Source organism: Bacillus sp. FSL R9-9497, assembly GCF_038005805.1.
Classification (GTDB): domain Bacteria; phylum Bacillota; class Bacilli; order Bacillales; family Bacillaceae_G; genus Bacillus_A; species Bacillus_A cereus.
Window position 1 is genome coordinate 4920336 of record NZ_JBBOTY010000001.1, and the last position, 57671, is coordinate 4978006.

Sequence of the window (57671 nt, forward strand, 5' to 3'; positions counted from 1 at the left end):
TACCAATTAAAAAATTAAAGATGTAATACTGCTATTTATTCCATTTACTTTCATCAGATACTCTTTCGGAACGATTTGCGGAATTAATGCATTCACAGCTGGCGTTTGTACTCCTGTTCCAGCTGAACGAATGAGTAACACAATAAAAAGTAACCAAATACTTTTATATCCTGTTAAAAATAAAATTGCTAAGACTAACGTCGCAATCGCTATAATTCCATCCGATAACATAATCATCTTTTTACGGTCATAACGATCAATCCAAACACCTGCAAACAAAGATATCGCAATTTGTGGTAAAAAACCGCAAACAGTTGAAATAGTCAACATCACTCCTGATGATGTTGTAAGGGTGATATACCATATAATCGCGTATTGCACGAGAGAGGAACCGAACAACGAAATAGTTTGAGCGGTCAAAAATAATATAATTTTCGTTTTCCAATTGTTTTCACTCATATGTTTCACCCCCCCTTAACTAATCCTGTCTCTATATGAAAGATGCTATCTGCCCAATCAAGATAAAAACTTGCTTCGTGAGATACGAGTATAATGCTGCCCTTAAACTTAATTAACGCCTTTTGCAAAGCTTCCTTCGCTTCTGCATCCAAATGATTTGTCGGCTCATCTAAAATTAAGAAGTTACAAGGTGATAGTAATAATCCACACAGTTTCACCTTCGATTGTTCACCACCACTTAACGTACGAATTTCTTGCGAAACGTGCGTATCCTTCACTCCACACGCAGCTAAATGATGGCGTATTTCCTTCATATTCAGTTTAGGAAACTGTTCTGAAATAATTTGAAGCGGCGTTAAAGAATCATTGCTCCAATTTAAATCTTGCTCATAATATCCAATCTTTATTTGCTCTGAAAAGTGAAACTCTCCAGAAATACTAGCAATATTTCCAACGATTGTTTTTAATAAAGTAGATTTCCCTACTCCATTGAAACCTGTAATAACAAGTTTTTGCCCACCCATTACTGAAAAATTCAACTTTGGTAAGAGAGCGAAGTCGTAACCAACTTCAAGATTATTTACTTCAAGAACTGTCTGAACTGAAATGGGAAGTTCCTGAAAATGAATAGACGGTTTATGAGTAAAACTTGGTGGCGCAATTCTTTCCATACGCTGTAATTGTTTTCTACGACCTTGCGCTATTTTTGAATTCACCCCAGCAATATTTCTACGAATATACTCTTCCGTTTTTTCAATTTTCTTTTGCTGTGCATAATATTGGCGAATATAATCTTTTCGCAAATGCTCCTTTTGTCTTACAAAATCTGAGTATTTGCCGTAATACTTCTTAACTGTTCCGAACTCTACATCACATATGCAAGAAGTTACCTTTTCCAGAAAATCAAAATCATGTGATACGACAATAAACGCTCCTTCAAAATTCATTAAATAATTAGCAAGCCACTCCACATGCTCCTTATCGAGAAAATTCGTCGGTTCATCTAGCAATAAAATATTAGGCTCTTCTAATAAGAGCTTTGCTAAAATTACCTTTGCACGCTGCCCTCCGCTTAATTCACCAATCACACGATTCATCCCAATCACATCGATACCTAAACCGGCTGCCACCTTATTCGTAATACTATCTACTGAATAAAAATCACGAGCCTCGAGCAGTCCTTGAATTTCTGCCGCTTTCAATAGTTGATTTTCATCTCCAGTCATCGCACTTTCTTCATATAACTTGTTCATTCTCTTTTCCATTTCATACAAATCATAAAAGGCTCTCTTTAAATATTGTGAAATGGTATAACCCTCATCAATTTCTGCGTATTGATCAAGATGTCCAATTTGAATATTAGGTTGCCACTTTATGTCTCCCTTATCAGGAATAATTTCCCCCACCAATATTTTCATTAATGTGCTTTTTCCTGCACCATTCTGTCCAACAATTCCCATATGCTCCCCTTTATGCAAATCAAAAGAAGCATTTTCGTATAATACTTTATCTATAAAACTATGTGATAAACTTTCCACTTTAAGTAAACTCATTTTTATTCCTCTTTTCCTGAAATTAAAAAAAGCAGAGAGATAGCGTCATTCGACACTAGCCCTCTGCTTCGTGGTTTTTCCTATACTACTCCAATTTATAGTAAAGACTCATCGGAATAATATACACAAAGGGCCATAGACAAAGCATTGTCTATGGCCCCTTAATCTATTTTATACACCAGCTGAAAAACCATAACGAAATAAGCATAGATACACTATACTTTTTTAGAAAAGTTATTCAGCCGATGAATATAGGGGATTTATACCCCTTGATTAAGCTCCGTACAACGCTTCACCGTATACATTTGTGCGGAGCAAAGTTTTCTAATGAGTTTTACAAATTTTATATAAAGCATATTATGCACCTTCCTTAATACTTAAAAAGGATTTTAGCATACGGTTTTACGAAGCGTCAATATTACTTCCGAATCTTTCAACTACTTGTTTTCAAAATATTGCTTCTGAAACATACACATTCTTATCGCATTATGATAGTTACCATCAACGAAAAACTCATCGATAAGCTCACCTTCTACCATAAACCCAACTTTTTTATAAACATGTACTGCCTTTTCATTTTCCTTATCCACAACTAAATAAATCTTATGCATATTTAATACAGAAAAAGCGTAATCCATTGCTAAACGCGTCGCATCCACTGCATAACCATATCCTTGATAATTCGGATCAATAATAATTTGGAATTCTGTTCTACGGTGAATATAATCGATTTCTACTAACTCAACTAATCCAACCATCTCATTGTCTTTCTCAACGATAAATCGGCGTTCGCTTTGATCATGTATATGTTTATCGTATAAGTCTTGCAGCTCCACAAATGCCTCATACGGCTCTTCAAACCAATACGACATAATATGCGCATTATTATTCAGTTCGTGTACAAACTTTAAATCTTCTCGTTCTAATGGACGTAACTTCAATTCCTGATTCATTCCTATAACCTCCAAGTAAAAGAAACCTCTTCACTTAATTTCTCAATTTTTTTCGATTTCAAACGCCCTAATTTCATTGTAAACTTTCAAGCAACTTGAAGGTCAAGATGTAAAAAAGTAGTGCAAACTTACGTCTGCACTACTACTCTTTTCTCAAATCTCTCATATTTGATATGTATAAAGCAATAACTAAAACAAGAATTGCCCCTGCGTATAATAACGTCTCCATCGGTTCCTCATGAGACACAATAATTAATCGAATTAAGGCCGTAATTCCGATATAAATAAAATAGCGTAACGGGAAATGATAGTTCGATTTAAAATACTTAATAATTAATGCAATGAACTCGAAGTATAAGAAGTAGACGATGATACTTTCAACCAATTTATAAGACGTATACTCTTTTGCCGAAAAAATATACTGTACAAACGTAATTGTCTCATTCACTAAGAAAATTGATAACACAATGGATAATATAATTAAGGCTATATTTAATATCCATTGCAAAACACTAGCTATAACATGATCGATATTAAATGACTTCATTTTCTCTTTAGACTCCCCTTCGTATAAGTACTTATTTATTATAGCAAAATTACGATTGGAAAGAAGTTAAATCATATATTCGTCCTTTGTTGTTGCCAGTGAAGGTGATGTTCATTGTTTGGAGGAGTCTTTTAACCGCAGAACTAGATTCCATATTAAGAAATTCCCTCAATTCGCTATTAGTAGTTATCACACTAAACAGAAGTGTGTAATCTTGTACAGCACGTAAATGAGCATGTTTAGACATACTATTGCAATTTGAACAACGCCATCCCTGTCTTTCTTTTAACATTGCCATTGTAAAACATTCCTCACACTGTACACCCTTTAGCAATTCCTCTTTTTTAATTTTATATTGCGCAAGAACATTTTGACGTTGCGGAATGTGCTCATTCATAATCTGGCCTATAAGTCCATTTATATTATCAATCACTTTTTCTTTATATTGATTTTTAATCTGTTTTATTCTATTAGGTAAATTTGCACTGTGGATAATTTTACTAGACAGTATTTCATCTGAAGTTTTAATAATTGTACGAGGGGAACTAATTACAACGAGGGATTCAATCGGAATATTATGTAAATCATGTAGATTCAGCCATTTTCTCAGTTGCATCTCTTGCCGTTGCAGTTGTAAAAGCGGATTTGGGAATCCTTCTTCCGTAGTACCATCTACTATTCGAATAAGTTGATTGAACTTTGCATCAAAAATTAATGTACCAATAATATTTTTTATTTCAAGAAAAAGAAGAAAATAAGATGAAACTATGAGAGTATCAATTTGGAAATAATGTTTTTGATCAAATAACCTAATATCATGTAAAATACTGTATTCTGTTTCGGGTAAAAAACTAAGTGGATACTCAATCGCCTGCTCTCCTTTATAGCCGGCCATAAATTTCGCTAGACTTTCAACCACCACATTCCTTTTTGGATGATGAGCAGGCAATCTTCTAAGTAAAGCTTCTAATTGCAGCAAATATACGGGCATTTTCCGCTCTTTCACAATCATTTTTATCCCCCTCCAAAATATATCAGCGATTTTTCAAATATATCAGCGCAACTCCAAATATATCAGCGATTTTCGAAATATATCGGCGCAACTCCAAATATATCAGCGATTTTCGAAATATATCGACTTACCGACAAAAACCGACACAACATACACACATAAAATCTTATACACAGTATAACATCACATCTAAAATCGCAATGTAAGCATAATGTGTATACCCCAATGTGATTACGCCAGTTTCAAAATAAGAAATTTACATTCACCCCCATGTAAAAGACCTTTTTATAAGTATGAAAAAATTTTAGGAATTAGTTTATCTTTTTTTAATGTTTTATTTAGAGGCAGTTTATAGTCGGGGATTAACATAAGAAACGTAGCAATTAAGTTTATATATGACGCACTGCTACTATAATCGCTAACCGTACTACTTGAAATCATAAAATAAGGAGACGATAAAACATGAACAAAAAAACAAAAGCACTATCATCCGTACTGCTCGGATTCACATTAGCATTAACAGGGTGTGCTGGTACTAAAGCTGAAGAAAATCATGGGAAACAAAAACAAGAACAAGTTGCTAAAGAAACAAAACAGGAAAACAAATTAACTAAAGGGCAAAAAATGGCTAATATTCTTAGCGAGACAAATTGGCAAGGTACACGAGTGTATGACAAAGATAAGAATGACTTAACAAAAGAGAATGCGAACTTCATTGGTCTTGCAAAATATGATGTAAAGTCCGGCAGATATGAATTTTTTGATGCTAAAACAGGTGCAAGTCGTGGCGATAAAGGAACTTTCTTTGTCACAAATGATGGGAAGAAGAGAATATTAATTTCAGAATCAATGAAGTATCAAGCTGTTGTTGACATGACAAAACTAAATAAAAATATATTTACTTATAAACGAATGGGGAAAGACGCTAACGGTAAAGATGTAGAAGTTTTCGTTGAACATGTTCCATATAAAGAAAAAGAACTTTCTTTCACTGATCCGGACAAGCAGCTGAACACGACTACAGGGGATATTGTTAAAAACGTTGATGGAGATAAAATTTTAGGCGGTACCCTTTGGCACGGAACAAAGGTATTAGACGAAGCTGGTAACGATGTAACACAGTTTAATTCGAATTTTATAAGTCTAGCAAAATTTGATGACAAATCTAATAAATATGAGTTCTTCAATAACGAAACAGGTCAAAGCCGCGGTGACTATGGCTACTTCGATGTTGTACACGAAAATAAAATAAGAGCCCATGTTTCAATTGGAAATAACAAATACGGTGCTGCTCTTGAACTTACTGAACTAAATAAAAATAAATTTACGTATAAAAGAACTGGTAAAGACCAAGCTGGTAACGATATAACTATATTCGTTGAACATGAACCTTATAAAGGTGATATGAAACCACAATTTAGCTTTTAAAAACGTTTGATTAAAGATCCTGTACTGAGTTACAGGATCTTTCTTATTAAGCAAGAGAACAAAAAGACGAAAAACATGTAGCTTTTCGTCTGCACAATATTCCCACCTTATAGTTGATAATTTACAAAACCTAAAAACATACCGATACAAAATAAAATTTGTGACCAAGTAAAAAGCGCCCTACTTATAGGGCGCTTGTTTTATACTTAATGACTAATACTAGCTGTTGGGTATAATGTTGTTCCTCCAATTGAAACTTTTATTTCATTTGTTAATGGAACATTTTGTTCATTAATAATTGTTCTCCACCATTCCCATGCAAGACCTGTACATTCTCTTGCTACAATTTTTATATTTTTTGAATTTGGTGGCAGAGGGATAACTGTAGAGTAATGAGCGGTTTTGTCTTTTCCGCTACCATCCCACGTTTTATGTGTTAATACTTCGTTACCCTTTTGGTCAAATGTGAATTCATCCCAAGATACATCAAATTGAGCAACGTAAGCACCGTAATGATCAAGTGTCATTTTAGCACTTGAATATTCTGTAGTTGTCGTCTCAATATAATCTGTATTGTTATGAACAGCAGCAGTTGCATTATCTTTTAAGAAAGTACTTGTATATGAAATTGGGTATGCTGGATTTTTAAGACTTAATTCAGCATTATCTTTAATGATATTTCGGATTTCATTGAAATCTTTAGTGACAACCTTGTTATGCTCTTTCGCATCTCCGCCTAATACTACAGCAGTAAAGGTACTTTCTTCAAAAATATCTTTATACTGTCCACTCGTTTCAACGCTGTTATCCTTAAGTAAGGCTTTAAAAGCAGCTTGTACATCTTTGCTCTTAGATGTTGTTTCTAATTTTACATAAACCGTTCTACCATAAGCTACATTTGAAACCATAACAGGTGGAGCCGAATTACTTACGCCCTTTCGAGTTAACTCATCAAAAGTAACACTATTATCAAAAAGGTCGGATGGATTGTTAGGTAGTTCAGCACTTACCGTATAAAATATTTGCTTATACGCCGCTACCATTATCTTTTTCTCTCCGTTTGCAACCGCATTAAAATCAATGTTTAGACTGTTATCAAGATATTTAGCGTTAACATTAAGAGCACTTGCGATTTGTGATTTACTATAAACCATAGATTCCGTATACTGCATTCTTGCAGGTAACGTATGTGTTGTAGAATACTTTTCATTCCAAGTAGATACTAAATCGTCTACTGCTCCAGCTACATTACCATATGTCGGATTTTGGACAGTGATTGTATTTTCTTTTCTCATGCCCGGTAAGTCTATACTAATATTCAAAGGTTTTCTCTTAGCCACTAATAAACTCGGTTGATTGTCTGCAAAAGCTTTATTTGCAAGTTGTACAGCTCCTGGATACGTACGATTCACTACAGAATCAATAATTGAAATATCGACTGGCGACGTTGTAAGTGATTTTTTCTCGCGTTCCACTACTACAAATTTACCATTTGAATTGATACTTTCTTTCGGAACAAAACTTTCTACTTTATCACCATTTACAGCTAAAACCTCTTGATTATTATATTTAAGATTTGCTATACCATTATCAATGCCACTAGCATTTTTGGTTACATCAGTTGTATTACTTACTTGTGTTTCTGCGAAGGAAATAGATGAATAATTAATAGTGCATAGACTAACTAATAAACATGCAAGGAACTTTCTTCTTTTAGTGTTTTTCTTAATATTCAGAAAAATCACCCCGTTCTTTTTTTAGTAAAATACGATAATGATTGCTAACTAATAAATTTACATAAATGCTTTTAAAAGTTCTTGAATTAACGGGATTACGCCACCTACAAATTTTAAAACTGCCATTGCGATTTCCATATTATTTCCTCCTTTTTATTGCTACGAAAATGTGATTTATCTTTATGCCCTCATTATAGTGACCCCTTACACTTTTATCAATACACTCTGATATGCAATATTACATATCAAAAAACAAGCTGAATTCTTTTAAAAAGTTATACAGGGATATTTTTCTACTTGGTACATACTTGAAAAGGTGAAGCATTCTTTTGCATTTTATGAGTAATCACATAAAAAAAGCTGCTGCCTATAAAATACAGACAGCAACTTCAACTAGAGTGTCTTGCATAATCTACGCAAGGCATTTTATAACTAATAAACTGCGATCGGCCCATAAGGACCATTAATAATTTCTATTTTTGTTTCAAAAATATCTGTCAAAAGTGTTGAGTCCATAACCTCTTCTACTGTTCCAAAAGCAGCAATTTGTCCATCTTTCATAGCACAAATTTTATCCGAGTATTTAGCTGCAAAATTTATGTCATGCATAACAGTCAAAATTGTTCGTCCAAATTCATTAGCTGCACGTCTTAAATGCTCCATCATTTGAACAGAACGAGCAACATCAAGATTGTTTAAAGGTTCATCCAAAAGTACATATTCCGTCTCTTGGCACAATACCATCGCTACATATGCCCTTTGTCTTTGACCACCAGAAAGCTCATCTAAATATCTATTCTCTAAACTAGTTAAATCTAAGAAATCGATATATTTAGAAATGATAACCTCATCTTCTTTAGTCAATCTTCCCTTTGAATAAGGAAAGCGCCCAAATCCAACTAATTGTCTAACTGTAAGCCTAGTTACAAAATGATTTTCTTGTCGCAATATAGTCAAAACTTTTGCTAAGTCTTTTGATTTGGATTCAGAAACATCCATATTTGCTACCTGAATTTGGCCTTCATCCATATCTAAAAGTCTGCCAATCATCAAAAGTGTCGTGGACTTTCCAGCGCCATTTGGTCCAATTAAAGAAGTAAAGCCTGCTTTTGGTATTTCAATATCCAAAGGTCCTATTTTTACCTTATCAGTATAGAACTTTTTAACATTATCAATTTTTATCATAAAGCCCTCTTCCTTAAAACTATAGTTAAGAATATAATTCCACCAAATAATTCAATAATAACTGAAACTACACCTTGAGCATGGAATACATGATACATTAAAAAGTATGCGCTCGTCATTATTAAAAATCCTATAGCAAAAGCCATCGGAAAAATATATCTATGATCATAAGTTGCCGCTGCCTGATAACTCAAAGTTGCTACTAAAAAGCCGTAGAAAGTAAGTGGCCCAATTAGAGCTGTTGAAATAGACATCAAAATAGCTACTAATACAAGCGTATAAATTACACTAGGTTGATATTTAACTCCAAAAGAAGTAGCAACATCCTTTCCTAGTGACAAAACATTCAAATTCTTAGAATGAGCAAAAATTAATACTGCTACAATTATGATCATCGGAATTACAATAGGGAAATATGCAGGATCTGCATGATTAACAGAACCAAATAATCTTGCTTGTAAAATATCAAATTCTGAAGGCGCAAGTAGTTTTCTCATGAAAGTTGACACAGAATTTAGCCCGGTACCAATAATAATTCCAACTAAAAGCATAAGTTGTAAATTCCCGTATTTGCCGGAAAGTAACCATCCATAAAGTATCAAACTCATGAAGACCATAACAACAACTTGGAATAAAAATGAGCCAATTCCATTAAAATTTATTAATGCACTAGCACCAAAGAAGAATATTGTACTCGTTTGAATTGCTGAATAAAGTGATTCAAAACCTAAAAGCGATGGAGTAATAATTTTGTTATTCGTAATAGATTGGAAAGCAACTGTCGACAAGCTATGGCAAACTGCAGCGATAATCATTGCAACAATAGCTACTATCCTTCTCTTAACAACTGGGATAAAAGAAGGTGAATCTATCGGAACTGGATTGTTATAAACTAAAAGTCCATATGAAGAAAGAAGACCTAAAGCAATCAATGTTATCAGTAAAATCCAATAACGTCTTGCTTCCTTCTTAGACCGAAAAGCACTAGCTGATCTACTTTCATTATGAAGGCTAGAATCGATTTCGACATTTTCTTTTTTTCTATATTCTAATGTGATCATCGCAGCCTCCTTGGTTTTCTTTGTCTCAATAAAATAGTAATAAACACGACTGCTCCCACCGTTGCAAGTATTAAAGAAACAGGTACTTCAAAAGGCTGTATAATTGTTCGAGAAATGATGTCACAGGCAGTTATTGACCCCATTCCGATCACACAAACCCAAGGTAAATTACTCCTAAGATCATCACCTCTAAACATTGAAACGATATTTGGCACAATTAATCCTAAGAAAGGCAAGTGTCCAATAACAGCTGCAACAATTCCAACTGCAACAGAGATAAGGGCAGTCCCAAAAAGAACAATTCTATTATAATTAACTCCAAGGCTTGTTGCGACATCTTCTCCTAGTCCAGCTAAAGTCAATCTATTAGCATACATAAAAATAAGAAAAGTAATGATAACAATCAGCCATAAATATTCATATCTCCCCACCTGAATGTTAGCAAATGAACCTACAAACCAAGTTTCAATACTTTGCGTCTTTTGAAAAAGGAGTCCCAAAAAAGTAGACACTGCAGAAATTACTGCTCCAAGCATCAATCCAATAATCGGGACAATTAAAGACGAACGAAGCTTAACTCTTCTTAAAAATAGAAAGAAAATCATAGTTCCTATAAAAGAAAAAATGATTGCACCAGTCATTCTTTGAACTAAAGTCGGGGCAGGAAATAGTAAATACACAAAAAGCAGGCCTAAGCCTGACCATTCAATCGTCCCCGTTGTAGTAGGTTCAACAAAGCGATTCTGTGTAATGAGTTGCATTACGAGCCCTGCCATTGCCATTGCAGCTCCAGTAAGCATTAATGCAACTGTTCTCGGAACACGAGTGATGAAAAACATCTCCATTCCATCCTCTTGTCCACGTATATCATAAACTCCAGTAAACAGTGATATAATCCCTAAAATTATAACAACTATAACCGCTATTATAAAAGGTTTTGTCCATATTTTATTGTGATTATAAAACTGGGGTTGAGAAATATTCTCAACCCTAGAAATCATATTTTTTGACACTGTTTCGTACCCCTTTACACTACTTAGCTAAAGTTTTTGCAAGATTTCCAAATAACTCTACATAAGTCTGAATTGATTCATTTGTGTAAGTATCTTCTGGTGCATAAACAACTTGTTTTTTAGAAACAGCAGTTGTGTTTTGAAGAGCTGGTGATTTAGAAATAACATCCTTAGCTGGAGCTGACTTAGCTGCATCAGATGTTGCAGCATCACGATCTAATACGAAAAGCCAATCAGGATTTGTTTGTGCAATAGCTTCAACAGAAACGTCATCACCTTTATGACCTGCAGTAGAATTCGAAACTTCTAATGCTGGAGTCCAACCGAAAATGTCATACATAGGTCCCCAAACGCGACCAGAATGTGGAGCTGCAAAGCCGATATTTCCACCAGTAACGATAACACTCATAACTTTATCTTTTCCGTTATAAGCAGATTTTGCTTTTTCAATAGATTTGTCGAAATCAGCTATTAATTGTTTAGCTTCTTTATCTTTAGCAAAGATTTTACCTAAAGTAGTTGTAGAATCTTTAAGTCCTTTTACTAAGTTTTCTCCAGGCTTATTAGCCTTCTCAGAAACATCAAAATTAAGATCAATAACAGCTGCATTTGGCACTAATTTTTTAATTTCTTCGTAATGATCAGCAAATCTTTGACCAACGATTACAAGGTCAGGGTTTGCCGCTGCAATAATTTCAAGATTTGGTTCACGGTGATTTCCAATATTTTGAACTGAATCATCCTTTTTATATGCTGAATCTGCAGGCATGATATCTTTTGGAGCAGCCGCTAGTTTAATTCCCCAATCAGATAAAGTTTCAAAAGTTCTGTTATCCAAAGCAACTACATTCTTTGGGTTTACAGGTACTTTAACAGTTCCATGAGCATCAGTGATTTCAACCGTTTTTGGCTTATCACTACCATTATCTTTATTATTAGCCTTCGAAGTTTCTTTACTTGAATCTGAGCAAGCCACTAACATTAAAGTGAAAATTGCTAGAATACTCACTAATTTTAAAAGCATAGATTTTTTCATATGTATACTCCTTATAGTGTGATTTATTTCGAAAATGATGACATCCATAGATTGAATTAGAAAGTAACTTTTATTCAATTGAATCGCTATTGATAATCATTTTCATTTGAACATCCTGTTAATTAGTATAGTCATTAATTCTGTGAAAATCTTGTGAATGGTGCGAATTCATAAAATCAGGCATAGAAAGTAATATGTGAAGTCGGGCGTATTGATTAACCATGATTTCCTCTACAAAACACGCCCATTAATAGCTAATATTTTCATAATCCATTTTTTACGTCTTTTAATACTTCTAAGAAACTTTTTTCTATTACCTTATTTTATCATTCAATCATTGAATAGCCTCTGCCGTGTATCGTTTGAATATATCTGTCTTTCTTCTCGCACTTTAACTTTTTTCTTACATACCCAATATATAAATCTACTACATTTGGATTTACTACTACGTTATATCCCCAAACTTGATTCAAAAGCATTTCACGGCTCAATATCGTGTTTTTGTTTTTGATTAAAAATACAAGTAAATCGTACTCACGCTTAGTAAGTGAGAGATTTTCGCCACCTTTTTTCACAATATTGCTTGATGCATCAACAAAGAGATCTTTAAACTGAAAAAAGTTTATCTCCTTTTGCTGGTTACAATCACTTCTCCTTAAAATTGCTTGAACCCTTGCTACTAATTCTTCTTTCGCAAATGGTTTTCTTATATAATCATCTGCTCCTGCTTGTAACCCTGCAACGCAATCCTTACTAGAAATATTGTCAGTCACAATAATAATCGGTGTCGTTTTAACAAGTCGTATTTGTCTGCAAATTTCTGGTCCTGATATACTTAATGAATCCCAATCCAATATGATAATATCCCAATCTTGTTCATATATTATATTTAAACCTTCGTTTTCATTGTGAAGTTTTAAAATGAAATAGCCTTCTTGCGTTAGACCGCTTACGATTTTCTTTGCTGAAGACCGTTCATTTTTAATCACCAACACCTGCTTCACCGATGGTTCACCTCTACTTCAATATAACTTATTTATATAAAAAATTATTCCGAAAAAACAATTTATGATTTACAAATTCCCCCCCTAAATAATCCATTAAAACAGCTTATTAGGAGAACTCTATATAATCTTACAATAGGTATGGATAAAAACACAAAACATATGAAGATTCAAATAAAGTGAAGTATTAATTGATCAAACAGGGATGTTCATCCCCACTAATTATCAGTCCTCACCACTCAGGCTTTGACGGGATAAAATTGTGATCATTAAGGGATAGCACACAAGATACATTGAGGATGTAAGTGAAAGAACCAAAGAATTAGATACATTCTATTTTTAGAACTATAACTTTTCCATAAACAAAAAGAACCATAACCTCGCCAACCTGGCAAAATTATGGTTCATATCATACAAAATAAAAAACCACCAAATATGTATTGGTGGAGACGGTGGGAGTCGAACCCACGTCCAAAAATATCGGCACTTAAGCTTCTACGAGTGTAGTCGATATATTAGCATTTCGCGAACTCTTCGGCCTATCGACAGGCTTCCAAGTTGCTAGTCTGGTTGTTCTCTTCCTTTGTCCTCAGACGGCGAACTCCGGCGTAGTCCACTTAGTTTGAGTCCCTTACCCTACCACATGGACGATGGAGGGAGGAACCTTTAGTGCAATTAAGCAGCTAAAGAAAGATTGTTTTGTTTGCCAATTATAGGCTTTGACGTTTTAACGAGGCCGATCCCCTCGACTCGCAACCTAAGCTCGAACTATCCCTGTCGAATCCGTAACGTCCCCATGATAAAAATGGAGCATACGAAGAAAATATCGTGATAGCTACTAAGAGCTGTTTTTCAATGTGCAACAACCTTACATAAGTTATTATAACATACGAGCTCCATTTTACAAATGTAAATATCTGTATTACATCTTTTGGCGATCACGGAACGCGCGTGCAATTTCACGTTTAGCTTCTTTCTCTTTTAAATCGTGACGTTTATCGTATTGTTTCTTACCTTTTGCTAAACCAAGTGCCATTTTTGCAAATCCATTTTTCAAATAAATTCTAAGTGGAACTAATGCGTAACCTGTTTCTTTCGCAGCGCCCGCTAGTTTATCAATTTCTTTTTTATGCAGAAGTAATTTTCTAGTACGAAGTGGATCATGGTTGAAACGATTCCCTTGTTCGTACGTATTAATGTGCATATTATGAACCCATACTTCACCATTATGTACACGTGCAAACGCATCTTTCAAGTTTACGCGTCCAGCGCGAATCGACTTAATTTCCGTTCCTTGAAGGACAAGCCCTGCTTCGTATGTTTCTTCGATGAAATAATCATGAAATGCTTTTTTATTTTGTGCAATAACCTTACCTGTACCCTTTGGCATATAACGTCCCTCCTCTATTTTTACTATTGTAACAAATGTTAATAAAAAGCGAAAGTGGCTCGCTCAGAATCTTTGGACATTGGAACTCCCGACAGAGAAGCGCTTTTTGCTTCGTCCGAGGGAGTGAAATGGCCAACAGATTCTAGCCACTGTAGCTGGATTCCATAAAAAGCGAAAGTGGCTCGCTCAGAATGTGAGGTGGATGGAGCTTCTGACCTTGAGGCGCTCTTTGCCTCTCGGGAAGAAGCGAAGCCGCCGAACATTCTAGCCACTGTAGCTGGATTCCATAAAAAGCGAAAGTGGCTCGCTCAGAATGTGAGGTGGATGGAGCTTCTGACCTTGAGGCGCTCTTTGCCTCTCGGGAAGAAGCGAAGCCGCCGAACATTCTAGCCACTGTAGCTGGATTCCATAAAAAGCGAAAGTGGCTCGCTCAGAATGTGAGGTGGATGGAGCTTCTGACCTTGAGGCGCTCTTTGCCTCTCGGGAAGAAGCGAAGCCGCCGAACATTCTAGCCACTGTAGCTAGATTCCATTAAAAAGCGAAAGTGGCTCGTTCTCAAGCCACCAATAAAAAAAGAAAAGGCCCCGCTTTTCATCAAAGCGAAGCCACTCTTTTCTTACTTACGCTTTTTCTTTTTCTTCTTGAATCCTGGTACGTTTTCGAAGAATGCTTTTTTCTTCTTACCGTTACCATCTTTTTTTCCTGGCTGGCTAGCAGAAGCGGATGCGGATGCGGATGCAGATCCTCTTCCTTTTCCTTTACCACCACGGTCAAATTTTCTACCTGTGCCACGTTCACCGCCGCGCTCATTACTGCGCTCGCTACGTCCACCGCGTTTCTTTCTGCCTGTTCTTGGCTGCTCGATAACGACTGGACGATCTTTGAACTTACGGCGAGGTGTGCCTTTCATGCCAACGATTTCAAAGTCGATTGCACGCTCGTCTTTGTTTACGTTAATAACGCGAATTGTAATTTCGTCACCGATGCGGAATACGTTTCCTGTACGTTCTCCGATCATAGCGAAATGTTGCTCGTCATAACGGTAGTAATCATCCGTTAAGTAGCTAACGTGTACAAGACCTTCAATTGTATTTGGAAGCTCTACGAATAAACCGAAGTTTGTTACAGAGCTAATCATACCGTCATACTCTTCACCGATCTTATCAACCATATACTCTGCTTTTTTCATCTCATCTGTTTCACGCTCTGCTTCAACAGCACGGCGTTCCATATTAGAAGAGTGCTCTGCAATCTCAGGTAATTTTTCACGCCATTTTGCTTGCGTTTCGTTGTCGACTTTACCATTAATAATGTATTCACGAATTAATCTATGAACGATTGTATCTGGGTAACGACGAATTGGTGATGTGAAATGTGTGTAGAACTCAGTTGATAAACCGAAATGTCCTAAACTATCCGCATCGTAACGAGCTTGCTTCATAGAACGAAGCATAACTGTTGAAATAACTACTTCTTCTGGCTGTCCTTGAACCATTTCAAGTATTTGTTGCAGCGCACGAGGGTGCACTTCATTCGCACGTCCTTTTACCGCATATCCGAAGTTCGTTACAAACTCGAAGAAACGCTCAAGCTTATCTTCTTTCGGATCTTCATGGACACGGTACATAAACGGTACGTTCATCCAGTGGAAGTGCTCTGCTACTGTTTCATTCGCAACAAGCATAAATTCTTCAATTAACTTCTCTGATACAGAACGATCGCGCATGACAACGTCTGTCGGTTTTCCTTCTTCATCTACTAATACTTTCGCTTCTTTAAAGTCAAAGTCAATTGCACCACGGCGCATACGTTTTTCACGTAAAATTTGTGCCAATTGACCCATCTCTTTAAACATCGGTACGAGCGGCTCATAACGCTTAATTAACTCTTCGTCCTCATCTTCTAAAATGCTTCTTACGTCAGCATACGTCATACGCTCTGTCGTTTTAATCACACTTTGGAAAATCTCGTGTTTAACAACATCACCTAAGTTGTTGATTTCCATTTCACAAGATAATGTCAGACGGTCTACTTTCGGATTTAATGAACAAATACCGTTAGATAGACGATGTGGAATCATCGGGATTACACGGTCAACAAGATACACACTTGTCGCTCTTTCCGCTGCTTCAACATCAATTGGAGAGCCTTCTTGAACGTAATGACTTACATCCGCAATGTGAACGCCTAGCTTGTAGTTACCGTTCTCAAGCTTCGTTACTGTAACAGCATCATCTAAATCTTTCGCATCTGCACCATCAATCGTTACGATCATTTGATCACGCAGGTCGCGGCGATCTTTTAAATCTTCTTCTGAAATCGTTTCTGGTACACTGTTTGCATGCTCCATCACTTCCTCAGGGAATGCTAAAGGTAAATGATGTTTATGAATGACAGATAAAATATCTACTCCTGGATCATTTTTATGACCTAGAATTTGAATAACTTCACCTTCTGCACTTAAACGATTCTCTGGATAGCTCGTAATTTTGACAACTACTTTATGACCTTCTACAGCACCCATTGATGCGCTTTTCAAGATAAAGATATCACTCGTCCAACGCTTATTGTCAGGTATAACGAATCCAAAGTTTTTCGATTCTGTATATGTACCAACTAGTTCTTTCGTTCCACGCTCTAAAATGCGTACAATTGAACCTTCTTGACGTGAACCGCTTGATTGAGAACTAAGGCGTGCTAATACTGTATCGCCATGAAGTGCACCGTTTAATTCTGTAGGCGGGATGAAAAGATCATCGTCTCCTGTTTTCTTCTCGTCTGGTACAACGAATGCAAAACCACGTGCATGTCCAATTAATTTACCGCGTACTAAATTCATCTTTTCAGGAAGACCGTAACGGTTGCTACGTGTACGAATAACAAGTCCCTTCTCTTCCATCGTTACAAGTGCCTTTACAAAATCTTTAAAACCCTCAGAACCTTCAATTCCAAATGCCTCTTCTAACTCTTGTATCGTTAGCGGTTTATACGCTTCTTCTCTCATAAATAATAACAACTTATCAATATGTTCTTGTATGATTTCTTCCAAGCAAAAATACCTCCTTTAAAACCTTATATTATTTAGTGTATCCGAAAGATAGGGGATGTATAAAGTGAAACTTCAATACTCCCCTTATGATTTTTACAGTTTTCACAAAAAATTCCTTATGAAAAAAAGAGGCAACTAGATCTTACCAATCTAGTTGCTCCAAGAAGTTATATACATCCTCATGTAGCTCGTCACGTTGTTTATCAAGTGTAATGACATGCGTAGAGTCTTCATACCATTTAATGTCTTTTAACGTAGATTCTACACCGTTATAAATAATGTTAGCACTATCTGTATTAATCATTTCGTCATGACGTGCTTGTACAACAAATGTTGGTGCATAAATCATATCCACATTGTTACGTACGTCAGCAATTAATTGTTGTAATGCTTTTAATGTATTCATCGGTGTCTTTTGGAATTCCAACATTTCTTGTTCAATTTGTTCAGGTGATTTTTGCTCACGTTTTTTATATTCGCGGGCATATGCCAATATACCTTGGTACATCGTTTCTTCGCTCTTAATATACATCGGTGCACACATTGGTACTACACCTAAAACCGGTACTGTATAACCTAATTTTAAAGAAAATACGCCGCCAAGTGACAATCCAACAACAGCAATTTTCTCAAAACCTTTATCTTTTAAAAGCTGATATGCCTCCGTTACATCTTGCCACCAATCTGTAGGCCCTGTATGAACAAGCTCTTCTGGTGGTACACCGTGCCCTTTATAAATTGGCGCATGACAAGTATAGCCCTTCTTTTCTAAGAAACGCCCTAACATACGTACATCAGCTGAGTTCCCTGTGAATCCATGTAGTAATAAAACAGCGCGGTCTCCACCCTCAAATGTAAATGGTTTCGGAGATGCTAATTTCATCATGTATTTCTCCTCTTTCTCTTCTGTAATCTAGTCGTATTCTTTCTATATCTAGTGTACCATATTTGTATTTCTATAATCTAATTAGAAACATCTTTCAAATGACAAAACAAAAAAAGAAGAACCATTAGTACCATTCACTAACGCTTCTTCTTTCAATTCTATAAATTGAAGTACGTAACACCAATTGTTAATACAAAGAACAATACAGCTAAAACAATTGTAATACGGTTTAATACCGCTTCAATTCCACGTGCCTTTTGCTTACCAAATAATTGCTCCGCACCGCCTGAAATTGCACCTGAAAGGCCTGAGCTATTACTAGATTGCATAAGTACCATAACAATCATTAAAATCGATACAATAATAAGTAAAACTGATAATAACGTATGCACTTGGCGTACCTCCTACAAAGATTCAGTTATTGTAACTGTAGCATAAATTCTATAGAAAAGCGAGAGCTATAGAGGCGCTCTCGCTTTTCTTCTATTACATAAACATCATCGCAAATAACGGTCCAAGTAAACATGTCAAAATTGCTGTTAATGTCATTGTTACCGATCCAATAACACCTTCATGTTCGTTATTTTTCATCGCTCTCATAACACCCATAATATGAGAAGCACATCCAAATCCGATACCTTTACCAACTGAGTTTGTAACACGGCTCCATTTTAATAAAAGGGGTCCTGTAATCGTTCCAGTAATACCTGCGATAACAACGAAAGCTGCTGTTAAGGAAGGTACACCACCAACTTGTTCTGAAACACTCATCGCAACTGGCATTGTCACCGATTTTGGTAAAGACGATAAGATTAAGCTTTTATCTGTTCCCATAAGTGAAGCAATCGCAAAATCACTAGCGATTGCAACTGTTGTACCTACTAATACCCCACCAGCAATCGGTACAACATATTTTTGCAGAACATGACGTTGTTTATAAAGAGGAATTGCAAATGCTACAACACCGGGTCCAAGTAGCTTTGCAATCCAGCCACCACCACTTTCCATATAATGTTGATATGGTATATCAAGCACGATAAATAGGAAAGCCATTAATCCAGTTGCTACAAGCATTGGAATGGTGAATGGTGTTGGAAATAATTTATAGATTTTTTTAGATAATTGATATAATAGCACCGTAAAAAGAACCCAACCGATTCCGATTAATATTTGGCTCATCGCGACTCTCTTTCCTTCCTATTCGCAAGATATTGTCCTGTATGTCCTGCGACAATAATAATTAAAAATGTACTCGCTACAACTGTAATGAAAAGAGAAATTCCTTTACTCATAAAAAAAGCACCGTAATTCATTAGGCCAAGCGTCGGCGGAATTAATAAAAACGGCATAATAGCAACGAGTGTTTCTGCTCCTAAATCGAACCATTTCACTGGAAGAACTTTTAGGCTAAGTAAAACAAGTAAGAGGAACATTCCAATCAAACTTCCTGGAATCGGAATATTTAACATTTCTTGCACCCAAGTTCCAACCATATAAAACACGTAAAGAGCAGCAATTTGGACAAGAATCTTTGTAAATTTCATGTTCATCATCCCTCATGTTTATACGATCTTCTGTTAATATCTTTATCATAGTATAAATTGTAAAAAGCTGCAATTTATCAACTTGACAGCAAAAACAGCCTATGTTATACGCTTACAACCTTGATATGACTGCATTTTCAAATGAAAATTACGTCAAAAACCTTGACCTAATATAAAAGTTTTTATTTTCTGAATTTAAAATACTATTATTTCAATAAAATAATCTTTTTATCCTTAAACTTACATATATATAAAGTGAAACTTTAATCAATGAGATTTCCCTTATCCTTATTGATTATTAGCCCTCACCAAGCGGATTTGTACGGGATAAACAAGATAGGTGGTGAACATATGCCCAAAAAAGTTCTCATTTTTTGTGATCCTGGGATTGATGATACGATGGCTCTCCTCTTAGCATTCTTTATCGATGAAATAGAAATCGTCGGTATCGTTGCTGATTACGGCAATGTTCCAAAAAAAATGGCCGTAGAAAATGCTCATTTTTTTAATAACGAAACAAAGAATAGAAATATCAAGATATTCGGTGGTTCAGAACGTCCCCTTACTGGTGCCCCACCTGCGTTTTTTACGGATGTACATGGGAAACAGGGGCTCGGTCCAATTATTCCAAAGGTGAATGTGACTAACGGAGAAATGGAGAATTTTTTTGAAGTCATTCCTCTTATTGAACAGTATAAAGATGAATTAATCATTGTGAGTTTAGGAAGACTTACCTCCCTAGCAATTTTGTTTATCATGTGCAAACAGTTAATGAAACAAATTAAATCTTACTACGTAATGGGCGGTGCCTTTTTACATCCTGGTAATGTTACCCCTATTTCCGAAGCAAACTTTTATGGCGATCCTACTGCCGCTAATATAGTCCTTCAATCCGCAGTTAACATGTACATATACCCATTAAACGTCACTCAATACTCCATCATTACACCAGAAATGGCAGAATACATTGAGGCAAAAGGAAAAGCTCCACTTGTCAAACCGTTATTTGATCATTATTACTACGGATATTATAAAGACGCCCTACCACATTTAAAGGGGAGCCCCTTCCATGACACAATGCCAATACTCGCTTTATTTGATAACCCTATGTTCACATATCATAAATCACCTATTGTTGTCATGACAGAATCCTCTGCACAAGGAGCAAGCATAGGGGAATTTCGCTCTCTAGTGAACCAGAAGCCATTTATTGATTGGCCGGTTCATCAAATCGCAATTGATTTTGACTATAACCGCTTCTTCAAACATTTCATGTCACTTATGACGGGTGAACAATTTTAGCATAAAAAAACAGACCGTGATTTCTCACGGTCTGTCGTTTATTTTCTACAATTATCGTTTGATGTTATAGAAAGATTTGATACCATCGTAAACAGCGATTTCGCCTAGTTCGTCTTCGATGCGTAATAATTGGTTGTACTTAGCAATACGGTCAGTACGGCTCATAGAACCAGTCTTGATTTGGCCAGCGTTAGTTGCAACTGCGATGTCAGCGATTGTAGCATCTTCAGTTTCACCAGAACGGTGAGATACAACTGCTGTGTAACCAGCACGTTTAGCCATTTCGATAGCTTCGAAAGTCTCAGTTAAAGTACCGATTTGGTTAACTTTAATTAAGATTGAGTTAGAGATACCTTTTTCGATACCTTCAGCAAGTTTTTGAGTGTTAGTTACGAATAAATCGTCACCAACTAATTGTACTTTATCACCGATACGCTCAGTTAATAATTTGTGACCATCCCAGTCGTTTTCGTCTAAACCATCTTCGATAGAGATGATTGGGAAGTCTTTGCAAAGCTCTTCATAGAAATCAACCATTTCTGCAGAAGTTAAGCCAGTACGGCCTTCGCCTGCAAGGTCATATTTACCAGTTTCTTTGTTGTAGAACTCAGAAGAAGCAACGTCCATTCCTAAGAATACGTTCTCGCCAGCTTTGTAACCAGCTTTTTCGATAGCTTCGATGATTACTTCTAAAGCTTCACGGTTAGAACCAAGGTTTGGAGCGAATCCACCTTCGTCACCTACTGCAGTGTTAAGACCTTTGTCATGTAATACAGCTTTAAGTGCATGGAATACTTCAGCACCCATACGGATTGATTCTTTGAATGTTGGAGCACCAACTGGTAAGATCATGAACTCTTGGAAGTCAACGTTGTTATCAGCGTGAGAACCACCGTTGATGATGTTCATCATTGGAGTTGGTAATTGTTTTGCATTGAATCCACCAAGGTAACGGTATAATGGAAGACCTACGAAGTCAGCTGCTGCGTGAGCTACTGCCATAGATACACCAAGGATAGCGTTAGCGCCTAGTTTACCTTTGTTTGGAGTGCCATCTAATTCGATCATAGCACGGTCGATACCAGCTTGGTCAGTTACATCGAAACCAGCGATTTCTGGAGCAATAATTTCGTTAACGTTGTTTACTGCGTTAACAACACCTTTACCAAGGTAACGAGATTTGTCACCGTCACGTAATTCTACTGCTTCGTGCTCACCAGTAGATGCACCACTTGGTACGATAGCGCGTCCGAAAGCACCGCTTTCTGTGTAAACTTCTACTTCTACAGTTGGGTTACCACGAGAGTCAAGGACTTCGCGAGCATAAACATCAATAATTGTTGACATAATAAATTCTCTCCTTTTTATATAAGTAAATTATTTAATAATTGTTTTACCTGTCATTTCTTTCGGTTGTTCCACATTTAAAAGTGTAAGCATTGTTGGAGCGATATCTCCTAAAATACCACCTTCACGAAGCTCTACATCATTTTTTGTAACGATGAAAGGAACCGGGTTAGTTGTATGAGCTGTCATAGGACCGCCATCAGCAGTTAACTCCTGATCAGCATTACCATGGTCAGCAGTAATAAGTGCTACACCATCTTTTGCAAGAATCGCTTCTACAACTTTTCCTAAACATTCGTCAGTTGCTTCTACTGCTTTAATTGTTGGTTCCATCATCCCAGAATGGCCAACCATATCACAGTTCGCAAAGTTAAGAATGATAACATCATGTTTATCATTTTCGATTTCATTTACTAAAGCGTCCGTTACTTCGTAAATGCTCATTTCAGGTTTCAAGTCATACGTTGCAACCTTTGGTGAGTTAATTAAGATACGTTCTTCTCCTGGGAATTCAGCCTCACGACCACCGCTAAAGAAGAATGTAACGTGCGGATACTTTTCAGTTTCCGCGATGCGAAGTTGCTTTAATCCCGCTTGCGCAACAACTTCACCTAAAGTGTTATCAAGGTTCATTGGCTTGAATGCCACGTATCCATCTACAGTTTCACTGAAGTGTGTCATACATACGAATTCTGGAATGTGAGGTACTTTTTCACCACGATCGAACTCACGGAAGTCTTCGTTTGTAAATACACGAGCAATTTGAATTGCACGGTCTGGACGGAAGTTATAGAAGATAACTGCATCATCATCATTGATTGTTGCAACTGGCGTGTTATCTTCGTTAACAATTACAGACGGCAATACGAATTCATCATAGATACCGTTCGCATAAGAGTCTTCTACACACTCTTCTGCTGATTTATAAGTAGGGCCTTCACCATTCACCATAGCACTGTAACATTTTTCTACGCGATCCCAACGCTTGTCACGGTCCATAGAGTAATAACGACCAGAGATAGTCGCGAATTGTCCTACTCCTGTTTCTTTAATTACTTCATTCGTTGCATCGATATAACCTTTTGCTGTTTGTGGTCCAACATCGCGGCCGTCTAAGAATGCATGGATATAAACTTTCTCCACGCCTTCTTTTGCTGCTAAGCGAAGAAGAGCAAACATATGGTTCATGTGACTGTGCACACCACCGTCAGAAAGTAAACCGAATAAATGAAGTGCAGTACCTTTTTCTTTTACGCTTTTAATTGCATTTTGAAAAGTTTCGTTCTTATCGAACTCGCCTTCACGAATTGCAACGTTAACGCGTGTTAAGCTTTGATATACTACGCGGCCAGCACCGATATTTAAGTGACCAACCTCAGAGTTACCCATTTGACCTTCTGGAAGACCTACTGCCTCGCCACAAGCTGTAAGCGTTGTGTGAGGGAATTTGTTCCAGTAACCATCAAAATTAGGTTTCTTAGCTTGTGCTACAGCATTCCCGTAAGTTTCTTCACGAAGTCCGAAACCGTCAAGAATGATTAAAGCTGTTGGCTTTCTCATTTTACCGCCCCCAGAAGACCTAAGAACGAAGCAGGCTCTAAGCTAGCACCGCCAACTAAAGCGCCGTCGATGTCAGATTGTGCCATATACTCTTTAATGTTTTCTGGTTTTACGCTACCGCCGTATTGGATACGAACAGCTTCTGCAGCTTCTGGAGAAACAGCTTCTGCAACAACTTTACGGATGTGCGCACATACTTCGTTTGCATCTGCAGAAGAAGAAGATTTACCTGTACCGATAGCCCAGATTGGCTCATAAGCGATAACAGTTGCTTTAACTTGCTCTTCTGTTAAACCTGCAAGTGCTTTTGTCACTTGACCTGCTACTAGATCAAATGTTTTTCCGCTTTCGCGCTCTTCTAAAGTCTCACCACAACATACGATTGGTGTTAAACCATGTTCAAATGCTGCGATAGTCTTTTTGTTTACTGACTCATCTGTTTCAGCAAACATTTCACGACGCTCAGAGTGGCCAAGTACTACATAGCCAACTTTTAAGTCGCTAAGTGCTACTGGGCTAATTTCGCCAGTGAATGCACCATTTTTTTCGAAGTGCATGTTTTGTGCACCTACTTGTAAGTCAGTCCCTTCAGTTGCTGCTACAAGGCGCTCTAAGAATAGAGCTGGAGAGCAAACTACTGCATCAACAGCTGAAGCTGCTGGGATTTGACCTTTAACTTCCTCTACGAAGCTAACTGCTTCTGATAGAGTTTTATTCATTTTCCAGTTACCTGCGATAATTGGTTTACGCATGCTTTGCACCGTCCTTTTTCTTTGGCTGCTACTTATTTGTCGTTAAGACAAACTACACCTGGAAGCTCTTTACCTTCCATGAATTCTAATGACGCACCGCCGCCAGTAGAAATGTGGCTCATTTTATCAGCCATACCGAATTTTTCAACAGCTGCTGCAGAGTCACCACCGCCGATAACAGAGTATGTATCTTCTGCATCTGCTAATGCTTGTCCTACTGCTTTTGTACCTTCTGCGAATGGAGTCATTTCGAATACACCCATTGGTCCATTCCATACAACAAGCTTAGAATTTTTAATTACATCTGCATAAATTTCACGTGTTTTAGGACCGATGTCCACGCCTTCCCAGTTAGAAGGGATAGAGTCGATACCAACGATTTTAGTTGTTGCAGTTTCAGAGAATTCCTCAGTGATTACAACATCAACTGGCATGTAGAAGTTTACGCCTTTTTCTTTTGCAAGTTGCATAAATTCTTTAGCTAGTTCGATCTTGTCGTCTTCACATAGAGATAGACCAATTTCATGACCTAAAGCTTTAACGAATGTGTAAGCAAGTCCACCACCGATGATTAAGTTATCTACTTTGTCTAATAGATGACGAATTACACCGATTTTATCTTTTACTTTCGCACCACCGATGATAGCTGTAAATGGACGTTCTGGGTTAGAAAGTGCTTTACCAAGTACATCTAACTCTTTTTCCATTAATAGACCAGATACTGCTGGTAGGTAGTCTGCGATACCTGCTGTAGAAGCGTGAGCACGGTGAGCTGCACCGAATGCATCGTTTACGAAGATGTCAGCAAGTGCTGCAAATTCTTTCGCAAGTTCTGCATCGTTCTTTTCTTCGCCCGCATAGAAACGTACGTTTTCAAGAACTAATACGTCGCCTTCGTTCATTGCTGCAACCATTTCTTGTGCAACTGGTCCGAATGCTTCGTCCGCTTTTTTAACGTCTTTACCAAGAAGCTCGCCTAAGCGTGCTGCTACTGGAGTTAAACGCATTTCTTCTACTACTTGACCTTTTGGACGGCCTAAGTGACTTGCTAAAATAACTTTCGCACCTTGCTCTACTAAATATTGAATTGTAGGAAGAGCTGCACGGATACGAGTTTCATCTGTAATTTTGCCTTCTTTCATAGGTACGTTGAAATCAACGCGGCAAAATACACGCTTACCTTTTAAATCTACGTCACGAATTGATTTTTTGTTCATTGGATTTCCCTCCGACTACTAGTTAGGATTGACAAAACCCACTCAAAAGCTTAACACATTTGCTTTTAAAACGAAAGAAGAGAGAGAGGGAACAAACCCTCTCCCTCGTTTTGTCATTGATAACTTATATAATTAAGAATTAAAGACCTTTTGAAGTCATGTAAGCTGCTAGGTCTACTACGCGGTTAGAGTAACCAGTTTCGTTATCGTACCAAGAAAGTACTTTAACCATGTTACCTTCCATTACCATTGTAGATAATGCATCGATTGTAGAAGAAGCTGTACATCCGTTATAGTCGATAGATACTAATGGCTCTTCGCTGTATCCAAGGATACCTTTTAATTCGCCTTCAGCTGCTGCTTTGAATGCTGCATTTACTTCTTCAACTGTTACTTCTTTGTCAAGTTCAACAACTAAGTCAACTAGAGAAACGTTAGCAGTTGGAACACGTACAGCGCCACCGTTTAATTTACCTTTAAGTTCTGGTAATACTAATGCTACAGCTTTAGCTGCACCAGTAGATGTTGGGATCATGTTTTCAGCTGCTGCACGAGCACGACGTAAATCTTTGTGTGGTAAGTCTAAGATTTGTTGGTCGTTAGTGTAAGAGTGAATTGTTGTCATCATTCCGCGTTTTACGCCGAATTTTTCGTTTAATACTTTAGCGAATGGAGCTAGACAGTTTGTAGTACAAGAAGCGTTAGATACTACGTTGTGGTTAGCTGCATCGTATTGTTCGTGGTTAACACCCATAACTACAGTGATATCTTCGTCAGAAGCTGGAGCTGAGATGATAACTTTCTTAACTGATCCACCTAAGTGTTTCTCAGCATCTGATTTTTTAGTGAAACGGCCAGTAGATTCTACTACTACTTCTACTCCGTAGTCGCTCCATGGTAATTGAGCTGGGTCACGCTCAGCGATAACTTTAATTTCTTTACCGTTAACAACGATGCTGTTTTCGTTAGCAGATACTTCTGCATTTAAAGTTCCGTGAACTGTGTCATATTTTAAAAGGTGAGCTAATGTTTTAGCATCTGTTAAGTCGTTGATTGCTACTACTTCTACCTCAGAGTTGTTAAGAGCTGCGCGGAATACGTTACGTCCGATACGTCCAAATCCATTAATACCAATTTTAGTCATTTGAATTTCCTCCTTGGGGGATTATATTAAAGGGTAAAACCCTTTGTTAACTGTTTTGCTGCACCTTCATCTGTAATTAGAATTGAAGTGTGCCCTTGTTTAATTACAGCCTGTATTGCTTTTGCCTTTGAAGAACCTCCAGCGACTGCAACAACATGAGATACATTTTGTAAGTCCTCTAGTTGCATACCAACTGTTCTTACTTTATGAACAACATTTCCTTCTTCATTAAAGTAGTAACCGAAAGCTTCGCCAACTGCTTCGCTTGCCTGAATCTTTAACCAATCTGCTTCTGAAGTACTTCTGCGACGTGCCATTGTTAACGCATCACCTATTCCATGAATAACGATATTGGAAGATCGAATCAACTCAAGAACTTCTTTCACGGAAGGCTCTGTCACAATAGACGCATATGCTTCGCTACTAACATGGTCTGGAACATACAATAAGCGATAATTACTCATCGTATTTTGCGCCATCTTGGCACAAATGGTATTGGCTTCTAATTCAACACCTTCTCCAATTCCACCACGTGCTGGGACAAACAGCATATGTAAATCTTTGCAATCAAGTTGCATCATGTCCGCAGCAGCAGCTAGCGTAGTTCCTCCAGCCACAGCAACGATATTATTCGCTGTCAGACGGTCTTTTATACAAGTCACACAAGCACGGCCCATCTCCAGTTTGACCCAAGGTGATTCATCACTATCACCAGGGACAACGAAAACTTCATCCAAGTCTAATGTTTCCTTAAGTTGCTTTTCTAAAACCTTTAACCCGGAAATTTCTTTCATAAAGTCTTCCAAAGCAAGAACTAAAGCTGTTCCTTCTTCTGTCAAAGTCATTCCAGAAGAAGCGACGCGAACTAAGTTTTGTTCTTTCAAAACTTGAACTTCACTTCGCAATACTCGTTCTGTCATACCGAGACTTGCTGATAAGTTTCTTCTTCCAATCGGCTGCATGAGCCTAATGTATTGAAGAATTTGCATTCTCGTTTGCATAACAGGTAGCAGATCAGGTAATAATTTTTTTGTATTCTGAATCCATGAGCGCATATCTTTTCTCCTCACTACATCGGTTCATTTTCCCTCGTGGTCACTTTACGTCCCGTAGTGACATTTTGTGTCCCACATAGGTTAAAAAAATAATCCCTGCTACGTGTATTATTGTAACAGGAGATAGAAACTTATTCAACTCTTAACTGCATTCTTTATATAGTTTATTATGACACCTTTGTGAATGTTACCATATTCTACTTGTTTTCCGTCCATTTCTACAACCGGAATCATTAAGTGATATTTTTCTAAAAGGTCATTATCTTCATATATATCTATTTCCTCGATTTGAAAAGAATATTCACATTGTACTTCCTGTAAAACTTGTTTCGCCTTCACGCAAAGGCCACAATCTTTTTTAGTATACAGTACAACTTTCATCTTCTTCACCTATCCGATCGTTTTTCGTAATGACGAAGCTGGGATATGCATTTGTTCTCTATACTTCGCCACTGTTCTTCGAGAAATAACAATTTCATGCTCTTCTTCTAATAATTTTGAAATCTTTTGATCTGAAAGTGGCTTTTTCTTATCCTCTGCCCCAATTAGCGTTTGAATAAATTGTTTTACACGTTTTGTAGAAACTGCTTCATCTTCAGTCGTTGAAACGGCATTGCTAAAGAACGATTTCATCTCAAATAAACCGTGTGGTGTTTGCACATATTTATTTCGCGTCGCACGACTAATTGTTGATTCATGCACACTTAACTCTTCCGCTACCTCTTTTAAAGCGAGAGGTCTTAAATACTCTGGACCTTTCCAGAAGAAATCACGTTGTTTTTCCATAATAATAGTCATTACTTGCAGCAATGTCTGTTTTCTCTGCTTCAAACTGCGCATAATCCACTGCACATGCTGATACTTTTCTGATACGTAAGATGCTACTTCACTTTCACTATTATTAAGAAGCGCACTATATTCAGAATGAATTTCAATTCTCGGCATATTTCTCTCATTCATTTGTAAAACGAGGCGATCGCCATCTTTTTTCACCGCCATATCAGGTACAATGTAAAGTGGTTTATCTGAAGAAAACGCAAGACCTGGTTTTGGTTGTAATGACGTTATACAATTTACCGCACTCTGCAATTCCTCATTACTACACTTCAACACTTGAACGAGCTTTCGCCAATCTTTCTTCACGAAATAAGCGAAATGATCTTCTACAACCTCTTCTGCTAATCCATTACGTCTTTGTAAGCGCTTCAATTGCAAGGTTAAACATTCCTGAATATTACGCGCCCCTACCCCTGCTGGCTCCAGTGATTGGACAAGCTCTACAGAACGGTCGACTACATGAATATGTGCAGAAAGGAGCTCTGCTAACTCTTCATTCGTTTCTTGTAAATATCCATTTCCATCCATGTTCATAATAATGAAAGAAGCTACTTTTCGCTCTTCTTCATCTATTTTATAATACTGTATTTGATTTAATAAATGTTGCTGAATCGTTGTAGAATCCACACTGTAGATCTCCATCTGATTCTCGACTTGTTTGCTGGTACTTTTACTGTTGTTAGAGCTCTTTTTCTTCTCCCTCTCAAAACCACCTAACTCAATAAGGGGATTCTCTAACGATTGCTCATACAAAAACTCCGATAATTCTTGTACATTATACTGGAGCATTGTAATCGCTTGCCTTAACTCTTGTGTCATTGCCAAACGTAAGCTTTGTTCTTGTAAAAGACTTGCCTTCAAACTAATCTCCCCCTTGTTTCTATTGTACAATAAGTTTGGTAAAAGGAGAATCCTCACGCAGACACCCATTCCAAAATATTATTAATTTATATGTATTAATGAGATTTACAACTTACAACCGAAATTTGAATAATATTGAAAGAAAATAATAAAGTGAAACTTTAATCAGTGGGGGGTTTTGTCCATCCCCACTGATTATTAGCCCTTACCAATCGGGCTTTTACGGGCAGTCCGATCCCCACCTAACTTCTTTGCTTCCGCTGAATTTTGAGGTGGGGGTCTTACTGCCCGTTAATGCGGGATAAACTTTTTATAACCACATACTAATAGTAACTCTTAATTTTATATATAACAACATTAAATTTCTCTCTGTTCAATTCCAAAATAAAAAGAGCAGTTTAGGTATAGTGACGCTTCACTATGCCTAACTACTCTTTTATGATTTTTATTAAGGAAGAAACCTTTTATTCAACGCTAAGGAACTTTGATTCCTAATTACATAGGAATCATAGAGATAATCATTTGATTCACTAGACGCTCCTTGAATTCCCCTCATCTCTTCCACAGACAACTCAACTATTTTTTTCACGCTTCTCTCGCCACTACTATCCATCATTTTTTGTTTTCTTTTCGAAAAAAATCTCATTATTTATTCCCCCCTACAATTAATTATTTTTTAACAATTGACTAAATTTAAGGCTCTTACCACTTCTTAACACGCCTTTCGGATAGACCTTTGCTGCAAACATAGCAATTAAGCTGATACTAGCTACTAATACAACTATAGATGTAATAATTTCTAAACTCCCAACGGATCCATTAATAATCCTAACTACCATACTGATTGGAGCTGTAAACGGTACATATGATGTCACTCTTGATACTAACCCTTCAGGGTTATCAAGTACTACTAATAACTCCACCACTAAGCTTCCCATCAATATAAGAGTAATTGGCATCGTTGTTCCAGATAATTCTTCTGGCCTGCTTACCATAGAACCAAACACTGCGAAAAGTGCCGCATAAACGAAGTAACCGAGAACAAAATATAACAAGAAATATGCAGCATGCTCACCTGTAATCATATTTACATCAATATTCACTCCAAAAAACGAATCCGATACCTTGAAAATTCCAGATTTAATATATAGCGCCATACTAAGGAAGAAAATAAATAACTGTGTCAAACTAGCAAGACCGACTCCTAATATCTTCCCAAAGACCATGTGAACAGGCGACACCTTCGTTACCATCACTTCCATAACACGCGACGCCTTCTCTGACGCTACCGCTGTAGCAATCGCATTTCCATACGAAGTAATTGCTAAGTACATAATCGCTACTAATAAATACACCAGTAAGAATGAGCTTGTTTCTTCGTTATTTAAGTTTTGCTTTTTCGCTTGCACGTTCATCGTCAGTGATTTCACAGCCTCTTCTGATAACTGTTGTTTAACTACCGCACTTTGAAAATACTGATTTTGTACAAATACCTGCGCACTTTGAATCAACTTAGGATTATCCACCTTCATAAAGTAATCTAATACTGGTTCAGCACCCGCACCCTCTTTTAATATAAAGAGCGCTTCGACTTTCTTATCTAACAAATCTTGCTTATATTGATTTAATTTTGTTTTATCACCTAAAGACCAATCCCATTCTGGAAGAGCTTTACTAAGATTAGATTGATCCAAAGTAACATTAGGTGCTTCGGAAATAAATACAACTTTTGCTTTTTCTTTCTCTCCAGAAAACTTTTGTACTAAAGTTGGAAAGGAGAATAAGAATATCCCTCCCCCTATTAATAACAATGTCATCCCAATAAATATTTTCGTCCTCACACGATCCCAATACGTTTGCCCTAAAACAATCCAGAAATTCCTCATTACTTATGCACCCGCCTTTTCAACAAAGATTTGATGTAAAGAAGGTTCTTTAATAGAAACATCTCGGATATATTGTTTAGTTTTAATATCTTCAAGCAGCGAAAATGCATCCTCTCCATCATTAACTTTAATCATGAACGTACGATTAACTTTTTCAAAATTGAAATTTTTCTTCTTAAGAATAGGTTCAATATCCCCTTCCGTTTGCAACGTCATATATTTGTATTGATAACTTTTCTTAATATCTGACAAGGCACCCGATAATACAAGTTGACCATTTTTCATAATACAAATTTCCTCACAGAACGTTTCTACACTGTCCATTTGATGACTACAGAAGATAATAGTTTTTCTTTGCGCGATTAACTCGAGCACAACATTTTTTAACATCTCTGCATTTACAGGATCCAATCCACTAAATGGTTCATCTAGTATGATGAATTCCGGATTATGCAATATCGCTGAAATCAATTGGATTTTTTGTTGATTTCCCTTTGACAATTCCTCTGTTTTCTTCTTTAAATGTGGTGTCATTTCTAATTTTTCTAGCCATTGTAACGCATGCCTTTTTGCAAGATTAGCTGGCATTCCTTCTAACTTGCCGAAATACACCAATTGCTCCACTACATTCATTTTCGGGTATAATCCACGCTCTTCTGGTAAATAGCCAATAGATAGGTCTTTCTTTGAAAAAGGGCGATTATTCCATAGAATTTGGCCGCTATCCGGTTTGATTAAATCTAAGATCATACGAATCGTTGTCGTCTTACCAGCACCATTTCGGCCCAGCATCCCTAAAATTCCACCTTCTTCTACACGTATATTTAAATCATTAACGGCTTTATATTCACCAAATGTTTTATTTAATCCTTGAATTTCAAATGCCACCCTTAACAGCTCCTTTTAGCTTTTTACGAAATAAATAACCGCCATTCCTAATACAATCCCGCCTACCATCAACAAAAACTTTTTCATAACTATTTCCCCTTTCATTTACTTGTTAAGTTGTATCTTTATCATAGACTTCTTTCTGATGCTATTGTCCGCAATCCGTACTGTATTTACCGTAAAAAAAGCGAACCACTCTTATGTGGTTCACCGCAATTTCAACAGATGAAGTTGATTGTATGAAAACTTCTTAAATGTTATTATAAAAATATTCAGAAATTAAATGATGTACCTACAAAGAGAGGTGTCCAAACCGTTGCAGATACAACGTAATTTCATTTTCATTTCATGTGTAACTATCCTGTATTTTTGTTTACAAGGCTATATCTTATATAAAATAAACCAACCATATAGTGGAGTTCTTATTTCTAAAACAGACTCAGCTACATACACAATAGAAAAAATTAAATCCTCCGGTTGGGCTTTTCATACGGACTTAAAAGAAGGAGATATAATCTATTCGATTAATAAAGAAAAGCCTCATTTAGGAATACTTCCTGGATATCAAAACCAATCACTAAATGCATCAGAAATACAAGTTAAAAAAGATGATATCACCCAAACTTATAAAGGAACACAACATTTCATTGATTATCGTGACAAAATCATTTCTGTATACTTCCCCTTCCTACTCGCTTTTATTTGTTTAGGGTTATCTATTTTTCTTTATACAAAGAAGCCTTTGAACCGGGAAAAATTCTTTTTGATCACGTTTCTATTCATGACTTCCTCAAGTCTTCTAATTGCAGTTGAATCTGGTAAAGGTGATTTTATCGCCCTCATTATTTTAAGTATTGTATTTCAAGGTACACCTATGTCTCTCATTTTATTGTTGAATGAATTATTTAAGAAAAAGCAACTATACGTCATTTCTATGAGATTTCTAAAAATCGACATTGCAATTGGCATTATTTTATTATCACTCTCTATTTTAATGATGTTCATTCCATTTCCCGTAGTTAATACCGATGGATTAGAACTAATTTACCTTTCAATAAATATTATCTTTTGCATATACTTTTTAATCCGTGCCTATATCAAATATCACAATACAGTACATAAACCATTTTTAAAATTAATGCTCACGATTCATTCCATTGCCTTCTTTCCGTTCGTTACACTCTATGCTCTTCCAGATGCAATATTCAGTACACCGATTCTCTCAGCAGATATTGGAGCTATGTTCCTAATCGCTCTTCCAATCGGTTATTTTTATTTAGTAGCGACTAAGCAGATTTTTGATATAGATTTTGTATTTGATCGTTTACGATATTACGCATTTCTGTCACTAATCCCAACTCTATTAATTGCAATCATTACGAGCTGGAGCATTTATTACAAAGACAATTTTCTCTCTCGACTGCTGCAAAGTTTTATTATTATTTTCCCGTTAAACATTCTATTTCTCATATTAAAAGAAAGATTAGATTTTACATTCCGTAATCACCTCTTTCGGACTAAAACAAACTTATACGTAAACATTGAACAGTTTACCGCACAGCTATCATCTATTATGAAAACAGAAGAGTTAGAGAAAAAATTCACTAATGAAATCGTTTCGATGTTGAAACCTTCTTTTGTTCAATTTGTTCAATATGATATGAAAGACAACACATATACACAATGCAACGGATATGGACAAACGAAAGATTTCACACTTTCTAAAAAGAAAAAATGGAGTATGGCAGCATTACTAATTAATGATTTATTAGAGGATGATGGATGCATCGGTATTTACTTATACTCTACTAAACATATAAAGCACTACATCTGGATTGGAACAAAAGTGAATAATATTAAATATAATACGCATGAAAAATCATGGTTCATCACTGTCACGACATACGTCCGTCTTATTTACGAAAACTTGTATACCATTAATGAAATTATTCATTCTCTAGAGCAGGAGAGTTTGGAATCCAAAACAAATTCTGCAAGCTTATCACGCCTACTCTTTCAAATTTCTGAACAAGAAAGGCGCCGACTCGCTTCAGATTTACACGACTCTGCATTACAAGATCAAATCGTATGGTACCGCAAACTAGACTCTTTACTAAAAAACAAATCCGTTCCACTAGAATTAAAAAATGAACTAAAAAAAATCCACTTCGGTATGCACGATGTAATACAACAAATTCGCGACACATGTAATGAATTGCGTCCATCACTTTTATCAGATGCTGGTTTAATTGGTGCATTAAGAGAATTGCTAGCCCAAACACAATTACGTGTGCAGTTTCAAATTCAATTTGATCACGAATCAATTCAAGAACATCATTACGATTTTGACAAAATTTTATCTTTATATCGTATCATTCAAGAACTACTAACAAACGCAGATAAACATTCCGAGGCAACCATCGTATCGATTTTTTTATGGGAAGAGAATAACTGTATTTTCCTAGACTACCGAGACAACGGCAAAGGTTTTAATATAGACACTCCCTACTCTCCTAATCAGCATATGGGACTTTCCGGTATAAAAGGAAGGCTTCAATCAATTGGTGGAGAAATACATATAGTATCCGAAGCTAAAAAAGGACTTCAAATAAACATTACAGTTCCGAGGTGGTAAATAATGATTCGAGTATTAATCGTAGATGATCATCAAATTGTAGGCGAAGGAACAAAGAACATGATTGAATTAGAAGAAGATATGCAAGCAGAATATATTTTAAATGAACAGGAAGCACTTATAAAAAGTGACGCTACACCTTTCGACGTATACCTCTTAGATATGAATATGCCCAATTGTAGTGGTATTGAACTCGCCCAGAAAATATTACATATTCAAACAGATGCAAAAATCATTTTATATACAGGTTTTGAATACGTATCCCAATTCAATTTATTAATAAACTCTGGTATCAGCGGCATTATTAGTAAATCAGCTTCTCAACAAGAGCTATTAATGGCAATTCGTGCAGCTGTAAACGGATATACTTTACTTCCTATTTCGTTATTACGTCAACTACGTAAAGACGATATAATGACTCAACAACTTGAAAATAAAACCGCTCTTCTTACACAAAAAGAAGTAGAAATCTTAGAATCCGTCTCTAAAGGAAGTAGCAATAAACAAATTGCTGATGAACTGTACATGAGTTCAAGAGCTGTAGAATACAACCTAACAAAAATCTTCAAAAAATTAAAAGTAGGATCACGCTCCGAAGCTTTAACAGAAGCAATGAGACAAGGCATTTTGAAAGTACACATATAAAATGAGACTTCCATCAGTTTGTTTTGTTTAACCCTCAAATAATGAGATAAATAAAAAAGTCCTAACCTACAAAACGTAAGTTAGGACTTTTTGACGCGCCCAGAGGGATTCGAACCCCCGGCAGACGTGGTACCGGAAACCACCGCTCTATCCGACTGAGCTATGGGCGCATGATTATAGAAAACACTTCATTTTCTTCTCATAATAATAGCAATAAAATCCATTTAAATCAATAAAAATATCCCCGTAATACCTTATGCATCTTAGCTAAAAGCATATAAAATCCATTCCACCCCTAAATTTTCCAATCATAAATTCTCCCCAACTCACAAATTATAATCTTTGAATTGATATTCCAAAGGGGGCTTCATTCAATGACTGTAATTACAAAATTAAAGCAGACTGTTTCTGGATTAAAAAGTGCCCAAGCTAGCTTAGAGGGATTCGCTCTTGATACGGATAACCAACAAGCTAAGCAACTTTTCCAAACAGCTGCGCAGCAAACACAAACGATTATCGATTCTTTAAACCCACGTGTTGAAGAAGTCCAACAAGAAGAACCACAATACTCACAGCAATAACGAACCAATCTTGCTGTGAAATAGAAAAAGGATGATATGCAGTCATCCTTTTTCTATCACATTACATATTGCAATAGAAATGGAATGATAATTATGCGAAAACTCGGCCTCATAACCGCATTATTTGCACTTCTATTTAGCTCTTTTACCGGATGTGATAATAGTCCTTTAGATAAAAAAGTGAAAGAAGAAGCAAAACGAACGGAGAAAGAAAAAGGTCCAAAGTTAACAAAGACGAGTACGGAATCCTTTAATCAATCTATATCACAAGGAGCGAAGAAAAGAGCTCTCGCTATGGATGAAATTATAAAAAGCACAGCAGTGAATTCAAATTTAGATCTCTACATAGCAGTTACACCTGAGCATCACGAAAGGTTTGGATTAAAGCCGCTGCGCAGCAAACTTCAAAAGCAACTAAGTGATGAGCACCCTACTTTCGATGTTCGTGTCAGTACAGATAAAAAAATCTTTATGTTACTCGAAAAACTCGAAAGAAAAATTAAGGAAAAAGAAGTATCTAAAGATGAAATTAATAAACAATTAAAATTCATTGGTAAAAAAATGGAGTCTAACACTTAACGCTTTTTAAAAGAAAAGGAAGGATTGCAATGTCTAGTAAAGATAAAAACTTAACCCCTGTACAACAGGAGTATAAAAAATTCGAACAAGAACGCGAACCGAAACGACCTGTCTTAAAAAATTGTATAAAAGCCTTTTTCGTCGGTGGTTTTATTTGCTTCATCGGACAACTCATTTCTACTTTTTACATCACATATTTTGATTTCACTGAACGCTCAGCAGGCAATCCAACAGTCGCAACTCTCATTTTCATCTCCATGTTACTAACTGGATTTGGTATATATGATCGTTTTGGACAGTTTGCCGGTGCTGGTACAGCTGTACCTGTTACTGGATTTGGTAACTCTGTTATTGCCGCATGTATTGAGCATCGAACGGAAGGATTTGTCCTTGGCGTTGGTGGCAATATGTTTAAACTAGCTGGTTCTGTTATTTTATTTGGTGTATTTTCCGCTTTCGTCATCGCACTTATTAAAACTATTCTCGTTCAATGGGGAGGGCTATAAATGTTACAAGGACACCGAACGTGGGTATTTGAAAACAAACCAGTCATTATCTCAACAGGGGTTGTCGGTGGACCATTTGAAGCAAAGGGGAACATCCCAGAAGACTTCGATATCCTTCATGAAGATTTATGGCTCGGACAAGATTCCTATGAAAAAGCACATAAGATTTTATTCGAAGAAGCTTGTAGTCGCGCTACTGAAAAAGCAGAGCTTCGTAAAGATGATATTCAATTCGTACTCGCAGGAGATTTAATTAATCAAATTACTCCAACAAGCTTTGCTTGCCGCACACTTGGGACTCCTTATCTCGGATTATTCGGGGCTTGCTCTACTTCTATGGAAGGTTTAGCACTTGGGGCAAGTATCGTAAATGCAAAAGGTGCAAAATATTTATTAACTGGAGCTTCAAGCCATAATACAGCTGTAGAAAAACAGTTCCGCTACCCTACCGAATACGGTGGACAAAAGCCGCCTACTGCACAGTGGACAGTAACCGGAGCAGGAGCCGCTATTTTAAGCGATACTGGACACGGTCCAAGAGTAACCTCTGCAACAATCGGCCGAGTGGTTGATATGGGATTAACGGATCCGTTTAATATGGGAGGCGCAATGGCTCCAGCTGCAGTTGATACAATTGAAGCCCATTTACGTGAACGTCAAATTGATGCCTCTTACTACGATTTAATCGTAACAGGCGATCTCGGACATGTAGGACGCGAAATTGCTTATGACTTACTACATAAACACGGAACGAAAGTAACGAGCGAACAATTTCAAGATTGCGGAATTATCATTTATAGAGAAGGACAACCTGTCATAGCTGGTGCTAGCGGACCTGGATGTTCCGCAACAGTCGTGTACGGTCATTTATTAAACCGAATGAAAAGAGGAGAGTTCAAAAAAATACTTGTCGTTGCGACAGGCGCTTTACTATCTCCACTTACATTCCAACAAGAAGAAACGATTCCGTGTATCGCTCACGCCGTTTCGATTGAATTTGGAGGTGCAACGCAATGATTTTTTTCTGGGCTTTCGTCATTGGCGGACTCATATGTGTAATCGGCCAACTTATGTTTGATGTCGGCAAACTAACACCTGCTCATACAATGGCAACACTCGTTGTTGCTGGAGCTATATTAGATGGATTTAATTTGTATGAGCCATTAATTGATTTCGCTGGAGCCGGGGCAACTGTACCTATTACAAGCTTTGGTAATGCCCTCGTTCATGGCGCAATGGAAGAAGCTGCAAAACATGGCATCGTTGGCGTTATTACCGGCATGTTTAAAGTAACGAGCGCCGGTGTATCAGCGGCTATTATTTTCGGCTTCATTGGAGCATTGTTATTCAAACCGAAAGGATAAGAGGTGTTTATATGACTGTTATCGCTAGCGTAAAAACTTGCCTTGCTAGTGTAAGGGGCGCTCAAGCAAGTTTAAGCTCCCTTTCATTAAATTCACAAGACGAAGAATCAAAACGCGTATTTCATGAATGTATGTTAGAAATGGACAGCGTCATCGCTGATTTAAAGGATAGAATTTCAGTATTAGAACGTGAAGAACCTCAATATAAAGGGTTTTAAGTAGACTGGAGGAAACGACTATGTCTCACCTGCCGGAATGGACACTTGTCATTCTTCGCTCTGTATTCATATTAATTATTTTATTCGCTATTACGAAATGGTTAGGCAAAAGACAAATCTCTCAGCTTTCCTTTTTTGAATACATAGCCGGAATGACGATTGGTGACATCGCTGCCCAAGTATCTACAGGGCTCGATTCAAAATTTTTTCACGGCGTCTTTGCGATACTCATTTTCGCTGTGGTACCTTTTTTAACAGGAATCCTCTCTTTAAAGAACAAAACAGCTCGGGACTTCTTTGAAGGGAAATCTACCGTATTAATAAAAGACGGAAAGATACTCGAAGATAACTTAAAGAAAGAAAAATATACGAGTGACGAATTACTGGAACTTCTCCGTGGAAAAAGTGCGTTCAGCGTAGCTGAAGTCGAATTTGCTGTCTTAGAACCGAGCGGAGAATTAAATGTATTATTAAAGAAAGATTCCCAGCCACTTACAGCAAAAGACATCGGTTTAAAAGTACCAAACGAGAAAGAACCACAAACTGTTATTATGGATGGAAATATACTAGATGAACCTCTTTCAGCAAGCGGACATAACCGCGCTTGGCTACATTCAGAATTAGAAAAACTCGGTGTTGTTATTGAAAATGTCTTCCTCGGTCAAGTGGATTCATACGGACAACTTACTATCGACATTTACAATGACAAACTCCAAATGCCTTCTCCTCAAAACAAACCTTTATTATTAGCATCTTTAAAAAAATGTCATGCTGATCTTGAACTATTTTCCCTAGAAACAAAGTCGAAATCAGCAAGCGAAATGTATAGTAAAAACGCGAAACAAATCGAAAAGATTTTAAATAAAGTAACCTATCTTTTAAAAGACTAATTATCGAAAGAACGCTTCAGTTAAAAGGCGTTCTTTTCTTTTTTCTCCAGTTTTTATAACGTTTAAATTTATGTAATTCGGTTATGATGTTGAAGATACATAAGCAGGGAATTTCGAAAACATAGCGAATATTTCATAGTACAACTACATATTTTTTTGATTTAAAGTGGTTTCGTTTGACCTTTATTGACCATAATTGTATTATAAGACTAAGAAAGCTTTATAAGGAGGAAATAACAGATGAATTTAATTCCTACAGTAATTGAACAAACAAATCGTGGAGAACGCGCTTACGATATTTACTCTCGACTATTAAAAGACCGCATCATTATGCTTGGTAGTGCAATTGATGACAACGTAGCTAACTCAATCGTTTCCCAGCTTTTATTCTTGGAATCTCAAGATCCAGAAAAAGATATTCACATCTACATCAACAGCCCTGGTGGTTCTATCACAGCAGGTATGGCAATCTATGATACAATGCAGTTTATTAAGCCACAAGTATCAACAATCTGTATCGGTATGGCAGCATCTATGGGTGCATTCTTACTTGCAGCAGGTGAAAAAGGAAAACGTTATGCACTTCCAAACAGTGAAGTAATGATTCACCAACCACTTGGAGGAGCACAAGGTCAAGCGACTGAAATCGAAATCGCTGCAAAACGTATCCTATTCTTACGTGAAAAACTAAACCAAATTCTTGCTGACCGCACTGGTCAACCACTTGAAGTACTACAACGCGACACAGACCGCGACAACTTCATGACAGCGGAAAAAGCTTTAGAATACGGTTTAATCGATAAGATCTTTACAAATCGTTAATAACTAAAAGCGGAAGCAGCTCGTTCAGAATCGCAGGGCGATGGAGCCCCTGATTCCGAGGCGCTTTTTGCCTCGAATGAAGGGGCGAAGCGACCGGAGATTCTAGCCGCTGAAGCTAGATACATAAAAAAGCGCCCTATTACAGGGCGCTTTTTTATTATCATGCACCTCCGTCTGGATACCCATCCTGGTATTCACCTAAATATATCAGCGATTTTTCAAATATATCGACCGTAACTCCGATTATATCGGCGATTATTTTAATATATCGACGTTTCGACACCACTTATCGACTTACCGACAATCCTCGACAAGCACATCCCCCTTAAATACCCCTCCCCGCTAATTCGCACAGACAACAAAACAAAAAAGCTATCGCATATACGCGATAGCTTTTTATTGTACATATGCAGCTAATGCTTCTAAAGCCTCTTCTGCATCTGAACCTTCTGTTGTAATTGTTATCATGCTTCCAGTTCCAATTGCTAAGCTCATAATCCCCATTATGCTCTTTGCATTTACTGTCTTTCCATCTTTCTCGATGAAGATATCTGCATGAAAGCGATTTGCCTCTTGTACAAACAACGCAGCCGGACGTGCTTGTAAACCGTTTTTTAATGAAACCTGAACTCTTTTTTGAACCACAGCTCCATTTCCCCTTTAACCTCTTATTTTTTTGCTACCGTTTCCCCCGCGCGTAATTTCTCTGCAATTTCATCGATTTTACGCAAACGATGATTAATACCCGACTTACTAATCTTCCCCCCGGATACCATCTCACCTAACTCTTTCAATGTTACATCTTGATAATCTCTTCGTAATTGTGCAATCTCTTGTAGTTTATCCGGCAATATATCAAGACCAACTGTCTCATCAATGTAACGAATATTTTCAATCTGCCTTAGTGCTGCACCAATTGTTTTATTTAAATTAGCTGTTTCGCAGTTCACTAAACGATTTACAGAATTACGCATATCACGTACGATTCGAATATCTTCAAATCTTAAAAGTGCATTATGAGCACCTATAATATTTAAAAACTCTGTAATTTTTTCTGCTTCTTTCAAATACGTAATGTACCCTTTTCTTCTCTCCAGCGTCTTACTATTTAAATCAAATCCGTTCATCAGTTCACATATAGCATCATTATGTTCCTTATATAACGAAAAGATTTCTAAATGATAAGATGATGTTTCTGGGTTATTTACTGAACCACCTGCTAAAAATGCTCCGCGTAAATACGATCGTTTACAACATTTCTTCTCAATCAATTCTTGTGATATATTTCGAATAAATGAAAAGTCATCTCGAACGATATGAAGATCAGCTAATATTTCGCGAGACTTCTCAACAAGCCGCACAATATATACATTATTTTTCTTCAATCGCATTTTTTTACGAACAAGTAATTCTACCGTCACGTCATATCCTTTTTTCAAAAGCGTATAAATCCTTCTTGCAATTGCCGCATTTTCCGTTTGAATATCGATAGATAGACGACGGTTTGAAAAAGAAAGCGACCCGTTCATTCGAAGTAGCGCTGATAATTCTGCTTTCTCACAGCATTCCTTCATCTCAAGATTCGTCAACTCTTTCTTTGTTTCTGATGCAAATGACACAGTCAACACCTCCTTATACGATTATTGCGGAACAAAATTCTTGTCCTATATGAATGAGGAGCGCTACCTCAAACGAGGCAACGCATATTTATAACAATGAATATAAAATCGAAGCTAACTTTAACGTATCATGCCTTACAACATGATCATCATACTTCGCTAATCCCTCTTGAATAACATCAATATTATTTTCAACAAAACGTTCTTCATCCACTACAACTGGTGTAGACATTTCTTCATCATATAACTTACGTAATTCACAAGGAATCTCACGGTTATTTACAATTGCAGTATTGATAAATGGTTGCCCTAAATGATCGTGTAACGCCTGCACATGATCAAAAGCAGTATATCCCATCGTTTCACCCGCTTGTGTCATAACGTTACATACATATACCTTCTTCGCCTTTGCAGCAAGAACAGCGTCTCCAATTTTGTTAACAACTAAATTGGGTAATATACTCGTATACAAACTTCCTGGGCCGAAAACAAGTAAATCAGCTCGTTTAATCTCAGCCAACGTTTCATGCAATGGCTCTACATCTTCTGGAGTCAAAAAGACGCGATTAATCTTCTTTCCGTAATAAGGAATCTTTGATTCACCTGTTACAATTTCTCCATCTTCAAGTTCCGCATGAAGTACCGCACTTTGATTCGCTGCTGGTAATACACGTCCTCTGACATTTAATACTTTACTTGTTTCCGTAATCGCATGGAAAAAGTCTCCTGTAATCGAGGTCATACCTGCCAACAATAGATTTCCTAACGCATGACCTTTCAGTCCGTCTCCTGTTGTGAAACGGTGCTGAAATAAAGCTTCCACCAATGGCTCTACATCCGATAACGCAACAAGTACGTTACGGATGTCACCTGGAGGTGGAATTTCTAGCTCATCACGTAATCTACCTGAACTGCCACCATCATCAGCAATTGTAACAACTGCTGTAATATCAACAGGATATTGCTTTAATCCTCTTAATAAAACAGAGAGTCCAGTTCCGCCTCCCATGATGACAATTTTAGGCTTTCTCTCTTTTTTCATCCCTTAATGGCCCTTTCTCTTCTCCACATCACGATGAGATACATGAACACTATACTCTGGTTTCAAATGTTTCCCAAGGTATTCTGTAAGCGTAACAGAACGATGCTGTCCACCTGTACATCCAATTGCAATTACAAGTTGACTTTTGCCTTCTCTTTTATAATGAGGCAGCATGAAAGTAATCAGATCCGTCAACTTCTCTAAAAACTTATGTGTCTCATTAAATTTCAGTACATACGAAGAAACTTCTTCATCTAGTCCTGTTAATGGCTTCATATGTGGAATGTAATATGGATTTGGTAAAAAACGAACATCAAATACTAAATCTGCATCAATTGGAATACCGTACTTAAATCCAAATGACATAACATTTACACGAAATGCTTGCTCGGTTTCTGTTGAGAACAAGTGAACAATTTTTTCACGTAATTCTTTCGGTTTTAAATCCGATGTATCAAGCACAATATTCGCTCGTGCTTTCATATCTGTTAATAAATTGCGCTCTGCTTCGATTCCCTTTAACGGCAAATCAGTTGGTGCAAGTGGATGCGAACGTCTCGTTTCTTTATAACGAGTTACAAGCGTACTATCTTTCGCATCTAAAAATAAAATATGAGGAATAATCCATGTACGTTCTGATAAATCATCAAGTGCTCCCCATAAATGTTCGAAAAACTCGCGGCCACGTAAATCAATACCAAGTGCCACTTTATTCATTTTCCCTTTTGAATCCGCCATAAGCTCAATAAACTTTGGCAATAACATCGGTGGTAAATTATCTACACAAAAATATCCTAAATCTTCAAAACTTTGTAAAGCTACTGTTTTTCCAGCTCCAGACATCCCTGTAATAATTACCATTTTTATATCATTATTCTCTGTCATCGTATCCTCTCCTTGACGGTTTAACTCGGATCTAATCGATATGAAAGCAACTCAAAATCTGGGGTATATACAAATGTACCGTAGATTATGCCATTTCCTTTAATTAAATAATCAATAATGTGATAATCTCCTGGCGCCATTGCTAAATCATCAATTTTATCAAATGTATGCCAACCAATGATGCCTTCTTCGCTCTCTAGTTTGTTTTCTCCTGCAAAATCTGTCGCTAAAAAGGAGAACATCATCCATTCAGAAACAACTTTATCACCTTCTTGGATGACAAAGGTGAAGACCCCCTTTAACGCTGGATTTTTCAAATAAATACCTGTTTCTTCACGATACTCGCGAACAACGGAATCTCTTACAGTCTCCCCACGCTCCATTTTCCCGCCTGGTGCAACCCACCAATTCCGGCGAGGTTTTTGGAGTAAGAGTACTTCATTATCTCTAATTAACACACAGTTTGTCACTCTTTGCATGTTTCTTCACCTCAGCTACTTGCAGTAAAATTCCTCACTGCATACTTCTTTCATTATACTATCAAAAACAGTTTGCTACAACGAAGGAGCCAGTCCTCTTTCGCTAAGCATATGCTACTCAGCAATTTTAAAAAAGCTTTCTATAACAAGCTTATACTTTTAATGAATAGCATGAAAAATCCCCTTAACGCTTTTTATCGCCAAGGGGATTAAAGTACTTATTTCTTACCGAAATAAGTAACAATCGCAAATCCTAAAACAAAGGTAAGAATTGAACTTATAATTGAAAATCCACCAGTCGGAATCCCAGGGAATACAATTACAATCGAACCGATTACAAGTCCAATAATTGCCGCAAATGTCATACTTTTATAACGATCTAATAAAAAACTAATGCCTTTACTGCTTACAACAAATCCAACCATAACACCAGCACCGATAACCACGATTAAAGGTAAGTTAAGTGTAGTTAAAGCGTTAATTGCTGTTGGATACACACCAATAATTAATAAAATAAACGATCCACTGATTCCAGGAAGCAGCATGGCCATACTAGCCATCCATCCTGCGAAAAATAAACCAATTGCATTTAAAATTGTTAACGTCGTAATCGGATCTGCTGCCTTATCTGGTTTAAAGAAAGCTGTAATCGCAACAAGAATTGCTGCAACTATTAATAAAACGATGTGCTTACCTTTAAACGACGACTTTGCATCAGCTTCCCTCATTAACATCGGTAATATACTAATAATTAAACCGAGGAAGAAAAATTGAGTCGGTTCATAATGATTTGCAAGTAAATATTTAATAACGTGACTTAACGTTAAAAATGCCGCTGCCACACCAGCTGCAAGGGGAATTAAAAATCCTAAATGTTTTTTCCATTCACGACTAAAGAATCCACTAATTGCCGCAAGCAATTGTTCATAAATCCCTAACACAACAGCGATTGTACCGCCGCTCACACCAGGAATTAAATCACTAACGCCCATACAAAATCCACGATATATATTACGCCATTCCATACTGAATAAATTCCTCATTTCTTATAGTGATTTTTTCCGTAAAGTCCAGTATATCAATAAGAAAGCTTATAATCCTTATATTTTTTGACAAAACTTTGACATTTTCACACAAAAAAAGAAGAAAGCTCCTGTCGGTAGCTTTCTTCTCACAAGGTATATTATCCCTTATTTTTCTGATACAGTTTTTAATTCCTCTAATAATTCTTCTACGTAATGTTGTGCACTTTGCGCTGCAATACTACCGTCACCTGTTGCAGTTACAATTTGACGAAGCATTTTTTCACGAACATCACCAGCTGCGAAAATACCAGGGATTTTCGTTTCCATACGCTCATTCGTTTCAAGGTAACCATTTTCATTTGTAATACCTAGTTCAACAAATGGTTTTGATAAAGGTAACATACCGATGTATACGAATACGCCGTCAGTTTTGACTTCTTTCTCTTCTCCACTATTTACGTCCACAAGTGTTACACTTCCTACTTTACCACTTGCTTCGTTGATTTCTTTTATAGTGTGATTCCAAATGAAATCTACTTTTTCGTTTTGGAAAGCACGGTCTTGTAAAATTTTCTGTGCACGAAGCGTGTCACGACGGTGAACGATCGTTACTTTTGATGCGAAGCGTGTTAAGAACACACCCTCTTCAACAGCAGAATCTCCGCCGCCAATTACGATAAGCTCTTTTCCTTTAAAGAATGCTCCGTCACATACTGCACAATATGATACACCGCGGCCGCCAAGTTCTGTTTCACCCGGTACACCAATTTTTTTATACTCTGCACCGCTTGCAACGATAATTGCACGTGCTTTATATTCTTTTTTACCAGCAATAATTGTTTTGTATTCTTTACCATCGATGACTTCTTTCACATCACCGTATGCATATTCAGCACCAAATTTCTTCGCATGCTCAAACATTTTATTTGATAAATCTGGTCCTAAAATAGACTCATAACCTGGGTAGTTTTCTACATCTTCCGTGTTTGCCATTTGGCCACCTGGAATACCACGCTCAAGCATTAATGTGCTTAAATTTGCACGAGATGTATATACTGCAGCTGTCATACCAGCTGGTCCTGCACCAATAATAACGACATCATAAATTTTTTCTTCTGACACACTATTCACTCCTATCCATTCCTACACAATTAAGTTACCCTCATTATACTGTTAGCATCATTTTTTTCCCAATGATTTGCTTATCTTATGTGTGCGTACGCTTAACAGCTTGCACATACTTTCGGACAGTCGCTACAGATACATTATATACATCTCCAAGCTCCGACTGTGTCATTTTATTTCCTTGTTCGCCGCGTACAATGTATTCAATCGCAGCTGACCAGCCGTACACATTTGTAAATATGTCTCCAGATGTATATAAACGTATGAACGTACAAAACCAAAAGTGTAAACACTCTTCAATTAATTCATCATCTTTTTTCGTATAATTGTATAATGCATCCGCAATTCTCGCGCACTGCTCAAATTGCTGTAAATCGGCTGGAATACTCTTATGACTATTAAGTAAAAAGAAGTACTTTGCAAGTTGCGATACGATGGGAACACCGTTCTTCGCTTGCGTTATATCAAAGAAGAATCCAACCTTCTCCGGCGTTGACAATTCATTCATTAAATATAAAGCTAGCATTTGTTCTTCTAGCGTCGCACTTTGCTGAAATGATTTTCGTAATTCTTCAAATAACACGTTTTGTCCTTCATCTGCTAAATTCAGCGCATTCCACGGTTCTTTTCCCTTTTTATCAGGATGTAATTCCACGACATATTGCCACATTTTTTCAGCTAGTTGCTGATCTTTCACCATATACGCAGAATATGCAAACCAATAATAAAAACTAACATCTCCCTCATATCCTTGACGCTTTAATAGTTTGAACCACTTATATGCATGCTCGAAATAACCAATTGTTGCGAGTGTAGTTCCCAGTTTCAAACGATGTTCAAATGAAATCGGATATACCGAAACTAGCTGTCCCGCTAATGCCTCTACTTGTTTATGCTCTCCAATTGAATATAGAAAAATAAGCGTATTACAAAGCGCATGTATATTACCAGGGTTTTTCTCTAAAATCATTTCTGTTAACTTCAGTGCTTTGTCTACATTACCAGATTGAAAATGTGCAATGGCTAAATTATTATGACCTGACCAAAATTCCGGATAATCTTTCGTAACAATTTCTAATGTAGCAATTGCTTCTTCCAATTGTCCATTACGAATATAGCGATTCGCTTCTTCCTGCATAACAATTAAATCATCTTCATCTTCAATCTCTTCCGCACCCATTGCTTCTTCTTCCATAATCTCAAGAAGTTCTAATGTATCTTCTACGAATTCCTTCTCTTTTGCAACTTCTAAATAACGATCTGCATATTTCTTCGCCTGTTGAAATAACCCCATATATGCATAATTATTTGCAATAAAATAATAGCACTGTTCAAGTTCTGGATTAGATCTAACTAACTTTAAGAAGATTTGATTCGATTCTTGATATTCACCAGCCTCAGATAATACTGATGCTAATTGACATAAAATAAACGGCTCCTTCTCACTTTGTGCCGCTCTTCGAAAATATTTAATTGCATCTTGCAATTTTTGTCCTTTGTAAGCTCTCATCCCTTTTTTATAAAAGAAGTCTGCTAATTGATTAAAAGAGATAACTTGTCCGTTCTCCTTATATATCCTTTGATTTTTCCCCATATATCCTCCAGTTTTTTGTTTTCTTCGTTCACACATTCTTCTATCTATAAGTATAAACGATTCCGTAAAAAACAAAACAGTATATTATACTCAATTATTTCCTTTTTATTCATAAAAAAAGAGGAGAAATGTTACATTTTCACCATGAACCTTCTCTTGCGGTCATTTGCTCTTTCGTATAAATAATACGCATTGGATTTCCACCTACGAAAGCACCGCTCGGTACATCTCTATGAACAAGTGTGCCAGCTGAGACAGTCGCACCGTCTCCAATTTTCACACCTGGTAATATTGTTACATTCGCTCCAATCATTACTTCATTTCCAATGACAATTTCGCCAAGTCGATATTCACGAATTAAATATTCATGTGCTAAAAGCGTTGTGTTATAGCCAATAATCGAATTCTCTCCCACAGTTATCTTTTCTGGGAACATAATATCCGGCATTACCATAAGCGCAAATGATGTTTTCTTTCCTACTTTCATCCGTAAAAAAGTGCGGTACAACCAATTTTTTACGGATAAAAATGGTGTGTAACGCGCAATTTGGATAATAATAAAGTTTTTCATTACCTTCCAAAAAGACACTGTTTTATATACATTCCATAACGAATTTTCTCCTGTAACAGGATAGCACGTTGTCCGTCGCACTTAGCTCGCTCCTCTACTAACTTACTTGGACCTTTATGAACGGTTCATATTAGACAAAATCGGTAGCAAATCACTCATTTTATCTAGCATAAAGTCCGGCTTATAAGCCTCTAAATACGCTCTACCTTTCAACGTCCATGAAACCGCAGCTGTTTTCGTCCCCGCATTTTGACCACCGACAATATCATGATGATTATCCCCAACCATCAATACCTCTTCTGGTTTTGCATCTAATAATTCAAGCGCTTTTTGAAGTGGCTCCGGATGTGGTTTCACATGCTCTACATCATCAATTGTCACGACAACATCAAAAAATTCATCAAGCTTTGACAACTGTAATCCCATCTCAACGGTTTGTCTCGCTTTCGTTGTAACAATACCAACTTTATAACCTTGCTTCTTCAACTCTCGAACTGTTTCATATACAGTTTCATATTCTTCTACTAATTCATCATGATGATCATGGTTAAATTTGCGATAGCTAGTAATCATCTCTTCAACCTTACTTTCATCAATCTTGCTGAAAGTATCATGCAAAGATGGACCGATAAATGGCAACACATCTTCACGCTTATATTGATTTGGATAATATGTATTTAAAGTATGTAAAAACGAAGAAATAATAAGTTCATTTGTATTAATTAAAGTTCCATCTAAATCAAATAACACGGTATTTATTCTCATCGCCTTAGTCCTTTCGCCTTCCTGAATATGAAAGAAGCAGCATCTTATAATAAGATGCTACTTGTCTCTAATTTTCTAAATATCTTTTATCAGCTTGCCCCATTTTTCGTCTCACAATAATGAAAATAATAGAAATAACAACAAGTCCAATTGACATTACTTGTGCAATACGAAGTGGTCCTAGCATTAAACTATCTGTACGTAAGCCTTCTACGAAGAAGCGTCCTACTGAATACCAAATTAAATATGTGAAGAATAACTCCCCGCGACGTAAATTCACTTTTCTTAATGCAAGTAGTAAAATTACACCTGCAAAATTCCATAATGATTCATATAAAAACGTCGGATGATAGTACACACCCTCAATATACATTTGATTAATAATGAAATCTGGTAAATGAAGACCTTCTAAAAACTGTCTCGTTACTTCATCACCATGCGCCTCTTGGTTCATAAAGTTTCCCCATCGGCCAATTGCTTGTCCTAGTAAAATACTTGGTGCAGCAATATCAGCCAACTTCCAGAAGGAAACCCCGCGTCGCTTCGCAAAAAGAATTCCGGTAATAACAGCTCCGATTAAACCACCATGAATCGCCAAACCGCCTTGACGAATATTAATAATTTGACTCGGATTTTGTGCGTAATATTCCCATTCAAAAATAACATAGTACATTCTCGCAAAAAGAATAGCGATCGGTACTGCAATTAATACAAGGTCAACAAATGTATCTTTTGGAATACCTAGCCTTTCTCCCTCGCGAGTTGCCAGCCAAAGACCTAATAGCACACCTGTACCGATAATAATCCCGTACCAATACACAGGAAACGGCCCAAGTTGGATAGCTACACGGTCAAGCTGTGGTACAGAAGCTAACAGCATATGTATATGACCTCCCTCTCCAAAGTTTACTCCTGATTTCCTAACTCAATTGCACTCATTAATCGTTCAGAGAACTGCTGTGCTGCATTGACTCCCATACGTTTCAAACGGAAGTTCATCGCTGCTACTTCAATAATAACAGCCAAGTTTCGACCAGGACGAACTGGAAGTGTAATCTTCGTAAGTTCTGTATCAATAATCTTCATCTTCTCTTCATCAAGACCTAAGCGATCGTAATTTTTCTTTTGATCCCAAATTTCAAGATTAATAACAAGTGTAATACGCTTATAATTTCGCACTGCCCCTGCACCGAATAACGTCATAACGTTAATAATACCTAGACCACGAATTTCTAATAAATGCTCAATTAAATCTGGTGAACTTCCGACTAACATATCTTCATCTTCTTGACGAATTTCTACACTATCATCCGCAACAAGACGGTGACCACGCTTTACAAGCTCAAGAGCTGTCTCACTTTTACCAACACCACTTTGACCTGTAATTAAAACACCAACGCCGTAAATATCTACTAACACACCATGAACAGCTGTTGTTGGTGCTAACTTACCTTCTAAATAGTTTGTTAAACGACTTGATAATCTCGTTGTCGTTTGAGAAGAACGTAATAAAGGCATACCTGATTCACGTGATGCTTGTAATAACTCATCTGGTACATCTTGATTACGAGTTACAATAATACATGGCGTCTCCTCAGTACAAAGCGCTTTCATTCTCTCTTGTTTTTGCTCTGACGTTAACGTGTCAAAGAAAGTAAGCTCCGTTTTACCAAGAAGCTGCACACGATCTGCTGGATAGTATGTAAAAAATCCTGCCATTTCAATTCCAGGTCGTGATAAATCACTTGTATCAATTGGACGATGAATACCTTCTTCACCACTGATTAACTCCAATTGAAATTGTTCAATTAAATCTTTTGTCCTTACTTTCGGCATATGTATAAACCTCCACTCCGCTGCGGGTTCAGTCTCGTTTGATGTAAAATTCCATTCTATCGGATATTGTACCATTTTTTTCTGGAAACAAGAAATACGGTTTCTAATAAATAGAAAAAAACATTTCATACGAATAATGAAATGTTTTTCTTTTTGTCACTTTCTCTTTTTTTCATATAGAGGCTCAACAATTGCCTTTTCAATTATCATATTAAAAATTGAAATACAAATTGCCGCAACAATCGCTACACCAAATCCTGATATATTAAAAGCATCTCCTAATAATGAATCTGCTATTTTTAACGTAATCGCATTAATAACAATTAAGAAGAAGCCGAAAGTTACAACAGTAATTGGTAGCGTAATTAAAATTAAAAATGGCTTTACGAACACATTTAAAACCGCCAATATAATACTCGCAATAATTGCAGTTTGTATATTTGCTACGTAAAATGCATCTGGTGCAATCCCTTTTAAAAGTCCCGATACAGCGATTAACACAACGCTATTTACAAGAAGTGATACAATCCATCTCATTTCGTTACACATCCTTTTAAACATATATATTTCATCATACGCTAATAGATAAGAAACGCAAGTATGATACGAACACTTATATCAACTTATTCTATCTTTCATGCTTGTATACCTACTAACATTTCTTAGTAAAATAAGGGCCGCACCATCTATGTTCATGAGTTTTTACAAAAGTCCAAGTGAACTCTTTATCTACAATATAGATATCACCCTTATACATATCATCCGTCTCACACAATATATCATCCATATGTAACAAACTCGCATCCTTTATTAACAGTACCTCATCACAGTGTTGATAGAAAATGTAGCAATCCTTTTTCACTTCATTATGAAACGCGTTCTTTGCTTCTTTCCCCTCTAAACACTTCTTTTTCTCATAACTAAATATGTGCCAAAGATACCCACATCCATACTTATCTCCATAAAGAAAAATGTCTTCTTTTTCTTCATCACTTAAATGATTTGCAAAGTGATCCTCCCAGAGCTTTCGAAAATATACACCCCAACTTTGAAACTCTCTTACCTTCATATTTTTCTTCCTTAACACCTCTAAAAACTCCATCTTCTCCCCCTATACAATAAAAACCGAGCGTCATTTCCACCCGGTTTTCATAAATAAACTTATTGCGATAACTCTACTTCTTTTATTTTCTCTTTCATTCTTGCTTTATCACGATTTAAAATCTCTTTTAAATATTTACCTGTGTACGAGCGCTCTTCTTTCACTACTTGCTCTGGCGTTCCGGAAGCAACGATTTGTCCACCTTTATCTCCACCCTCTGGTCCAAGGTCAACTATATAATCAGCTGTTTTTATCACATCTAAATTATGTTCAATTACAAGTACTGTCTCACCGCTCTCAACAAGACGTTGCAACACTTCTAGAAGACGTGCAATATCATGCGCATGCAAACCAGTCGTTGGTTCATCTAAAATGTATAACGTACGTCCTGTAGAACGACGATGTAATTCAGAAGCTAATTTCACACGCTGTGCTTCCCCACCAGATAATGTTGTTGCTGGTTGACCTAATTTCATATAACCAAGCCCAACGTCTACAAGCGTTTGAAGTTTACGCTTAATTTTTGGGATATTAGCGAAGAACTCTACTCCATCTTCAATTGTCATCCCTAACACTTCAGAAATATTCTTATCTTTATACTTCACTTCTAACGTTTCGCGGTTATAACGTTTACCATGACAAACTTCACATGGAACGTATACGTCTGGTAAGAAGTGCATTTCGATTTTAATAATTCCATCACCACGGCACGCTTCACAACGGCCACCTTTTACGTTAAAGCTGAAACGTCCTTTTTGATATCCGCGCACTTTCGCTTCATTCGTTTGTGCAAACACATCACGAATATCATCAAATACACCTGTGTACGTCGCTGGATTAGAACGTGGTGTACGACCGATTGGTGATTGGTCAATATCAATTACTTTATCTAAATGTTCAAGACCTTTAATTTCTTTATGCGTACCCGGCTTCGCTTTCGCTTTATATAACTTTTGCGCTAACGATTTATATAGTACTTCATTAATCATCGTACTTTTACCTGATCCAGATACACCTGTTACCGCTACAAACGTACCAAGCGGGAATGACATCTTCGCATTCTTTAAGTTATTCTCTTTTGCGCCGACAATTTCCACTTTCCTTCCGTCACCTTTACGTCTTTCAAGTGGAACAGGAATAAACTCTTTACCGCTTAAATACTTCCCTGTTAATGAATTATCATCTTGCATCACTTCAGCCGGTGTACCTGCTGATACGACTTGTCCACCGTGAATACCTGCACCAGGCCCTATATCAAGTAAATAGTCAGCAGCCATCATCGTATCTTCATCATGTTCAACAACAATTAACGTATTACCTAAATCGCGCATTTCTTGCAATGTACGAATAAGACGATCGTTATCACGCTGGTGTAAACCAATTGAAGGTTCATCAAGAATATAAAGTACGCCAGTTAGACGAGAACCAATTTGCGTCGCTAAACGAATACGCTGCGCCTCACCACCTGATAAAGTTCCTGCGGCACGACTTAACGTTAAATAATCTAAACCAACGTTCACTAAGAACCCAACGCGCTCCTGAATTTCTCTTAAAATTAAATGAGCTATTTTTTGTTGCTTCTCCGTTAGCTCTACATTCGAGAAGAATTCTTGTACTTCTTGAACTGAATACTTCGTTACGTCAGCAATCGTTTTATTGCCAACAAATACAGCTAAGCTCTCAGGCTTTAAGCGTCCACCTTTACACTTCGGACAAGCTTGTTCTGCCATATACTTTTCCATTTGCTCACGAATGTAATCGGAGCTCGTTTCACGATAACGACGTTCAATGTTTGGAATAACACCTTCAAATAAAATCTCATTTTCCTTTACTTGACCAAATTCATTTACATAGCGGAAATAAACCTTCTCTTCCCCGCTTCCGTACAACACTTTATCAAATAAATCTTTCGGTATATTTTTCACAGGCACATCCATATCAACGCCGTAGTGATTACATACAGATTGTAAAAGTTGTGGATAGTATTGTGAACTTGTCGGTTCCCAAGGTGCAATTGCATGTTCATTTAATGATAAATCCCAGTTCGGGATAACAAGCTCTAAATCTACCTCTAGCTTTGAACCAAGTCCATCACAAGAAGGACATGCTCCGAACGGACTGTTGAATGAGAACATACGCGGCTCTAATTCTCCGATTGAAAAACCACAATGCGGACAAGCATGATGTTCACTAAATAGAAGTTCCTCTTCTCCCATTACATCAATTAACACTCGGCCTCCGCCAAGCTTTAATGCACTTTCAAGTGAATCAGCAAGACGGCTTGCGATTCCTTCTTTTACAACAATACGGTCAATTACAACTTCAATGGAATGCTTCTTATTTTTATCTAACGTAATATCTTCAGATACATCAAGCATTTCACCATCAACACGTACACGAACATATCCTTGCTTCTTAATATCTTCAAGTACTTTCACATGTGCACCTTTACGCCCAGACACGATAGGAGCTAACACTTGTAATTTCGTACGTTCAGGATATTCAAGAACACGGTCTACCATCTGCTCTACTGTTTGTGATGTAATTTCAATCCCATGATTTGGACAAATTGGCGTACCAATTCGCGCAAATAATAAACGTAAATAATCATAAATCTCCGTTACCGTTCCGACAGTTGAACGTGGATTACGACTCGTTGTTTTTTGATCGATTGAAATCGCTGGTGACAATCCTTCAATCGTGTCCACATCCGGCTTATCCATTTGTCCTAAAAACTGGCGCGCATACGCAGATAATGATTCTACGTATCTGCGCTGCCCTTCTGCATAAATCGTATCAAATGCTAATGATGATTTCCCCGAACCAGACAATCCCGTTACAACGACAAGCTGATTTCTCGGAATGGTTACATCAATATTTTTTAAGTTATGTGCTCTAGCACCTTTTACAACGATAAAATCCTTGCTCTTACTCACTCTTTTCACCCTTCCGCTTTTAATTCTAATAGTAAATCTCTTAGTTCAGCTGCACGCTCGAAGTCTAACGCTTTTGCTGCTTCTTTCATCTCTGCTTCCATCTTCGCAATTGTCTTTTCGCGCTCTTTTTTCGTCATCTTCTTAGCTGGTGCTGCTTCGTATGTTTCTGTCTCTTCAGCAGCTGTCGTTGCACGGATAACATCACGAACGCCTTTTTGAATCGTTTTCGGCGTAATACCATGCTCTTCATTGTAAGCTTCTTGTATACTACGACGACGCTTCGTTTCTTCAATCGCAATCCCCATAGATTTCGTGATACGATCTGCATACATAATAACGCGGCCGTTTTCATTACGCGCGGCACGACCAATTGTTTGAATTAATGAACGTTCTGAACGCAAAAATCCTTCCTTATCAGCATCTAAAATAGCTACAAGTGATACTTCCGGAATATCTAATCCTTCTCGCAATAAGTTAATACCGACAAGTACATCAAATTTACCGAGGCGAAGATCACGGATAATTTCAATACGTTCTAACGTTTTAATTTCAGAGTGAAGATAGTTAACTTTAATTCCTACATCTTTTAAGTAATCCGTTAAATCCTCTGACATTTTCTTCGTTAAAGTCGTAATTAATACACGTTCATTTTTTGCAATGCGATCTTGAATCTCTCCTAATAAATCGTCAATTTGCCCTTCAATTGGTCGTATATCAATTGGCGGATCTAAGAGTCCTGTTGGACGAATAATTTGTTCTATTACTTCTGGTGACTGCTCTAACTCGTACGGCCCTGGCGTTGCCGAAACGTAAATAACTTGATTCGTTTTCTCTTCAAACTCATCAAACATAAGCGGTCTATTATCTAAAGCCGATGGCAGACGGAATCCATGATCCACAAGCACTTGTTTACGTGCTTGGTCACCGTTATACATCGCTCTTACTTGCGGTACTGATACGTGCGACTCATCCATAACGATTAAGAAATCTTCTGGGAAATAGTCTAATAACGTATATGGCGTTGCACCCGCCGGACGAAGCGTTAAATGACGGGAGTAGTTTTCAATACCTGAACAAAAGCCCATCTCGCGCATCATTTCTAAATCATAACGTGTACGTTGCTCTATACGCTGCGCTTCTAACAACTTACCGTTATCATTTAACTCCTTTAAACGTTCTTCTAATTCTTTTTCGATATTTTCAATAGCGACCTTCATTTTCTCTTCACGTGTAACGAAGTGAGATGCTGGGAAGATTGCTACATGATCACGTTCTGCTAATACTTCACCTGTTAACGCATTTACTTCACGAATACGATCGATTTCATCACCGAAAAATTCGATTCGAATACAATGCTCATCAAGTGATGCCGGGAAGATTTCAACTACATCTCCGCGCACACGGAATGTACCACGCTTGAAATCAATATCATTACGTCCATACTGTACATCAACAAGTTCACGAAGCAATTGATTGCGGTCTTTTTCCATACCAACTCGAAGCGAAACAACTAGCTCGCGGTATTCTTCTGGAGAACCTAAGCCATATATACACGAAACACTCGCAACGATAATTACATCGTCCCGTTCAAATAATGCAGACGTTGCCGAGTGACGCAATTTATCAATTTCATCATTAATCTGCGCATCTTTTTCAATAAACGTATCTGTTTGCGGCACATATGCTTCTGGCTGATAATAATCGTAGTAACTAACAAAATATTCAACTGCATTATTCGGGAAAAAGT

Annotated in this window: 55 protein-coding genes, 1 tRNA gene, 1 other RNA gene and 1 pseudogene (2 of these 58 cut by a window edge); 12 read left to right on the forward strand and 46 right to left on the reverse strand. The window is 37.1% G+C overall.

What is annotated here, in order from left to right; all coding sequences use genetic code 11:
* The 5 genes and pseudogenes from MKY21_RS25505 to MKY21_RS25525 all read right to left on the reverse strand — a co-directional run.
* A pseudogene (locus MKY21_RS25505) lies at positions 1-459 on the reverse strand (MFS transporter); it reaches 242 nt to the left of the window's first position.
* A 5-nt stretch (positions 460-464) separates the two neighbouring features.
* A complete protein-coding gene (locus MKY21_RS25510; protein ID WP_268502712.1) occupies positions 465-2012 on the reverse strand; it encodes an ABC-F family ATP-binding cassette domain-containing protein in 1548 nt (515 codons plus the stop codon).
* A gap of 437 nt (positions 2013-2449) precedes the next feature.
* Positions 2450-2965, reverse strand: coding sequence for a spermidine N1-acetyltransferase (gene speG, locus MKY21_RS25515; RefSeq protein WP_001071092.1), 516 nt, complete (start codon positions 2963-2965; stop codon positions 2450-2452).
* Between the two features lie 142 nt (positions 2966-3107).
* On the reverse strand, positions 3108-3512 hold the full coding sequence (psiE, locus tag MKY21_RS25520; protein WP_000834708.1) for a phosphate-starvation-inducible protein PsiE: 405 nt from the start codon (positions 3510-3512) through the stop codon (positions 3108-3110).
* 49 nt (positions 3513-3561) lie between these two features.
* Positions 3562-4524 carry a nuclease-related domain-containing protein gene (locus MKY21_RS25525; protein ID WP_061664393.1) on the reverse strand — a complete coding sequence of 321 codons (963 nt, stop codon included), beginning with the start codon at positions 4522-4524 and terminating at the stop codon, positions 3562-3564.
* Positions 4525-4986: 462 nt separating this feature from the next.
* On the opposite strand from MKY21_RS25525, the gene MKY21_RS25530 reads away from it, so the two are divergent.
* Positions 4987-5952 (forward strand): DUF4822 domain-containing protein, encoded by a 966-nt coding sequence (locus MKY21_RS25530; protein ID WP_044795011.1) that lies wholly within the window; start codon positions 4987-4989, stop codon positions 5950-5952.
* A gap of 206 nt (positions 5953-6158) precedes the next feature.
* Here the strand turns inward: MKY21_RS25530 and alo are convergent, their stop codons facing one another.
* The 13 genes from alo to MKY21_RS25595 all read right to left on the reverse strand — a co-directional run bounded on the left by alo (position 6159) and on the right by MKY21_RS25595 (position 19856).
* A complete protein-coding gene (alo, locus tag MKY21_RS25535) occupies positions 6159-7697 on the reverse strand; it encodes an anthrolysin O/cereolysin O family cholesterol-dependent cytolysin Alo (RefSeq protein ID WP_044795012.1) in 1539 nt (512 codons plus the stop codon).
* Positions 7698-8120: 423 nt separating this feature from the next.
* Entirely contained in the window at positions 8121-8873 is a 753-nt protein-coding gene (locus MKY21_RS25540) for an iron ABC transporter ATP-binding protein (RefSeq protein ID WP_000590071.1), read from the reverse strand.
* Positions 8870-9934, reverse strand: coding sequence for an iron chelate uptake ABC transporter family permease subunit (locus MKY21_RS25545; protein ID WP_000631241.1), 1065 nt, complete (start codon positions 9932-9934; stop codon positions 8870-8872). The genes MKY21_RS25540 and MKY21_RS25545 overlap by 4 nt, the downstream gene beginning before the upstream one ends.
* A complete protein-coding gene (locus MKY21_RS25550; RefSeq protein WP_000042064.1) occupies positions 9931-10947 on the reverse strand; it encodes an ABC transporter permease in 1017 nt (338 codons plus the stop codon). The genes MKY21_RS25545 and MKY21_RS25550 overlap by 4 nt, the downstream gene beginning before the upstream one ends.
* 19 nt (positions 10948-10966) lie before the next feature.
* Positions 10967-11983 carry a siderophore ABC transporter substrate-binding protein gene (locus MKY21_RS25555; RefSeq protein WP_000749432.1) on the reverse strand — a complete coding sequence of 339 codons (1017 nt, stop codon included), beginning with the start codon at positions 11981-11983 and terminating at the stop codon, positions 10967-10969.
* Positions 11984-12309: 326 nt separating this feature from the next.
* Positions 12310-12987 (reverse strand): response regulator transcription factor, encoded by a 678-nt coding sequence (locus MKY21_RS25560; protein WP_000815815.1) that lies wholly within the window; start codon positions 12985-12987, stop codon positions 12310-12312.
* Between the two features lie 441 nt (positions 12988-13428).
* Positions 13429-13783, reverse strand: a transfer-messenger RNA (tmRNA) gene (ssrA, locus tag MKY21_RS25565).
* A 126-nt stretch (positions 13784-13909) separates the two neighbouring features.
* A complete protein-coding gene (gene smpB / locus MKY21_RS25570; RefSeq protein WP_001123919.1) occupies positions 13910-14377 on the reverse strand; it encodes an SsrA-binding protein in 468 nt (155 codons plus the stop codon).
* A 616-nt stretch (positions 14378-14993) separates the two neighbouring features.
* The gene (gene rnr, locus MKY21_RS25575) at positions 14994-17426 is read right to left on the reverse strand and encodes a ribonuclease R (protein WP_016110936.1); all 2433 of its coding nucleotides are present in this window, start codon (positions 17424-17426) and stop codon (positions 14994-14996) included.
* 142 nt (positions 17427-17568) lie between these two features.
* Positions 17569-18309 (reverse strand): carboxylesterase, encoded by a 741-nt coding sequence (estA, locus tag MKY21_RS25580; protein WP_000761986.1) that lies wholly within the window; start codon positions 18307-18309, stop codon positions 17569-17571.
* A gap of 161 nt (positions 18310-18470) precedes the next feature.
* Positions 18471-18704: a preprotein translocase subunit SecG gene (gene secG / locus MKY21_RS25585; RefSeq protein ID WP_000557264.1), complete on the reverse strand. Its 234-nt coding sequence runs from the start codon at positions 18702-18704 to the stop codon at positions 18471-18473.
* A 94-nt stretch (positions 18705-18798) separates the two neighbouring features.
* On the reverse strand, positions 18799-19491 hold the full coding sequence (locus tag MKY21_RS25590) for an LrgB family protein (protein ID WP_000078304.1): 693 nt from the start codon (positions 19489-19491) through the stop codon (positions 18799-18801).
* Positions 19488-19856 carry a CidA/LrgA family holin-like protein gene (locus MKY21_RS25595; protein ID WP_000673222.1) on the reverse strand — a complete coding sequence of 123 codons (369 nt, stop codon included), beginning with the start codon at positions 19854-19856 and terminating at the stop codon, positions 19488-19490. Before MKY21_RS25595 ends, MKY21_RS25590 begins: the two co-directional genes overlap by 4 nt.
* Before the next feature lie 351 nt (positions 19857-20207).
* Between MKY21_RS25595 and MKY21_RS25600 the strand changes: the two genes are divergently transcribed.
* Entirely contained in the window at positions 20208-21158 is a 951-nt protein-coding gene (locus tag MKY21_RS25600) for a nucleoside hydrolase (protein ID WP_341077637.1), read from the forward strand.
* A gap of 51 nt (positions 21159-21209) precedes the next feature.
* Here the strand turns inward: MKY21_RS25600 and eno are convergent, their stop codons facing one another.
* From eno to MKY21_RS25655, 11 genes are all read right to left on the reverse strand, one after another.
* Positions 21210-22505 carry a phosphopyruvate hydratase gene (gene eno / locus MKY21_RS25605; protein WP_000103951.1) on the reverse strand — a complete coding sequence of 432 codons (1296 nt, stop codon included), beginning with the start codon at positions 22503-22505 and terminating at the stop codon, positions 21210-21212.
* A 30-nt stretch (positions 22506-22535) separates the two neighbouring features.
* Positions 22536-24065, reverse strand: a complete 1530-nt coding sequence (gene gpmI / locus MKY21_RS25610; protein ID WP_001231158.1) for a 2,3-bisphosphoglycerate-independent phosphoglycerate mutase — start codon at positions 24063-24065, stop codon at positions 22536-22538.
* On the reverse strand, positions 24062-24817 hold the full coding sequence (tpiA, locus tag MKY21_RS25615; RefSeq protein ID WP_001231038.1) for a triose-phosphate isomerase: 756 nt from the start codon (positions 24815-24817) through the stop codon (positions 24062-24064). The genes gpmI and tpiA overlap by 4 nt, the downstream gene beginning before the upstream one ends.
* Before the next feature lie 32 nt (positions 24818-24849).
* Entirely contained in the window at positions 24850-26034 is a 1185-nt protein-coding gene (locus MKY21_RS25620; protein ID WP_001036350.1) for a phosphoglycerate kinase, read from the reverse strand.
* Between the two features lie 139 nt (positions 26035-26173).
* Positions 26174-27178 (reverse strand): type I glyceraldehyde-3-phosphate dehydrogenase, encoded by a 1005-nt coding sequence (gap, locus tag MKY21_RS25625; RefSeq protein WP_000161236.1) that lies wholly within the window; start codon positions 27176-27178, stop codon positions 26174-26176.
* A 26-nt stretch (positions 27179-27204) separates the two neighbouring features.
* The gene (gene cggR, locus MKY21_RS25630) at positions 27205-28233 is read right to left on the reverse strand and encodes a gapA transcriptional regulator CggR (RefSeq protein ID WP_341077640.1); all 1029 of its coding nucleotides are present in this window, start codon (positions 28231-28233) and stop codon (positions 27205-27207) included.
* A 135-nt stretch (positions 28234-28368) separates the two neighbouring features.
* On the reverse strand, positions 28369-28614 hold the full coding sequence (locus tag MKY21_RS25635) for a glutaredoxin family protein (protein ID WP_000869730.1): 246 nt from the start codon (positions 28612-28614) through the stop codon (positions 28369-28371).
* 9 nt (positions 28615-28623) lie between these two features.
* Positions 28624-29931 (reverse strand): RNA polymerase factor sigma-54, encoded by a 1308-nt coding sequence (gene rpoN, locus MKY21_RS25640; RefSeq protein WP_000647955.1) that lies wholly within the window; start codon positions 29929-29931, stop codon positions 28624-28626.
* 448 nt (positions 29932-30379) lie between these two features.
* Complete coding sequence (locus tag MKY21_RS25645) at positions 30380-30577, reverse strand: hypothetical protein (protein ID WP_001210632.1); 198 nt, start codon at positions 30575-30577, stop codon at positions 30380-30382.
* A gap of 19 nt (positions 30578-30596) precedes the next feature.
* On the reverse strand, positions 30597-31817 hold the full coding sequence (locus MKY21_RS25650; RefSeq protein WP_086392927.1) for an ABC transporter permease: 1221 nt from the start codon (positions 31815-31817) through the stop codon (positions 30597-30599).
* 3 nt (positions 31818-31820) lie between these two features.
* The gene (locus tag MKY21_RS25655) at positions 31821-32705 is read right to left on the reverse strand and encodes an ABC transporter ATP-binding protein (RefSeq protein ID WP_000863493.1); all 885 of its coding nucleotides are present in this window, start codon (positions 32703-32705) and stop codon (positions 31821-31823) included.
* A 283-nt stretch (positions 32706-32988) separates the two neighbouring features.
* Between MKY21_RS25655 and MKY21_RS25660 the strand changes: the two genes are divergently transcribed.
* Together MKY21_RS25660 and MKY21_RS25665 are read left to right on the forward strand one after the other, a co-directional pair.
* Positions 32989-35340: a sensor histidine kinase gene (locus tag MKY21_RS25660; protein WP_002001439.1), complete on the forward strand. Its 2352-nt coding sequence runs from the start codon at positions 32989-32991 to the stop codon at positions 35338-35340.
* 3 nt (positions 35341-35343) lie between these two features.
* Positions 35344-35985, forward strand: coding sequence for a response regulator transcription factor (locus tag MKY21_RS25665; protein ID WP_341077644.1), 642 nt, complete (start codon positions 35344-35346; stop codon positions 35983-35985).
* A gap of 94 nt (positions 35986-36079) precedes the next feature.
* Here the strand turns inward: MKY21_RS25665 and MKY21_RS25670 are convergent.
* Positions 36080-36155, reverse strand: a tRNA-Arg gene (locus MKY21_RS25670).
* A 204-nt stretch (positions 36156-36359) separates the two neighbouring features.
* Here MKY21_RS25670 and MKY21_RS25675 point away from each other — a divergent pair.
* From MKY21_RS25675 to clpP, 8 genes are all read left to right on the forward strand, one after another.
* Entirely contained in the window at positions 36360-36566 is a 207-nt protein-coding gene (locus MKY21_RS25675; protein WP_000216166.1) for a DUF1657 domain-containing protein, read from the forward strand.
* Positions 36567-36659: 93 nt separating this feature from the next.
* Positions 36660-37145, forward strand: a complete 486-nt coding sequence (locus MKY21_RS25680; RefSeq protein WP_001228546.1) for a YhcN/YlaJ family sporulation lipoprotein — start codon at positions 36660-36662, stop codon at positions 37143-37145.
* Between the two features lie 29 nt (positions 37146-37174).
* The gene (gene spoVAC, locus MKY21_RS25685) at positions 37175-37651 is read left to right on the forward strand and encodes a stage V sporulation protein AC (RefSeq protein ID WP_000095399.1); all 477 of its coding nucleotides are present in this window, start codon (positions 37175-37177) and stop codon (positions 37649-37651) included.
* Positions 37652-38668, forward strand: coding sequence for a stage V sporulation protein AD (gene spoVAD / locus MKY21_RS25690; RefSeq protein ID WP_000938972.1), 1017 nt, complete (start codon positions 37652-37654; stop codon positions 38666-38668).
* Complete coding sequence (gene spoVAE, locus MKY21_RS25695) at positions 38665-39015, forward strand: stage V sporulation protein AE (protein WP_000575919.1); 351 nt, start codon at positions 38665-38667, stop codon at positions 39013-39015. The genes spoVAD and spoVAE overlap by 4 nt, the downstream gene beginning before the upstream one ends.
* 11 nt (positions 39016-39026) lie before the next feature.
* Positions 39027-39233, forward strand: coding sequence for a DUF1657 domain-containing protein (locus MKY21_RS25700; RefSeq protein WP_000215909.1), 207 nt, complete (start codon positions 39027-39029; stop codon positions 39231-39233).
* 20 nt (positions 39234-39253) lie between these two features.
* Positions 39254-40123 (forward strand): DUF421 domain-containing protein, encoded by an 870-nt coding sequence (locus MKY21_RS25705; RefSeq protein WP_016118878.1) that lies wholly within the window; start codon positions 39254-39256, stop codon positions 40121-40123.
* 240 nt (positions 40124-40363) lie between these two features.
* Positions 40364-40945: an ATP-dependent Clp endopeptidase proteolytic subunit ClpP gene (clpP, locus tag MKY21_RS25710; RefSeq protein ID WP_001049162.1), complete on the forward strand. Its 582-nt coding sequence runs from the start codon at positions 40364-40366 to the stop codon at positions 40943-40945.
* Between the two features lie 396 nt (positions 40946-41341).
* On the opposite strand, the gene MKY21_RS25715 is transcribed toward clpP, so the two are convergent.
* From MKY21_RS25715 to uvrB, 16 genes are all read right to left on the reverse strand, one after another.
* Positions 41342-41590: an HPr family phosphocarrier protein gene (locus MKY21_RS25715; RefSeq protein WP_000250307.1), complete on the reverse strand. Its 249-nt coding sequence runs from the start codon at positions 41588-41590 to the stop codon at positions 41342-41344.
* 23 nt (positions 41591-41613) lie between these two features.
* Positions 41614-42564 carry a DNA-binding protein WhiA gene (whiA, locus tag MKY21_RS25720; protein WP_000006560.1) on the reverse strand — a complete coding sequence of 317 codons (951 nt, stop codon included), beginning with the start codon at positions 42562-42564 and terminating at the stop codon, positions 41614-41616.
* Between the two features lie 88 nt (positions 42565-42652).
* Positions 42653-43606, reverse strand: coding sequence for a gluconeogenesis factor YvcK family protein (locus MKY21_RS25725; RefSeq protein ID WP_000712186.1), 954 nt, complete (start codon positions 43604-43606; stop codon positions 42653-42655).
* Positions 43607-43609: 3 nt separating this feature from the next.
* The gene (rapZ, locus tag MKY21_RS25730) at positions 43610-44491 is read right to left on the reverse strand and encodes an RNase adapter RapZ (RefSeq protein ID WP_341077647.1); all 882 of its coding nucleotides are present in this window, start codon (positions 44489-44491) and stop codon (positions 43610-43612) included.
* Between the two features lie 20 nt (positions 44492-44511).
* Positions 44512-44970: an NUDIX hydrolase gene (locus tag MKY21_RS25735; protein ID WP_001190080.1), complete on the reverse strand. Its 459-nt coding sequence runs from the start codon at positions 44968-44970 to the stop codon at positions 44512-44514.
* A 218-nt stretch (positions 44971-45188) separates the two neighbouring features.
* The gene (locus MKY21_RS25740) at positions 45189-45995 is read right to left on the reverse strand and encodes a DUF368 domain-containing protein (RefSeq protein WP_000455198.1); all 807 of its coding nucleotides are present in this window, start codon (positions 45993-45995) and stop codon (positions 45189-45191) included.
* A gap of 165 nt (positions 45996-46160) precedes the next feature.
* Positions 46161-47117, reverse strand: coding sequence for a thioredoxin-disulfide reductase (trxB, locus tag MKY21_RS25745; RefSeq protein WP_001288078.1), 957 nt, complete (start codon positions 47115-47117; stop codon positions 46161-46163).
* An 85-nt stretch (positions 47118-47202) separates the two neighbouring features.
* Positions 47203-48714 carry a tetratricopeptide repeat protein gene (locus MKY21_RS25750; RefSeq protein ID WP_000517720.1) on the reverse strand — a complete coding sequence of 504 codons (1512 nt, stop codon included), beginning with the start codon at positions 48712-48714 and terminating at the stop codon, positions 47203-47205.
* 139 nt (positions 48715-48853) lie between these two features.
* Positions 48854-49366 carry an acyltransferase gene (locus MKY21_RS25755; RefSeq protein WP_341077649.1) on the reverse strand — a complete coding sequence of 171 codons (513 nt, stop codon included), beginning with the start codon at positions 49364-49366 and terminating at the stop codon, positions 48854-48856.
* 33 nt (positions 49367-49399) lie between these two features.
* On the reverse strand, positions 49400-50050 hold the full coding sequence (gene ppaX, locus MKY21_RS25760; protein ID WP_341077651.1) for a pyrophosphatase PpaX: 651 nt from the start codon (positions 50048-50050) through the stop codon (positions 49400-49402).
* A 67-nt stretch (positions 50051-50117) separates the two neighbouring features.
* Complete coding sequence (gene lgt, locus MKY21_RS25765; RefSeq protein ID WP_000922848.1) at positions 50118-50930, reverse strand: prolipoprotein diacylglyceryl transferase; 813 nt, start codon at positions 50928-50930, stop codon at positions 50118-50120.
* 26 nt (positions 50931-50956) lie between these two features.
* Positions 50957-51886: an HPr(Ser) kinase/phosphatase gene (gene hprK, locus MKY21_RS25770; protein WP_001127250.1), complete on the reverse strand. Its 930-nt coding sequence runs from the start codon at positions 51884-51886 to the stop codon at positions 50957-50959.
* Positions 51887-52042: 156 nt separating this feature from the next.
* A complete protein-coding gene (locus MKY21_RS25775; RefSeq protein ID WP_001267308.1) occupies positions 52043-52423 on the reverse strand; it encodes a phage holin family protein in 381 nt (126 codons plus the stop codon).
* Positions 52424-52538: 115 nt separating this feature from the next.
* The gene (locus MKY21_RS25780) at positions 52539-52988 is read right to left on the reverse strand and encodes a DUF4275 family protein (RefSeq protein ID WP_044795020.1); all 450 of its coding nucleotides are present in this window, start codon (positions 52986-52988) and stop codon (positions 52539-52541) included.
* Positions 52989-53047: 59 nt separating this feature from the next.
* Positions 53048-55924, reverse strand: a complete 2877-nt coding sequence (uvrA, locus tag MKY21_RS25785; protein ID WP_000045583.1) for an excinuclease ABC subunit UvrA — start codon at positions 55922-55924, stop codon at positions 53048-53050.
* 5 nt (positions 55925-55929) lie between these two features.
* Positions 55930-57671, reverse strand: the 3' portion of a protein-coding gene (uvrB, locus tag MKY21_RS25790) for an excinuclease ABC subunit B (protein ID WP_061664397.1). 235 nt of this gene lie beyond the right edge of the window; 1742 of the gene's 1977 nt are visible here — the last part of the coding sequence; its start codon lies beyond the right edge, outside the window; its stop codon occupies positions 55930-55932.

Bases quoted from the DNA above. Each gene is read 5' to 3' on its own strand.
- MKY21_RS25650 (WP_086392927.1), bottom strand. From the start codon at position 31,817: ATGAGGAATTTCTGGATTGTTTTAGGGCAAACGTATTGGGATCGTGTG.
- MKY21_RS25725 (WP_000712186.1), bottom strand. From the start codon at position 43,606: ATGAAAAAAGAGAGAAAGCCTAAAATTGTCATCATGGGAGGCGGAACT.
- gap (WP_000161236.1), bottom strand. From the start codon at position 27,178: ATGACTAAAATTGGTATTAATGGATTTGGACGTATCGGACGTAACGTA.
- spoVAE (WP_000575919.1), top strand. From the start codon at position 38,665: ATGATTTTTTTCTGGGCTTTCGTCATTGGCGGACTCATATGTGTAATC.
- MKY21_RS25595 (WP_000673222.1), bottom strand. From the start codon at position 19,856: ATGAAATTTACAAAGATTCTTGTCCAAATTGCTGCTCTTTACGTGTTT.
- MKY21_RS25645 (WP_001210632.1), bottom strand. From the start codon at position 30,577: ATGAGATTTTTTTCGAAAAGAAAACAAAAAATGATGGATAGTAGTGGC.
- MKY21_RS25665 (WP_341077644.1), top strand. From the start codon at position 35,344: ATGATTCGAGTATTAATCGTAGATGATCATCAAATTGTAGGCGAAGGA.
- tpiA (WP_001231038.1), bottom strand. From the start codon at position 24,817: ATGCGTAAACCAATTATCGCAGGTAACTGGAAAATGAATAAAACTCTA.
- spoVAD (WP_000938972.1), top strand. From the start codon at position 37,652: ATGTTACAAGGACACCGAACGTGGGTATTTGAAAACAAACCAGTCATT.
- lgt (WP_000922848.1), bottom strand. From the start codon at position 50,930: ATGCTGTTAGCTTCTGTACCACAGCTTGACCGTGTAGCTATCCAACTT.
- MKY21_RS25510 (WP_268502712.1), bottom strand. From the start codon at position 2,012: ATGAGTTTACTTAAAGTGGAAAGTTTATCACATAGTTTTATAGATAAA.
- MKY21_RS25700 (WP_000215909.1), top strand. From the start codon at position 39,027: ATGACTGTTATCGCTAGCGTAAAAACTTGCCTTGCTAGTGTAAGGGGC.
- MKY21_RS25620 (WP_001036350.1), bottom strand. From the start codon at position 26,034: ATGAACAAAAAATCAATTCGTGACGTAGATTTAAAAGGTAAGCGTGTA.
- MKY21_RS25680 (WP_001228546.1), top strand. From the start codon at position 36,660: ATGCGAAAACTCGGCCTCATAACCGCATTATTTGCACTTCTATTTAGC.
- estA (WP_000761986.1), bottom strand. From the start codon at position 18,309: ATGAAATTAGCATCTCCGAAACCATTTACATTTGAGGGTGGAGACCGC.
- ppaX (WP_341077651.1), bottom strand. From the start codon at position 50,050: ATGAGAATAAATACCGTGTTATTTGATTTAGATGGAACTTTAATTAAT.
- clpP (WP_001049162.1), top strand. From the start codon at position 40,364: ATGAATTTAATTCCTACAGTAATTGAACAAACAAATCGTGGAGAACGC.
- MKY21_RS25530 (WP_044795011.1), top strand. From the start codon at position 4,987: ATGAACAAAAAAACAAAAGCACTATCATCCGTACTGCTCGGATTCACA.
- rapZ (WP_341077647.1), bottom strand. From the start codon at position 44,491: ATGACAGAGAATAATGATATAAAAATGGTAATTATTACAGGGATGTCT.
- MKY21_RS25525 (WP_061664393.1), bottom strand. From the start codon at position 4,524: ATGATTGTGAAAGAGCGGAAAATGCCCGTATATTTGCTGCAATTAGAA.
- smpB (WP_001123919.1), bottom strand. From the start codon at position 14,377: ATGCCAAAGGGTACAGGTAAGGTTATTGCACAAAATAAAAAAGCATTT.
- MKY21_RS25590 (WP_000078304.1), bottom strand. From the start codon at position 19,491: ATGAGCCAAATATTAATCGGAATCGGTTGGGTTCTTTTTACGGTGCTA.
- eno (WP_000103951.1), bottom strand. From the start codon at position 22,505: ATGTCAACAATTATTGATGTTTATGCTCGCGAAGTCCTTGACTCTCGT.
- cggR (WP_341077640.1), bottom strand. From the start codon at position 28,233: ATGCGCTCATGGATTCAGAATACAAAAAAATTATTACCTGATCTGCTA.
- MKY21_RS25775 (WP_001267308.1), bottom strand. From the start codon at position 52,423: ATGAGATGGATTGTATCACTTCTTGTAAATAGCGTTGTGTTAATCGCT.
- MKY21_RS25675 (WP_000216166.1), top strand. From the start codon at position 36,360: ATGACTGTAATTACAAAATTAAAGCAGACTGTTTCTGGATTAAAAAGT.
- MKY21_RS25660 (WP_002001439.1), top strand. From the start codon at position 32,989: ATGATGTACCTACAAAGAGAGGTGTCCAAACCGTTGCAGATACAACGT.
- MKY21_RS25555 (WP_000749432.1), bottom strand. From the start codon at position 11,983: ATGAAAAAATCTATGCTTTTAAAATTAGTGAGTATTCTAGCAATTTTC.
- MKY21_RS25735 (WP_001190080.1), bottom strand. From the start codon at position 44,970: ATGCAAAGAGTGACAAACTGTGTGTTAATTAGAGATAATGAAGTACTC.
- gpmI (WP_001231158.1), bottom strand. From the start codon at position 24,065: ATGAGAAAGCCAACAGCTTTAATCATTCTTGACGGTTTCGGACTTCGT.
- MKY21_RS25750 (WP_000517720.1), bottom strand. From the start codon at position 48,714: ATGGGGAAAAATCAAAGGATATATAAGGAGAACGGACAAGTTATCTCT.
- MKY21_RS25705 (WP_016118878.1), top strand. From the start codon at position 39,254: ATGTCTCACCTGCCGGAATGGACACTTGTCATTCTTCGCTCTGTATTC.
- psiE (WP_000834708.1), bottom strand. From the start codon at position 3,512: ATGAAGTCATTTAATATCGATCATGTTATAGCTAGTGTTTTGCAATGG.
- spoVAC (WP_000095399.1), top strand. From the start codon at position 37,175: ATGTCTAGTAAAGATAAAAACTTAACCCCTGTACAACAGGAGTATAAA.
- MKY21_RS25635 (WP_000869730.1), bottom strand. From the start codon at position 28,614: ATGAAAGTTGTACTGTATACTAAAAAAGATTGTGGCCTTTGCGTGAAG.
- MKY21_RS25545 (WP_000631241.1), bottom strand. From the start codon at position 9,934: ATGATCACATTAGAATATAGAAAAAAAGAAAATGTCGAAATCGATTCT.
- MKY21_RS25740 (WP_000455198.1), bottom strand. From the start codon at position 45,995: ATGGAATGGCGTAATATATATCGTGGATTTTGTATGGGCGTTAGTGAT.
- MKY21_RS25780 (WP_044795020.1), bottom strand. From the start codon at position 52,988: ATGGAGTTTTTAGAGGTGTTAAGGAAGAAAAATATGAAGGTAAGAGAG.
- MKY21_RS25540 (WP_000590071.1), bottom strand. From the start codon at position 8,873: ATGATAAAAATTGATAATGTTAAAAAGTTCTATACTGATAAGGTAAAA.
- MKY21_RS25600 (WP_341077637.1), top strand. From the start codon at position 20,208: ATGCCCAAAAAAGTTCTCATTTTTTGTGATCCTGGGATTGATGATACG.
- hprK (WP_001127250.1), bottom strand. From the start codon at position 51,886: ATGCCGAAAGTAAGGACAAAAGATTTAATTGAACAATTTCAATTGGAG.
- speG (WP_001071092.1), bottom strand. From the start codon at position 2,965: ATGAATCAGGAATTGAAGTTACGTCCATTAGAACGAGAAGATTTAAAG.